Raw genomic sequence first — 57671 nt, forward strand, 5'->3', positions numbered from 1 at the left:
TCAGTGATCTGGATGAGGCGCTGCGCTAGAGCGTTAGCACATCCGCAGCATCTTTGTCGTTTTCACGCCGGGAGCAAATATGTACAGCACTAAACAGCAAGTTTCCAGTATTTCAGGAGGCTTGCTGTTTTCTATAAGAATGGCATGAAGGACAGTGTGAAAAAAGGCACTTTCAGTCCTGTTTTGTTATTTCTTGGCTATACGCAATGTTGAGATAAGCTTGGCAGTTGCCTGTTTTCCTAGGTGAAAAGCAGAAAGAAGCGGGAATAAGTATGGTTCCTTACCTAAAGATATGTTAGTATTATCATTAGGTTTTACTATGCTAAATAGCACAGACAACATACAAGGCCAGTCATGAACATACATTACGGCAGGGTTCGAACGCAGGTTTGTGAAAGCATTCTCGTTCATAAGTCCTGTCGTTCATTTCGTCGCCCTGTGACAGCGAAGGAGGATACACCATGAGTGTAATCGACCATATTTTAGATAAAGCCCTACGCGGCGAACGCCTGAATTTAGAGGATACCGTTGCTTTGTTCGAATCAGACGAGGTAGAAAAAATAGGTCACGCGGCGAATAAAGTCATGAATCGCATGCACCCCGATCCCATTAAAACCTTCGTCATCGGACGAAATATTAACTATACGAACGTATGTGACGTATACTGTCGCTTCTGCGCTTTTTACCGTAGACCGGGTTCCGATGAAGGTTATGTTTTGCCGGATGAGGTGATCTTTCAGAAGATCAAGGAAACGCAGGAGGTAGGTGGCACCGAAATTCTAATGCAAGGCGGTGTAAATCCCAATCTGCCGTTCAGTTATTATACGGATTTGCTGAAAGCTATTAAGGAGCGTTTTCCCGATATTACGATGCACTCCTTCTCGCCAGCTGAAATTCACAAAATGAAGGAAAAATCCGGTCTATCCATGGAAGACACGATTCGAGCCATTCATGAAGCTGGATTGGATTCGCTTCCGGGCGGAGGCGGAGAAATTTTGGATGACCGCACACGCCGCAAAATTAGCCGTCTCAAAGGTTCTTGGCGTGATTGGATGGATGTCATGCAAACGGCTCACAAGGTTGGGATGAACACAACTGCTACGATGGTTATCGGCTTTGGCGAGTTGATGGAGGAGCGTGCGCTGCATTTGTTGCGTGTTCGTGATGCTCAGGATGAATGCATTGAAAACAAATATAATTCTGAAGGATTTTTGGCCTTTATTCCTTGGACCTTCCAGCCAGACAACACCAATCTGAAGAAGGAACGCCAGACGCCAGAGGAATATCTGAAGACCGTTGCGATCAGTCGTCTTGTATTGGATAACATCAAGCATATTCAATCCTCATGGGTAACTATGGGACCTGAAATCGGTAAAAAATCGTTATACTACGGTTGCGATGATTTCGGCAGCACCATGATTGAAGAAAATGTAGTTTCCGCTGCAGGCGCAACGTATAAGGTTAACATCGAATCCATTTTACAGTTGATCCGCGAGACGGGTCACATTCCAGCGCAGCGCAATACCCGTTATGATATTATTCGTACTTTTGACAGTGCCAGCAGTATTGAACATGATTTTATCATGCAAAATTAATATCCGTTAATATATTGTTAATTACAAAACGCTTATCCATCACTAATCTATGTATAAGGATTAGTGTAGATAAGCGTTTTTTGATGTGTTACTTTGCTATGTTTTCCATCGTTTCATATACATGATCTCAGCCTGCGGGTCAGCCATTTGGATGACTGCCTTAAAACGCAGCAAATCCAACAGATGAACGCTGTAAACGATGACCATTTGTTCTTTTTTATCCTCAGATTCGCTTTTAATTTTACCCTCTATCTGTGCAGAGCCTCCAACAGGTGTGCTGTGTATACGCAGCCTGCGATATATGGCATCCTCGACGGTTTGCTGTTTCTTGCTGACAACACAAACCATACGCGTCTGACCGGTAAACATCAGCCGGGTCGTTTCATAGGCGGCGAGGCAGGATAAGGCTGAATAGAGAGCTGGCTCCCAGCCTAGCACAAAGCCGGCTGTAATGAGCAGCAGACCATTACACAGCATAACAATCTGTATTAATGGAATCTTGCGGTGTGTTAGCAACAATGTGGATGGACGGCCATCGTCAGATTCGTTAAGTCCTAGTGAATCGAGCAGACCACCATGACGAGCTGCCAGCCCTGCGCCAAGACCGATACAGATGCCGCCGCCCAAAGCGCATACGACCGGATGGCCACTCACTGCCGGAAAAGGCGAAAGAATAATGGCTGAGCCCGAAAAGGCGAACAAGCCAGGTAGTGCCCGAAGCAGCATGGGTTTGTGAGTAGACAGAGAATACAGCAACATGAGTGGCAAGTTCAAAACGAATAGCAGTAACCCAAAATGCTCCTGTGTATAAAGCGACATGAGTCTGGAGATCCCCGTGACACCTCCAGCGATCATATCATGCGGATGTAAAAACAATTCCAGACCGACGGATGCTGTAATTCCACCAATCACCGTATAAAAGACAGGGAACCTTCTCGCATCTCCTGAAGCGGGCTTTACAAGCCGCCTCATAGAGTTTCGGCATGTTTTACAGCGTGCCGCATAGCCTTCCCTCCTATGGATTGTCGTATCCAGCTTTTGCAGTTATGCCGAGTTACTTTCTTCCTTTCGTAGGCGGGGGTCCTTGAACTTAAATATTTTGTTTAACATATTAAAGATAGGTTTTGACTGCTTTGTCAGAAGTGGTCCAAGAATCGCCAGTATGAGTACATAGATAGCTGCAAAGGGCTGAACAATATCAAGCAAACCGCCTTCTTTGCCCAAGTTGGCCATGATGATCGAAAATTCACCCCGTGCCACAATGGTCAGACCGATATTTGCTGACGCTTTGGGAGATAAGGAGGCCGTACGCCCAGCCAGCATTCCTGCCCAAATGTTACCAAACAACGTGAGGACGACTGCTACCAGCGCAAGCCATATCGCGTTTCCTCCCAGGGACAGTGGATCGATGGATAGTCCAAAGCTGAAGAAAAACAGGGCACCAAAGAAATCGCGGAAAGGAACAATTAAATGCTCGATTCGTTTGGCATGTTCCGTTTCGGCCAGTACCAGACCGACCAACAGGGCGCCGATAGCTTCCGCCACATGAATCGTTTCCGAAAAACCAGCCACCAGAAACAGAGAGCCAAAAACAACAAGTCCGAATACCTCATTGGAGCGAATACGGAGAATCCGATTTAACAGAGGGACGGCCTTACGGCCGATAATAATGACTGCAAGCATAAAGCCAAGCGCGATTAGCGCTGATAGCAGCACACCCCCGAGCGAGGATGAATCACTAAGAACCAATCCGGAGAGGATGGAGATGTATACGGCGAGGAAAACATCCTCGAACATAATAATGCCCAAAATCATTTCTGTTTCTGCATTGGCCGTCCGCTTGAGATCTACCAGCACCTTCGCAGCAATAGCACTGGATGATATTGTTGTAATTCCGGCGATAACCAGTGTCTCTGCTACAGGAAAGCCGCTCAGGAAGCCAAGGGCCAGCCCCAGTGTAAAATTGATGCCAATATAAATGGTGCCGCCCACGGCAATGGAACGGCCTGATTTAATTAACCGACCTACTGAGAACTCGAGACCCAAGTAGAAGAGAAGAAACAGCACTCCGATTCTTCCCATAAAATCAATAAATGGGGCGCTTTCGATAAAGCGAAAATCAAAATGCCATAGCTCCATCGCATGCGGGCCAACTGCCATTCCGATCAGGATATAAAAAGGGATGACCGAGAAGCGCAGTTTGGAGGAAATAAGTCCGGCTGCAGCGATGAGAGCAATTGCCAATCCAACCTCAAATACCAGATGATCCATCCAATCACCCGCTTCCGTTCATAAGGATTTGTTTAAAGCGTTTTTGCTGATCGCGTTCCCCGACAACGACTACAGTGGCATCATCGTTAATAATCACTTCAGGACCAGGATTTACATATTTCATTCCCTTTTTCTCCACAATGGCAATAACAGTGGCTCCCGAATTTTGCCTTACATCCAGCTCACCGATGGATTTGCCGACACTTGCATAGTGGGATTCCACTCTATACCATTCGATAATAAAATCATCAAACGTCATTTCAACACTTTCAAGCTGTTTGGGCTTATATGTCATACCCCCGATGATGGAGGCTACCAATCGCGCTTCCTGATCATTCAGGGTTGTCATAGAAATACTTTGTTCCAGATCCTCGTAATCAAAGTGATACAACTCGCGCCTGCCATCATCATGAATAATAATGACAATTCGGTCGCCACTCTCTGCATCTATTCGATACTTAATTCCGATTCCTGGCAAAATAGACTCTCGAATATCCATTTGTAAAGCCTCCTGTACGATACGTTATTTAAATGAATGGTATGGGAAATAAATCACATACTTTGGGAGTGACATGGAAACTTTCTTTTTGTATTAAATTTTATGAATTAACGTAAAAAACCTGATACATACACTTACGTATTACAGTCATTGGAAAATATTAACAAATATACATGCGAATGTGGTGATGTGCATGCAAAGGGAGGTTAAGCCACATAACTAGAGGTGAATTTGATGGGGAACAAGTACAATTGCTTCTTTAGTTTGCAAATGACAGGAATAAAAGGCAGACGTAGTTTAGGGATGCTCAATAGCAGCACAAGCGCTATCAAAATGACAAAGGGAAGTGATTTGGCCGCAGCGATCACCAGATGAAGTAAAGGGGAGGACTTGCGTATAGCTGGTTTGGAATGATGCTCCAGACCGTGAGAGTCTGTTTCTAACGAGGAAATATCAGCATGAGGCATAAGAGAAGATCCCGCCGTAAACTGAAGGGATTGAGTGGTGTCTTCCGCATGAAACGTCACAGGAAGGGACAAAATCTGAACGAGGCTCAATATGACGATCATGAATGTACGCAGCATGTTCAGCATCGTTGACATCTTATCTCCTCCCTCTTGTGAAAAATTCATATTACTATAACCTTAACATACCCCACGCTAAATATTCAAACGTCTTTCGGTTTTTTTCCTATATCACAGTAATGTTTATAACACGCCAACCGGCTTTTTGAAACCAGATCATCCTCTTTTGAATATGTCTTTCTGTTTCCAGTCGTTCACTTCGTATAACCCTTCAGAGGCCGCCATATACTGAAAGCAGTGATCGAAAGGAGTGAGCCAATGGAACTGTTTACAGTGTGGACCAATACAGACGGAGATCAGGAAACCGACCGGTTTTACGAAGTGGTCAAAAGTAGAACAAAGGGACTACATATGTCACGGCGCGGATTTCGATTCACTTTCAGACAGTTGGACAACAAAGTGGCATGGACCTGCAAGGGCACAGAAAGCAATTCGGCGTTTGAAAGCTTTCTCCCCTGTGTATACAGCATCATGTCTTCGGCAATAGCGGATTATATTATCGAAGTCAAGGAGTGGGGGATGCTCAATCTCATTCTCACCAAAGCCTGTTCGCTGCTGGAGAAAGAGGATACGGAGCAAATTCGCAGTATGATTCGTTCACTGTTAAACGATGATGGCCCGAGAGGCCGTTTGAAGCGTCATGGTAAGCTGACCACTCTTCTGGAGAAGGATTTTAAGGAGCTTCGTGTGATCAATTTGGAAGGACTGATTCAATTTAGGCTCCATGCTTATAAAAAAGAGCTTGAAGAAATCGTCGACTATGCCATGGAAGAATTCTGGGCAGATCGGCAATACGAAGAATTTATGGGGCTCCTTAAATATTTTGTTTTTTTTCAGGAAAGCAAAGTTCCGCTCGTACACGTACTTCACCAAGGCGGACATAATTTTACGATTCTGGATAGTGCCATGGTGCCCATACCGACTCCTGATGCAGATGACATCATTGTCGAGATGCCAGGCATTGAACTAGAAATGGAGGTCGAAGATCGAATCGTAAGCACCCTTATTTCGATTTCTCCTGCTTCCATTATATTGCACACAGACGATGAGCACACCCCCATAGTGCGGACACTCCTGCACATTTTTGAAGATAAAGTGAAGCTGAGCAGACTTTATCCAGGTCAGGATGTTCAAAAATAATAATCTTTTCGTATAAACCAATGGATTTCTGGAAAGCCTTTGCCTCAAGGGGAGGTTTTTTATGAGATCCATGTTGGTATGGAAACGGATTTTGGGAACCGTGTTAATTGCAACCTGTCTGGTATTGCCCGGCAATGAAGTTTACGGTCACAAAGAACCGGTCCAGCATAAAAAATGGCAGTCCACACCTGTTTTGGCTCCACGCGAAGAGCAGGTTATTACGACCATGACGGTCACGGCAACAGGATATACAGCAGGCTATGAATCGACTGGCAAACGGCCAAGTCATCCCGGCTACGGTATTACGTATTCCGGTGTAAAAGTGCGTCGTGACAAGAACACACTGTCTACGATTGCGGCTGATCCCAAAACGTTTCCTTTGGGAAGCATATTGTACATTCCAGGTTATGGATACGGGATTGTAGCAGATACAGGTTCTGCAATTAAGGGCAATAAAATTGACTTGTATTTTAAAACAACCCGGCAGGTGTATTCTGAATGGGGCAAGAAAGATGTGGATGTTCAAATTATAAAAAAAGGGAACGGAAAATGTACGGAAAAGATGGTAAAATCGCTACAAAAAGCGATAGAAACGCATAAAACCATTCCGACTGCGACACTGGATGCTTCCATATAATCCTTGAATATTGTTTTTTCCAACATCACATACTATGTTGCGGGATAAGCTTATCCCGCAAAACATACTGGGAGGTTGAGAATTATGCCAAATCAAGGCGGAAGTTCTTTCACGAACAAAGGCTTCAAGGCAAGCACAGGAAATCAGTTCAAAGCGGAATTTGCACAAGACAATACAGTAGGTGTCGTTTCACAAAAGGTAAAGCAGTCTGAACAAAATAAAATTCAAGACAACTTCCAGACACCAAATGAGAAGTATGATGAAGAATTTGCAACAGATCAAGGCGGTACAGGTGCAGTAGCGCAAAAAGTTCAAAACTCCAGCCGCAACAAAATTCAAAACAATGCTCAAACACCGAACGAAAAGTTCGACGAAAACTTTAACACGAAATAAAAAAGCATATACAATCGATAATGCTCCGGATAATATCCGGGGCATTTCGTTTTAAGTGAAAGTGATTAGGTACAATAGGTCTAAGGTTTTATCTCCTTTTTAATTTTTTTTAAGGTGGAATTAAGGTTTAAAGTGCAAAATAAAGTCAGTTAAACAACACCACCTTGAAGCATAGGGTTTGGGAGGAGATATACAATGGACGAATTTAAAAATAATAACTCCGGACGCCGGAACGACAACGATCAGGTTGATACCGATAACGCAACTCGGCAAAACGATTCGAACGGTTCCTCATATTATTATTCTTACGGCCCTTTTTCTTCAGTTCAATCGGACGGACAACGTAAGGAAGGGCAGCCGGTGGAAAAGGATGTTGAGATTACGCCACCGCAGGCAGTGAGACCTCTTCCTCCCTCTTACCATCGGGCTATGCCTGAGCAACAGGATGGTTCGGGTCGGAATGGTGGCAACTGGCAATTCAAACCGAATAAGCCCAAGTCGCAGGTGAAAACAATATTCTTATCTTTTTTGGCCGGGATGCTGGTCATTACGGTATTGATGTATACAGCTGACCGAACAAATATGTTCACACCCGAGACGGCGTTGACTTCGGCGGCAGCTGAAAGCGGAGAAACGACTAATTCAGGAACCACCAGCTCGACTCCAAGCGCAGTTCCGGCTGTGATGCCTTCAGGTACCGCTGATGTTCAATCTGTTGTGGCCAAGGCTGGGCCGGCAGTCGTTAAAATCGAAACGCTTGCCAAACAAACCAGTGGCAGCAGTGGCAGACAAAGCAGCCCTTATTACAATGACCCGCTGTATCAATACTTTTTCGGTAATCAGTATGGTGACAGTGGCAGCAGCGGTAACAGTAATGAAAATGAAGGTAGCAACAGCGGGCAGCTGACTCCGCTTGGTATTGGTTCCGGTTTTATTTTTGATAAATCGGGTTACGTCCTAACCAACAACCATGTTGTTGAAGGCGCGAGTGTGGTTCAAGTTACAGTAGAGGGAACTAATAAGCCTTACGAAGCCAAAGTCTTGGGCAAAAATGCTGATCTTGATTTGGCGGTACTTAAAATTGAAGGCAAAAACAACTTTCCGACAGTAACTTTGGGTGACTCCGATAACGCTAAAGTCGGCGAATGGATGGTCGCAATCGGCAACCCTGAAGGCTTTGAACATTCGGTAACAGCCGGGGTGCTAAGTGCGAAAGAACGTACGATCACCATTAATAGTGAATCGACTGGAAAACCGACGCAATACAAGCATCTCATTCAGACGGATGCGTCCATTAACCCTGGTAACTCTGGCGGACCGCTATTAAATCTGCAAGGGCAGGTTATCGGTATGAACGTAGCTGTTAGTGCAGACGCACAGGGAATCGGGTTTGCGATTCCGTCCAATACGATTTTGGAAGTCGTCGATAAGCTGAAAAATAACCAGCCTATCCCGAAAGAACCTGTACCTTTCATTGGTGCAAGTCTGTTAAATTTGAGTCCTGAAGTAGCCAAAGAACTGGGTACATCCCTGACCGAAGGCTCGGTTGTACGGGATATTATATACAAATCACCAGCTTATCAGGCCGATCTGCGTCCTTACGATGTGATTATCGGAGCGAATGGTACGCCTTATAGCACATCACAAGAGTTGATCCAGTTCATTCAAAAACAAAAAGTGGGTACAGCGCTGACACTTAACATCGAACGAGCTGGGCAGAAAAAAGATGTTCAGCTGAAAATAGGCAACAAAAATGACTTTAGCTCGACGCTTCAGCAATAAGCTGATAACTCTACAAAAATGAACATGTGCACGCAAGAAACGGAAGGAAGATCCCTTCCGTTTCTTGCTGTATGGAGCAGCCAGATGCTACACGCGTCTACTCCTGCTACAATAGAAGGAAAAGAAGAGATAAAGGAGTTCGATCGTGTATGCGTTCTACTATTCTAATCATTGATGACGATGAAAAAATTGTTTCCATGCTGCGCAGAGGGCTGGCATTTGAAGGCTATGAAGTGCTGACAGCCGCCAATGGAGCAGAAGGATTAAATAAAATGTTGACAGCTGAGCCTGATGTGGTTGTGCTGGATGTAATGATGCCGCAGGTCGATGGTTTTGAGGTATGCCGTCGTATGCGGGAGGGTGGAAGTACGGTACCTGTCCTAATGCTTACAGCCAAGGATGAGGTTGAGAATCGGGTTAAGGGCTTAGATCTAGGGGCCGATGATTATCTCGTTAAGCCGTTCGCTCTAGAGGAGCTGCTGGCGCGAGTGCGAGCGCTTTTGCGGCGTAAATCCGAACAACAGGACAATAACGGAAATCGGCTTACCTTCGAGGATTTACAACTGGACAACGAATCCCGTGAAGTGGTTCGTGGCGGCAAGCGCTTGGAACTGACGGCCAAAGAATTTGAATTGCTCCATTTATTCATGCAAAACCCGAAGCGGGTTCTGTCGCGTGATCTGATTATGGACAAAATTTGGGGCTATGACTATAGTGGAGAATCAAATGTGCTGGAAGTATATATTGCCATGCTACGACAAAAAACGGAGCAGGATGGTGGTAAACGACTCATTCGTACAATTCGGGGAGCTGGCTATATTTTAAGAGGTGATGTGTAATATGTCTATTCGGTGGCGGCTGACGGCCTGGTATTCGAGCATCTTGGCTATAGTACTAGTCATTTTTGGTCTGGTTACTTACGGACTAGTATATTACTACACATATAATGAAGTGAAAAGTCAGCTTATGACTCAGGCGCCACAGATTAACAAGCAATTACGCCTTATTATAAAAGGGGGATTGTTTGAAGTCCCCAACCTGGATTTGGGATTAGAGCAGGGACGTGGAATAGATGACTCACAACTATATGTACAAATTTACAATTATACGTCTGGTGTAACGAAAACGACCCAAAATATGAAAGACCTCAATATTACCTTCCCTGTCCCCTCCACAGCGGCAGGAGCAGTTCAAAATGAGGGAATTCGACGTGTGAACGTAAATGGGGATTCCTTTATGATTATTCAACAGCCGATCAAATCCGAGGAGTTGGGCTTGGTGGTCGGGCTGCTACAGGTAGGACAATTCACGGGCTCTCAGGATCGACTCATGAACAGGTTACAAAATGTGCTTGTATACGGCTCGTTGTTTGCATTACTCGCTGCTGCGACTTCAGGTCTCTTTCTGGCTCGCAAGTCTATGAAGCCGCTGGTCAAGGTCATTGAGGGGGCCAATCAGATTCAATCCAGTAATGATTTGAGTGTTCGGATTGAATATGACGGACCACCAGATGAAATTGGTCAATTAATCGGGACAGTTAACAACATGCTGGGGCGCACAGAGGTATTTTACAAGGAGCTGGAAGATGCGTACGGTGCACAGCGCCGTTTTGTGGCTGATGCTTCCCATGAGCTTCGTACGCCGCTAACGACGATCCGTGGCAACGTTGATTTTTTGCTCAAAATGTGGACTACCGAACCAGGAGAGCGACCGAAGATGGATGAAGAGATGATTCGCGAGCTTTCTATGGAGGCATTAAATGACATGGCGGATGAAGGCAAACGGATGAGCCGTTTGGTGAGTGATATGTTGTCACTCGCGAGAGCGGACACAGGGAAAACGTTCGATAAGACTCCCGTTGCGCTGGAACCACTTGTAAGTGAGGTTGCCCGTCGTGCTCAGTTTTTAGAGCGAACGGCCGAATGGAATGTGGGAGATTTTTCGTTGCTGAATGGTATTTATATGGATGGCAGCAAGGATTATTTGCAGCAAATGCTATTCATTTTCATTGATAATGCATTCAAATACACACCTGAAGGCACAGTCCGATTTGATGCCATTGTTTATCAAGGACAGGTGGGCCTACGGATCAGTGATACGGGCATTGGAATGGACAAGAGTGAGGTTCCCTTTATTTTTGACCGCTTTTACCGGGCAGATGAGTCACGCGGGGTGACAGAGGGAATTGGGTTGGGGCTATCTATTGCCAAGTGGATTATTGATGAACATCACGGGTCTGTGGAAGTGGTTACGCGCCAAGGAGAAGGAACGACATTTGTCATCTGGCTCCCGGTCAGCTTTTCCGCGCCTTTGGAATAGGCTATAATAGGAAGGCAACTACATCATAGAATTGGCCGGTAAAGGCTAGGATGCCCACAGCTACCGAGTTATCGGAGCTGTATACTGTGTCGAAGAAAGCGGGGGCTCATTTTGGAAGTACTCAGAATTTCGCCCCGGGGTTACTGCTACGGCGTAGTCGATGCCATGGTATTGGCTCGTCAGGCAGCCAGAAATCTGGACTTACCCCGGCCTATTTATATATTGGGCATGATTGTGCATAACAGTCATGTCACCAATTCCTTTGAAGACGAAGGGATTATTACACTGGACGGCCCGAACCGTATGGAGATTTTAAGCCAGGTAGAGAGCGGCACTGTTATCTTCACTGCTCATGGCGTATCACCAGAGGTTCGTAAGCTGGCACGAGACAAGGGGCTGACTACGGTAGACGCGACTTGCCCTGACGTCACAAAGACGCATGATCTGATTCGGGAGAAGTCTGCCGAAGGCTATCAGATTGTTTATATTGGTAAAAAGAATCATCCAGAGCCAGAGGGAGCTATTGGTATTGCTCCTGACCATGTTCATCTGATTGAAAAGGAAGAAGAGATCGACAGTCTTACGTTACCAGCTGGCAAAATACTTATCACGAATCAGACGACCATGAGCCAATGGGACATCAAGCACATTATGAAAAAGCTGCTGGAGAAGTTCCCGGGTGCTGAGATACACAATGAAATCTGTTTGGCGACGCAGGTACGTCAGGAAGCGGTAGCTGAGCAGGCTGGACAGGCGGATCTGGTGATCGTTGTCGGTGATCCGCGCAGTAACAATTCAAACCGATTGGCTCAGGTTTCGGAGGAGATTGCTGGTACAACAGCTTATCGTATTTCTGATGTAACCGAGCTGAAGAGAGAGTGGCTTGAAGGTGTAGCCAAAGTGGCTGTGACTTCTGGGGCTTCGACCCCGACACTGATTACCAAAGAGGTTATTACGTATTTGGAGCAGTATGATGCGGCTAACCCGGATACGTGGGAGATTCAGCGAACCATAGATATGAAAAAACTACTGCCTCCTGTACGAGAGAAGTCAAAAACAACGAAATAGTATATGATTGATTACAGCCGTTATTCGGATACAACCATCCGGATAGCGGCTTTTTAAATTGTTTTAATTTGTAGATATTTTCCGGTTAGCTTCGCTAAGTTAGAATATTGAATAATTCGGGATAATTAAGCCTTGACGAGTATAGCTAAAACAGGTATAGTTGCTTTAACGAATAAAAGCTTAAAAGCGAACAAGCGTCTAAGTGTCATAATATTAACCTGTATTTTGGTTTATAAAATATGTTTTATAGAGAGGAAGAAAAAAATGATCGTTATCGCTGGTGTTCAAACACCTGAAGAGCATATTCAAGCTATTGTTGAAGTTATTGAGAAAGAAGGATTGCAGGCTCATGTATCAAGGGGATCGGATCGCACGATCATCGGACTGATCGGTAGCGTAGAGCCCAAGCTGGCTGAACATCTGCGTCAAATGAAAGGCGTAGAAAATGTGGTTAAAATATCGAAGTCCTATAAATTGGCCAGCCGTGATTTTCATCCGGAAAATACGGTTATCTCTATTAAAGGTGTAAATATCGGCGGGGGCGAGCTTGTCATTATGGGTGGACCATGTGCCGTTGAATCTGCTGCACAGATAGATGAAATTGCTGGATTGGTCAAAGCAGCAGGTGCGCAAGTTCTCCGTGGAGGTGCTTTTAAGCCGCGTACAGGGCCTTATAGCTTCCAGGGAACTGGTGTAGAAGGTTTGATCATGATGGCTGAGGCAGGTCAAAAGCACGACCTCCTGACCATCACAGAGGTTATGACACCTGAATACGTAGACATTTGTGCGGAATATGCCGATATCCTGCAAGTAGGTACACGTAATATGCAAAACTTCGATCTACTGCGTAAGTTGGGTACTTGCGGCAAGCCAGTGTTGCTCAAACGCGGCTTTAGCTCGACTTATGACGAGTTCTTGAATGCTGCCGAGTACATCTTGGCAGGTGGCAATCCGAATGTTATGCTGTGTGAGCGCGGTATTCGTACATTCGAAACCTACACTAGAAATACGCTCGACTTGTCCGCGATCCCTGTGTTGCAACAGTTGAGCCATTTGCCGGTCATTTCCGATCCTAGCCATGGCACAGGTAGACGTGAACTGGTTGTTCCTATGACGAAGGCTTCGGTAGCTGCCGGAGCGGATGGTTTAATTATTGAGATGCATACAGACCCTGACAACTCGATGACGGGTGACGGCGTACAATCCCTGTTCCCAGATCAATTTTCAGATTTGCTAAAAGATTTGGAAATATTGGCTCCTGCTGTGGGGAAAAAATTTCACACGCCTACTACCATTGCTTAAAACCAATGTTTAACATTAATGCATAAAAGTTTTGCTGCAACGCAGTAATGAGATTTAAATTGCCTAAAAGCCCGATGTTTCGGGCTTTTTGTGCTATTCAAATGTTATCAAGGGCGTAAGCATATCTAACATTAGTTTAAAAAATACCTTACATAGCTATTGACCCGTGTCATGTTTGAGATTTATAATGACGACAGAAAAAACATTCGATCATGAACATTTCAGGGTTGTATAAGACTTAATGTTCGGAAAAATTGGGAGGAAGAAGACATGTCCGTTGAAAACGTATTGAAAACAATTCAGGAAAATAATATTGAGTGGGTAGATTTTCGTTTTGTAGATTTGTCTGGTCGTGCTCACCATATTTCATTGCCAGCTTCCGAAGTAGATGAAGAGACATTTGTTAACGGTGTTGCTTTCGACGGTTCTTCCATTCCCGGCTATCGTGGCATTGAGGAATCCGACATGGTTATGCTGCCCGATCCAGAAGCGGTTTTTATCGACCCTTTCACTCAGCATCCTACACTGAATATCCTGTGTGACATTGCTACGCCAGACGGCGAAAAATACGACCGCGATCCTCGCGGCATCGCAAAAAAAGCTGAGGCATTTCTGCAATCGGCAGGAGTGGGCACAGCAGCATTTTTTGCACCTGAGTCCGAGTTTTTCATCTTTGATGATGTACGCTACGAAAGCGGCATGAACAGTTCCTCCTTCTTCGTAGATTCCGAGGAAGCAGCTTGGAACACGAACCGTAAGGAAGAAGGCGGCAACCTGGGCTTTAAAGTGGGGGTGAAGGGCGGATATGTACCTGTAGCGCCAGTAGACACCCAACAAGATATCCGTAGTGAAATGTGCCGTTTGCTTGAAGAAGCAGGTCTGAGAATTGAGCGCCATCACCATGAGGTAGCTACGGCAGGCCAAGCGGAAATCAACTTCCGTTTTGACACACTCAAGAAAACAGCAGATAACCTGCTCGTTTATAAATACATTGTACACAACACGGCTCGTCAATATGGTAAAGTAGCAACATTTATGCCGAAACCAATTTTCGGAGACAACGGAAGTGGTATGCACGTTCACCAATCCATTTTCGATGGCGACACTCCTTTGTTCTACGAAAAAGGTGGTTATGCTAATCTGAGCGAAATGGCTCTTCATTACATTGGCGGTATTCTGTACCACGCACCTGCGTTGATCGCTTTGACCAACCCAAGCACCAACTCGTTCAAACGTCTCGTTCCTGGCTACGAAGCACCAGTTAACCTGGTATTCTCCAAAGGTAACCGTTCTGCGGCTGTACGTATTCCAGTAGCAGCTGTTACTCCAAAAGGCTGTCGGATCGAGTTCCGTACACCGGACTCCACAGCTAACCCTTACCTTGCCTTCTCAGCAATGCTGATGGCGGGTCTGGATGGCATCAAGCGCAAACTGAACCCAATCGAATTGGGATATGGTCCACTTGACAGCAACATCTACGAGCTGTCTGACGCTGAAAAAGGTAAAATCCGTAGCGTACCTGGTTCATTGGATGAGGCTCTGGACGCTCTGGAAGCTGACTACGAATTCTTGACTGAAGGCGGCGTATTTACGAAGGACTTTATTGATAACTATGTAGAGCTCAAACGTTCTGAAGCTAAATCGGTGAATATCCGTGTTCATCCACACGAATACAGCCTGTATTTTGACTGCTAATAAGTCGATAGCATAGCTGCTTTGAATAACAAGCATTAGCTTACGGGTAACAGTTGTTATTCAAAATAGGTCTCCGGTCTTATGCCGGGGACCTTTTAATATTAAAGTGAAAATCACAGAATAAAGATGTTAAATATGTTGACATTCACAACTCTGTCACATCATAAATGAAATTGAAAACATTTTTATACAAGTCTTGAACGCATTTATGAATACTGCTATCATAGCGATAATATCCACACCAGAGTAGAGAAGGGATGGGAATTTGTTGAGTAAGAGAGCCTACAATTTTAATGCAGGACCAGCGGCATTGCCGCTCAAAGTACTAGAACGTGTACAAGCTGAATTCGTAGATTTCCAGGGAACAGGGATGTCGATCATGGAAATGTCTCACCGTGGAGCTGTGTATGAATCTGTTCATAATGAGGCGCAGGAACGCCTGTTATCTCTGCTGGGCAATCCACAAGGCTACAAGGTGTTATTCCTACAAGGGGGCGCAAGTACGCAGTTTGCAATGCTGCCTTTAAATTTCTTGCGCGAAGGACAGACTGGGAGCTATGTAATGACAGGTAGCTGGTCGGACAAGGCATATAAAGAAGCCAAGCTACTGGGCAAGGCTCATGTTGCTGCATCCTCCGCTGATGAGAAGTACATGCGTCTTCCGAATGTGGATTCCTTGGACTTGCCTGAGAATACTGCTTATGTGCATATGACGTCCAACGAAACAATTGAAGGTACACAATTTAAGCAATTCCCGGATACGGGTTCCGTACCCTTGATTGTGGACATGTCCAGTGATATTTTTTGCAAGCCTTTTGATGTTACTCAATTTGGATTGATTTATGCTGGCGCACAAAAAAATCTGGGACCTTCTGGTGTGACGGTCGTGATTGCCCGTGAAGAGTTGCTGACTTCCTCACCGGACAATATTCCTACGATGTTGCGTTATAGCACATATGAAAAAAATAACTCTCTCTACAATACTCCCCCATCCTTTGCCATATACATGGTGAATGAAGTGCTGAAATGGATTCAGGAAGAAGGCGGTTTGGAAGGCATTGAGCGTGTGAACCAGCAGAAAGCTGCTTTGCTATACAACCGTATTGACAGTAGCGAAGGCTTCTATCGTGGTTGTGTGGACAGCGCTGATCGCTCTATCATGAATGTAACCTTCCGCCTCGCGAATGAGGATCTGGAAAAACAATTTATTAAGGAATCCGAACAGGCCGGATTTATCGGACTGAAGGGACATCGCAGTGTAGGAGGGCTTCGCGCCTCGATCTACAATGCTGTTCCACTGGAGAACTGTCAAGCATTAGCCGAGTTTATGGACGGATTCAAGCAACGTAACAGTTAATTACGCGGACATATATTTCGATACACGATATTTAAAATCGAAAAAGTAAATGTAGAGCCTTCCCTGAATGTGTATAGGGGAAGGCTTTTAGTGGTGTGGGTTGAAATTTTTGTCGTTTGATGTTCATATCTGTCTGATTTTGTTAAAATAAAAGAATGTGTATGTTTTTAATGTATACACTTTGGTTAAACTGTAGGTTATTTGTCTGATGAATTATGAATTTAAAATGAAGGGAACGAAACGTGATGCCATTACATATTGTGCTTGTCGAGCCGGAAATCCCGGCTAACACAGGGAATATTGCTAGAACGTGTGCTGCAACCGGAACTCATCTACATCTGGTGAAGCCACTGGGCTTCCGAACCGACGATGCCACGTTAAAACGGGCCGGACTTGATTATTGGTATGCTGTCCACATTGAATATCATGAGTCTTTTGCTGAAGTGCAGGAGAAATATCAGGAAGGTCGCTTTTTTTATGCGACGACCAAAGCGAATCAGCGATATAGTGATATTGCATTTCAGGATGGAGACTTCTTGGTATTTGGTAAAGAAACGAAAGGTTTGCCGCCAGAGCTGCTAGCTGCTAATCCAAATACATGCATCAAGATGCCTATGTCAGATAAAGTAAGATCTCTAAACTTGTCGAATTCCGCTGCGATTATCGTATATGAAGCGTTGAGACAAATGGATTTTCCAGGTTTATCGTAAAGAACATCGAGTGAACAAGTATAAATGCGAATAAAGAACCAGGACCTTAGTTGGTAATAAAAGTTTCACCTATATTGCTCAAATCTACATGATAGTGGAACTAAAATAAGGGTTGTATGGTCAAAAATTTGCGAAATTTCTCAGCGAGGGCTAATGATAATTGGCTTTCCGGTCGATAAAAATATTACAGACATTCTGTACCATACTTTGATATGGTTCATGATTTTATGAAAAAATGTAATAAAATTTCCTGTGATCAGCAGGATTCGACAAAAAGACAGCGAATACTACATAAAGAATAGTGTCTTTGTACCTAGTTTTTCGCATGGTAAGAAATTTGTAAGTTATTACTCAATAGGAGAGGTGTACGATCACGATGAAACCTGCCGGTGTGGTACGTAAAGTTGATCAGCTGGGGAGAATAGTTTTGCCTAAGTCACTGCGTAAAAGATATCAAATGAATGAGGGAGATCCTGTCGAAATTTTGGTTCAGGGTGACCACATTATTTTGGAGCGTTATCGTCCAAAATGTGTATTCTGCGGGTCAGTAGAACAAGTGAACGATTTCAAAGACCGTTATATTTGTGCTCAATGCCTGACAGAAATGACACAGTATTCCTCCTAAATGAGGCAAAAGCATCACGACATTCGTTCGTGATGCTTTTTTTCGGATAGAGCCGTACGTCGGCAAGCATATTTAATTTGTTAGCAGACTACACATAGCTATTTATAGAACAAAAAATGAGTAGGGACTGGACGCAAATTACCATCTGACGGTTTGTTTACGACTCGACCGTTAAGTATAAGCGACGAGGAACCGCCTCCGTCCAAATTATAGGCATCTTGAACACCTAGATTGTACATTTTTCCTTGCAGTTCTTCGAGCGTCGCGCCCGAACCCCCGCTTTCATAGTAGCCGTCTACGACAATAATGAGCAACTGATCATCTTTATAGTTGCCAATGACCGTACGTGGGGCCCGCTTGGGGGAGACTTTCCATTTGTCAGGAATAGGCATTTTTTGTCCTCTTTGCAGCAGGACGGGAACGAAGGTAGCACCAAAGGCAGGCTTTAAGCTGTCAAGAGCACCTTGACTGTAAAATTTGCCACCGATAAGCTTGCCATCGTTACTCAGTCCGACGAAGGACAAATCCTTAAAACTGGACTGAAAGCCAGTAAGGTAGTGGCCGTTCAAGACAGTAGTGCTTAATGGATAGCGTTTGCCGTCTCCATCCGCAAAGCCGCCTGCATTGATGCCTGCAATAGCTCCGTGTCTCAAGACTGCACGCATGGTGGTTTCGGAGCCACCCAATTTGTCACTTCCCAAAGACATTTTCATAGCAGTAGGATCTTTAAGTTTGACCTTCATAGCGTAGCCATGATAAATTCCCGGGTTTACCTTAAATAATTCAATGGTAATCCGATTGCTATCTACCCGCTCATAGGGAACCCCCAGTTTGGCGGTGATGCGTCGATCATAGATAATCGCGGGCCGCTTGGACTGCGTAGAGGCAGTCACGACAAGCTGATTCATCGTTTGAGTTGTTTGTTTGTATAGCTCAGAAGTCCGGCGAATTGTAGACAAGGTGTATGTTGCCGTTTGCTTGGCTTCATCAAGCTGCTTGCCTACTGATTGCATTTGTAGAGTGACTTCAGCTTTTTGCAGACTCAAAGAAGTAGACCCAGGAAAGCTCAATGAGGGATGCACTAACAAAATATACCCCAACAAGCCGATAAAAGGAGCAAGGGCCAACATAAAGAACCGGTTCACTTGTTTTGCGTCTACATTCATTTTAGCAAGTCCATTTTTTTCTGAAGTGTATTGAGTTGCTGTTTGACTTCATTTAATTGGGTATACAGTTTGTTGCTGTTATCGGTCTTATTGTTTGCATTATCCTTTGTAAAGGTCAGTAGTTCATTGAAGGACTGGACTTTTCCCTGCAATCCGCTAACTTCCTTGGAAAGAGCAGTCAGTTGCTTTTCATAGTCAGATTTGAGTGCTTGAATCTGTTGGTCTGTATGGGTTTGCATCTCGTTTAGCATTTGCTGTTTCAAGTGATTGCTATACAGATAGGTTGCGAGAGCACCTAGTATAATAAGAATGAACCAAAATAGCAGAAAAGCCTTTACGGGTAACCCCTTTCTTGAATTGCTCCGCCGAGCTTCGGCAGGAGGACGTTCAGGTGAAGCTTGCATACGATTTTCAACTCCCGTGTAAAGTCAAATTTCCAGTCTTTATTTGCAGTACCAATTCTATCATGGGCCTATTTATTTCGCAAAAGCGAAATAGTCGTATAAAAATATTGGAAAAAGAGATTGCATCGGAAGGAAGTCCTAGGATACAATTTCCTTAAACGTTTTTCGCTTCCTATACGTTCACATTCGCGCAATTTCTACATATGCAATCCCTAATTTTAGAATTATTTTCGCTACTAACTATGTATTTTTTTGTAAACTCAGGAGGTTTAGATATGAGAAAAGTATGGCAGGTGGTCATCATAGATATCCATCCTACAAGTATGCTGGGAACAAAGCTTATTTTGGAAGACCAGCAGGATTTGCTTGTCAGAGGGATGTCTTCCTCCGGAACGGAAGGCTTGGAGCTGGCTTGCTCTATTCGACCGGAAATCATTTTAATGGACTACAGGTTGCCTGAGGGAACGGCGGAACCATTTTTGACACAAATGCGGGCCTTGTCTCCGGACAGCCATATTGTTATTATGACGGATGAGGATAATATTACGTTGTTTCAGCAGCTAATTTCGCTCGGAGCAAATGGAATGTTATCCAAACAGGCATCACCGAGCCAGTTAATCCATCTGATCAATGGTTTGCGCGAAGGATTTGCTTCTTTACCAATGGATTGGATTCGGTATGGAAACTGGCCCTTTATGCCGTTAATGGCATCCGAGCCTTTTGACGAATTGACACAAACCGAAGTGTTTATTATGGAACGTATTGTACAAGGAATTACATATGACAAAATTGCTATCGAGATCGAAGTTAGCCGGCGCTCCATTGATAATTACCTACGTAAAATTTATGCGAAATTAGGCGTGTCCAGCCGGGCGCAGGCGATTGAACGTTATGCCTTATATGCGCGTCAGATGAAGCAGCTATATGCCTGATGCGTCAGCCCGGAGATCATGACCTATTTTTCAGGAGAAGGAGGATGTTCATGCAATATTCCTTTGCTTCACGAACGGCTGCGATGTTGGCTTCTCCAGTGCGTCATATCCGGGAAAATGCGAGAAGACACTCCTTTATATCTCTGGCTGAAGAACTACCTGCACAAGAGCTGTTTCCGGTGAAGTTGCTGGAAGAAGCAGCCCATGATGTGTTTGGCTCCGGCCCTGACGCCCTCCAGTATGGTGAACCGGAGGGCTATTTCCCTTTGCGGGCATGGCTTGCGGGAGAGTGGGAACAGCGTAAAGGAGTAAGAGTACCACCAGGTCAAATCCTCCTCACGACAGGCAGTCAGCAGGCCATTGACCTGATCATAAGGCTGATGGTGGATGAGCGTGATCCGGTATTGGTCGAAAACCCTTCGTCTCCTGGATGTTTACAAGTGCTATCTATGCAGGGTGCGCAGATCGTTCCTGTAGAATCAGATGGGGAAGGTGTCATTCCTGATAAGCTTGAAGCTTTAATGATCCGTTATCGACCCAAGCTTTTTTTTGCCACGCCGACGTTTACGAATCCGACGGGCTCCTTATGGAGCGCGGCTAGGCGGCAGGAAATTTTGGACCTGTGCAGGCATCATGAGGTGCTAGTAGTTGAGGATGATTCTTATGGTGAATTGCATTTGAAGCAAAAAAATGAGTTCCATGACAAGAGTCCACATGGTCAGAGTCGAAAATTTGCAGAGACTTACCCCTCCCTATTTGCGCTGGATCATGCGGGTCAGGGCGGCCAAGTGCTCTATATCGGTTCGTTCAATAAAACAGTTGCTCCTGCGCTGAGAACGGGGTGGGCTGCTGGTCCTGCACCGCTGATTGAAGGGATGTACGCCTTGAAGCAGCTGGCTGATATGCAATCCAGTACGATGAACCAACGGCTGCTGTTCCAATTGCTGACCAGCTCGCGTTTTCAATGGCATGAGCACTTAGCGATGCTGAACAAGGAATATTCGACTCGACTTCAATTGATCTTGGAGCTGCTCAAGCGCCCGTTTTGGAAAGACGTGACGTATCATATTCCGTCCGGTGGCATGTATGTATGGGTGCAGTTGCCCGATGGGCTGGACAGCGCATTGCTGCTAAAGGCGGCGTTACCCAAAGGCGTAGCCTTTATGCCAGGTGCGCTATGTGCGGTTGGCAGTGAAGGCGCGTCCCATATTCGCCTTAATTTTAGCCATCCGGGCCGTGAGCAATTGCTTATGGGCATGAATCTGATCGGTGAAACGATTAGCGAATTTACTGCGCGGAGCTAGCGAAAACCATCGCCCCATGTCAGTCATCCTCCGCTTCCACAACAACGGTGGAGTAAGTGATTGGCGCTTCCGCAATCTGGAGCTGTTCACTGTCCTCGTCAAGCTCTGCGTCTATTTCAGCGGCCGTTTTTATGCCATGCTCTTGCAGTACTGCCGCATACTCGTTCAGGGCAGCTTCGCCAAACGGAGTCAGTCGATAGCGGCCGCGGGATACGCGCTCAAACCAGCCGTAGTAGTTTTGCTGAAGTACGGCAGCAGCTGTGCTGACGGCTGCTATGCGAGCGAGCTGCGCCGGGGCAGCTTCCCCCAAGCCCTGCAAGGCTGCGGCTACGCGCAGCGCTTTTTCCCGGTAGGCAGTGACCAGCTTGCGTCGGGTGCTGCCGCCGGTATTGTGGTCACCGCTGCGTGCGTGAAATTCCCGCAGCAGCTTTTCCTTGCGCGAGCCGTGGCGTACCGTTGCTGCATTGTGGACATTGTCGCTATGCGCCGCAGGCTTACACAGTACCTCAACGAGCGGCGGCTTCGTTTTAAAATGGGTGACGGTGAGCAAGCCAAGTCCCAACTGGCGGCACAGTCCGACCAGCTCGTTCCAGCGTTGATTCACGGCCCCTTTTTTGGCACGATTTCGTTCTACAGCTACATATACATTGCTGCTTAGTTTCAAACGCTGCATGCCTTGCAGCACAAGCGCCAGGTTAAACGTCTTTTTAATCTCCACAATCAATGGTGTCTGTTGCCCTGGCTTGATACCCACCAAATCGCAGTTGCGCACCTCTCCTTTGACTTCATATCCCAAGTTCTCAAAAAAGGCTTTCACCGGAGCATACAGCTCCGTCTCATGCCGAACCGCCATGACTTCTCCCGCTCCTTTATCCCATTATTCCGAGCTTATATTGTACCATATTGCGTCAGGTCCGCGTTGTTGTTGTATATTTTAGCACAGTGTATCCCTTGGTTTTTTTGAAAAAGCAGAGAGACCTGTCACAAAAAATAGGTCAATTCTGAAATCAATCTGCATAGGTATGTATTACACTTTTTTTTAAGGGGATTGCATCATATCCTGAAAGGCGTGACGAGTGTAGCCATAATCATCAGGAGTGGAGGATAGTCATTACGCAGTCATGGGAGGAACCGAGCATGAATATTTTTGAACGCGTTGCGGAGTACCGGGCGGAAAACAACCGTCTGGCCTGGAGCGGCACTTTTAGAGAGTATATTGAGATACTCAAGAAAGACCCGACGCCGGCGATGACAGCTCATGCACGGGTTTACAAGATGATTGAATCTTTTGGTGTAGAAGAGGTTGGGGGACATAAGCGATACAAATTTTTTGAGCAGGAGATCTTTGGACTGGATCGAGCGCTGGAAAAGTTGGTGGAGGAATATTTCCATTCCTCAGCCAGGCGGCTTGATGTTCGCAAGCGTATCCTTCTTTTGATGGGACCCGTCAGTGGGGGGAAATCGACACTGGTCACGTTGCTAAAACGTGGTCTGGAGAAATTTTCAAGAACGGATCAGGGAGCCGTATACGCGATTGAAGGCTGCCCCATGCACGAGGACCCGCTTCATCTGATTCCCCATGAGCTGCGTCCCGATTTTGAAAAGGAGCTGGGTGTACGGATTGAAGGTAATCTCTGCCCATCCTGCCAGATGAGATTGCGCACGGAATTTGATGGTGATATTGAAAAGGTCCGCGTGGAGCGGGTATTTATATCGGAAGAAAACCGGATTGGTATTGGTACGTTCAGCCCTTCTGATCCGAAGTCACAGGATATTGCTGATTTGACGGGCAGCATCGACTTTTCCACGATTACAGAGTATGGTTCGGAATCTGATCCGCGTGCGTATCGGTTTGACGGAGAATTGAACAAAGCGAATCGTGGACTGATGGAGTTTCAGGAAATGCTGAAATGCGATGAGAAGTTTTTGTGGAATTTGCTTTCTCTGACCCAAGAGGGAAATTTTAAGGCTGGGCGGTTTGCGCTCATCAGTGCAGATGAACTGATCGTGGCTCACACCAATGAATCCGAGTATAAAAGCTTTATTGCAAACAAAAAGAACGAGGCGTTGCAATCACGGATGATTGTAATGCCGATTCCTTATAACCTGAAAGTATCTGAGGAAGAAAAGATTTACGCCAAGCTCATTGATCAAAGTGATATGAGACATATCCACATTGCGCCTCATGCGCTGAGAACGGCTGCCATTTTCTCCGTGCTTACCCGCTTGAAGGAGACGAAGAAACAGGGGATGGATCTGGTCAAAAAGATGCGCATGTATGACGGTGAAGAGGTCGAAGGATACAAGGAAGCCGATCTGAAGGAAATGCAAAGTGAGTTTCTGGAGGAAGGTATGTCCGGGGTAGACCCGCGGTACGTCATAAATCGTATTTCTAGTGCATTGATTAAGCAAAATGTGGAATCCATCAATGCCCTTGACATTTTACGAGCAATTAAGGATGGTCTGGATCAACATGCCTCCATCACAAAGGAAGAACGGGAGCGCTATCTGAATTTCATTTCCGTGGCTCGTAAGGAATATGACGAATTGGCGAAAAAAGAAGTGCAGAAGGCCTTTGTCTACTCTTTCGAGGAATCAGCCAAGACGCTGTTTGACAACTATTTGGATAACATCGAAGCTTTTTGCAATTGGGCGAAAATTCGCGATCCGCTCACAGATGAGGAACTCGACCCGGATGAGCGGCTCATGCGCTCTATTGAGGAGCAAATCGGGGTATCGGAAAATGCGAAAAAAGCGTTCCGTGAAGAAATATTAATCCGTATTTCCGCGTATTCTCGCAAGGGACGAAAGTTTGAGTATCATCATCATGATCGGCTGCGAGAAGCCATTGAGAAGAAGCTGTTTGCCGATTTGAAGGATATTGTGAAGATTACGACTTCAACCAAAACGCCTGACGCTAATCAGCTCAAACGGATGAATGAGGTGATTAAGCGACTGATTGAGGAGCACGGCTACACAGGAGCCAGCGCCAACGATCTGTTAAGGTATGTAGGTAGCCTCCTGAATCGGTAAGACGAATAATAAACAAGTACAGTATGGTGAAACCATAGGTTGATCTGGATGGTGTCATACGGTTGTGAGGTATCCGATGAACGTGTTTCGTAGAGGGAATTCGGCAAGCACAGGGGATTTCAGGTGCTGCCGGATTCTTTTTTTGTATCATTAAGCAGTTGAGTTTATATATAATTTTTCTGAAATTGCTATGAAAAAAATCATAATCAATCTTCTGCTTTTTTAACATTTTCTAAAAAGTTGCCGATAAATATGGTAATGTAAAATCTATGTAAACTATTATTTGGAGGAACTTATGATTCATGTCGCGGAAAGTAGATTAAAACAGATACAATATATTGGTATTACTGATGATGATTTGGCTTTATTGCATCATTATCAGGGACTATTCCAATCTATTGTGAATGAGGTGGTCGATCGGTTTTATGAGCATGTAGAAAAGGTTCCGCATCTTATGTCGATTATTTCCAAATGGTCGAATATTGAACGACTAAAACAAACACAACGTGAATACTGGCTTTCTCTCGCAGATGGAAAAATAGATGATCAGTTTATCGAACACCGTCTTTTTGTGGGGCAGGTACATTCCCGAATCGGATTGTCTTCCGATTATTATTTAGGCACGTACATTGCTTATCTTGATATTGCAGTCGACATTTTAAAGCGTTCGGGGATAGAGGATTGGTTTTCTATTGTGCATGCTCTTTCCAAAATGTTTAACCTGGATTCCCAGCTTGTACTGGAAGCTTATCAGGAAAAGGAAAAGGAACAAATCAACGAGCTGGCCGACGAACAAACGCAGGTGCTGACCGTTGTGTCCCGAATTGCGCAAAATTTGACCGGGATGATTGCTGAGCTTAGGGAAAATACGGATAATATCGCGGAGAGTGCCTGCAACACTGCTTCTTCGCAGGAACATACAGAGGAATTGGTACAGCATTTGAGTGACGAGATTAAGCATATTGAGCAGATGAGCGGTACGATCCGGGAACTGTCCGATCAGACTCATCTGCTGGGACTGAATGCGGCGATTGAGGCTGCCCATGCGCAGGAAGCAGGGCGCGGGTTTCAAATTGTGGCACAGGAGGTGCGAAAGCTTGCATCTAATTCGAAGCAAGCACAGGAGCAAATTCAGCGCAAGGTGCTGGATATTGCCCGTATGCTTGACAGTGTGCAATCTGAAACAGCTGTCACAACAGCCAGTGCCCGGCAACAGGCTTCCAGCTCAGAGGAATTGGCTTCGTTCACAAAGCTGATCGAAAACATGGTGAAGGAATTGGAAATGCTGCAGCACTCCTCGGAAATGCTAAAGGTGTAAGATGTGGCTTGAAGGCTATCCTTACGTTGGAGGCTTCACTATTGTAACGATTCAGTCATAGACTTTTTCCATTCTATATGAGCCGCAAGTACTCTTTTCCATAACTCGTCCCGTTCCTGGCGACTGTAGTTAACGAGCGGCTCGCCAAATACATCTGCCAACACTTCCAGCCACTGCGACTTCTTATCCAACTCTATTTTTTCCAAACCGTTTAGCCCGCGTTTTTTCCAAATACATCCTCTGAGTTCATTCGCCTCTAATGCTTGCCTTTGCCGAATCAGAAACAGGTTAAACCATGGAGATTCCGGTGAGCGGCTATAGAAATGATGTTTCGGCATAAATTCTTCCAAATCCTGAACAACCGTAGGAGCAAAATCAACGCCAACAAATGAAGCAAGCGAGTCATGCTCTAAGCGCCAACCTTTTGTAACAACCCCGGATTCCATGACTTTATAATGAAGAGGGGCTTGTTCATAAGTCCCCATACGGAGTGGAAGAGGCTCATATGGCATATCGCCCAGCCCGACATCAACAATCCATACTTCATCTTCTTGCTGCTCATTTAGCAAGTTCACTGTTAGTCCAAGATGAAATGAATTAATGCGTGGTTCAGCTCCCAGAGGTTGTACCCCGGCACGATGCAGAGAAACTTTGTACCCTAGTGAATATAGTAGTGCACTAAATGCACCATTTAGATGGAAACAATAACCACTTCTCCCATGTAGAATGAGTTGAACGGATTCTTGAAAACCAATGGCTGCCGGCTTCCTTGCAAAAATGTCCAAAGTTTGCCATGAAAGATGTTTTACATGAGCCTTATGCAGCTCAACTAGATAGGAAAAGGTAGGAGGCTGAATTTCGGGAATTCCGATTCTGTTTAAATAAGCTTTTATTTCTTCTTTTGTCATGGTGTACATGTACAATCACCTCTATTGTTAGTTTCCCAAATTCTCTTCTCGAAACCATTAAGCATTGAGTCTTAGCATCATTGTAGAAGGGGGAAGTGCTGTTTACAATGCTATATATTTTTGGTTGTACCGGTACAGTCAGCAATTCGATTGGCTTTAGCGGCATGCGCTTTTCCTGTAGTTGGTTGTCAGAACACAAAAAAACAGACCGCTTCATCGGGTCTGTTTTTTTGTTTAGTTCCAAGCTGACAGATTATAAGAGTGATCTAAGTTCACGTCGGTATTTGTTCAAATGCGCGAACGACGGAATGACTCGCTTGGCAGAACGGAAGCCGCCTATTCTGATATTGCGGACCACATGATAGGGAGAGATCAATAGTGCGTGAAGCAGATGCAAATCATGGGTGCTCAATGGACGATATCGTTGATAGTAATCTATCGCGCGCAGCATCTTTGTCCCATTCCAAAGACAATTCCGATGAAGAAGATGGGAGAGATCTTTCATCCTTACATGTAGGGAGCAATTTTCAAAGTCGATCATATGGATTTTGAGCTGTTTGTCTTTAATCAGATTGGGATAATTATAGTCGCCGTGTATAAATGCGGCGGCTTTTTGCTCTTGAGCAATGGCTTCTCTAACTTTGGGCTGCTGTAGGCGATGGGACACTTCTTCACAAAGAGCTACGAGATGTGCTGTACCTCTGTATGGGATGAGGCGTTTTTTGTATCCAGCTATTTCATCGCTCAAGCCTTCATACCGGATTCTGGATGGCGGAGCTTCAGTGATAGGAAAGCCAACGGCACTGGAATGGAATTTGGCTAAAGTAGCAATTCCCTTTTTGAAGTCTATTCTTTTTGTGAATTCTGGTCTGAGTCCATGAACCCAATTGGTTAATGTATACGAAACACCTTCATAGGTCATGTAAGCCGTTTGTTGTACTGTTGGATAGACCTTTTGGCTGCGTGTAAACCCGCGCTCATCCAAGTAGGACAAGACACGTGTAATAAAACGGATCTCTTCTTCCGGGAATTTGTAGGGTTTTAAGCAATAAGTCGTATTAGCGGTCTCAATCTTGTGAATGTCCTTCATTTGACGGGTACGCTGAATTTTGATTCCGTACATCTGCTCAACGTTCGATAAAATCGACATTTTGATCCTCACTTTCTTTTATACATGAGCCCACTCCTGCAAAATATGGATGATTTGTAATCGAAGAGGCCACGACTGATCCCAATTGTCCAGGATTTCGCGATCTCTTGAACGATTCGGGTGTCGGGAAGCATGCCAGGCTTCTCGTGGTAGTTTATATAAAGCTGTGACAATCTTCCGTTCTGTACGGCTTAGTGGTTTGCTCTTTTGGTATCCCTTCAGCAAGGATTGCACAAATTCAGGATTGAATTGAGTCGTATTCATAAGGGCCTTTGCCAAATCAGCATAGACTGAGCCGATCTTAACCCGATCCCAATCAATGATTTTGAGATGACCGTCATCCGAAATAATGACATTCGGGGTAGTGATATCACTGTGTATCAAGGAGGGATGACGATGTTCCATCCGAAGCAGCCTTATAATGGATGCGTCCTGCAAATCCTTCCATGCTCGCCTGGATAAACGTTTGCAGTCTTCGCCGTGAGCATTGTACCAGTTGCGGTACGTTTTATCATGGTGACTGGTTTTTGTCATTTTTTTTTGAAAAAGACGATCCTGGTTTTTCCATATCCGCAATTGTTGAATGGTCGGAGGGGATTTTCCTTTATCCATCTGATGCAAGCCGGTGGAGGTGGCGTGAAGTGTAGCAAGTGCCCGCCCCAGTTTTTCGAAATCTTCAGCGGTCTCCAGTCCCCGTCCTTTGATCCACTGACTTACATAAAATGGCGTCCCCTGATATAGAGTCCATAACTTGCCGGAATGAGTGGGGAGCCATGCGGGCATGTAAGTATACTTTCTCTTTTTCAAAAGCCTGATATGGCTCGCAGCTCGTTCCATCTGTTGAATCGTATTTGAACGGACCATCTTTGTACGACTAAAGGGCTTTAGTGCATAAGTTCCTTTTTTCGTTTTCACCTTGATCACTGCATTTTTTCGGTATAATGATGAGACTAAGCTTGATTTTAACGGGATCAGGCCGAAACGACGGGTGATTTTGCGAATCTGTGCTTTAGTATAGGATTTCGCCATAAGAACCTCACTTGACTTTGGATTGAAGAAAAAAGGTAATCCTCTGTTAGTTATCAGTCTATTCATGAAGAAATAATAGGTGCAGTTTTATGGAGCCATCTTCGTTCTTTTCCTGTGTCACATTGGTCAAAAAAACGGAGCAGCGAAAGTTCGCTGCTCCGTTTTAATTAGCTCTGTATTTAGTTACCCTAATTATGACCTGGGTAATTAATATTCGTTGTCATCATCATCGTCTGTATCCACGATTGCGCCAGATGATGCATGGATATCAAGCTCAACGGTTCCTTCGTTGGTGAGTACCTTTACCTCGTAGATGAATTGTCCATCTTCCTTATCCAATTTAGAAGACAAAAGGGTACTCCCGGGCACGTGCTTAAGCGCGATTTGTCCAGCCTGCTTTTCAGTCAGGGTGATGTGATTTGGCTTGTTAAGGGAGGACTCGTTAATAGAGTCATGATCAAGCTCAGAATGGGAACGGATGGTTTTCCCGGTATGAGCATCAATATCTATATCCCAATCTTTATCCCCTTGCTGGAGATCCACCTCATAGTAGACTTTTCCGTTCTTGCGCTCCAGTTCGATATCTTCAACTTGTGCATTATTCCCCACAGCCTTCTTGGCAATGTTGGCAGCGGCGGTCGCTCCAATAAGGCCCGTAGGTTTAGCGGCCCATACGGCATTCGCTGAGACACCCGTAACCGTAACTCCAAGCAGAACCGTAGCTGCCATAATTCCTAATGTATAGTTTTTTTTCATTACATTGTTCCTCCTTGTGCTATAAGCATGAATACAGCTTATCTCTTAAACATGAGAGGAACATAATAGAATCATGAGAAAACCATGAGAAAACATGAGCTGAGATGATCATCAAGTCGTCATGATTCGTTGTGCTCCTGTTTTTCTTTTTCCCACGTTATAGAGTCGATAGAGCCCGATACTGCATTGACCTGTACTACTGCTTCACGCCCATCTTTTACCTCAACCTCAACCAGATAGTAGAGGCCTTTGTCGTTGCGATGAAGCTCAATATCATCGGCTGTTCCGTTAACTGCTTTGGCAGCAAGCTTGGCTGCTTCTTTCTCTGTAATAACGAGAGAAACCGGGTCAGGTTTATTAGCTGGATTCGATGTGTCTCTGGTTGGTGAGGTACCCGGCTTGTGATATTGGGGCTCCTGCTTCGCATCTGTATAAGCCTGTGTCCGCTTAATGGAGTCGATGACACCGTCATAGGCATTGGCTTTTATATCGTACTTCCCTTTGGCGCGTTCCAGCCTGATCAGATAAAAATCACCCAAGCGTTGGGATTCGAGCACCTCGCCGGGATACTGATGCAAAACGGATTGGATGACGGCCTTTTCTTCCAATGGAGAAGCTGCTAACGACCGTGCCCAAGGCCACTGTAAAAGACAAATTGTAATCAATACAGCCGCCAGCGTACCCCCAATCATCCACACATAGATGGCTTTCATCGTTATTCCCTCCTTTTGCTTATTATTTTGGAACGGTAGGGAGGATGATCGTTGCCGTTGTTCCGCTCCCCTCTACACTTTCTAGCCCAATTTGAGCATGTATAGCTTGTGCAATTCCTGTAGCCAATGATAAGCCTAGTCCAGTCCCACCTTCCTCGCGGCTTCTGGCTTCATCCACACGATAGAAGCGGTCGAATACTTTAGATAACTTTTCTTCCGGGATTCCAATTCCTTGATCTGTGATTCTTATGCGGGGTTGAACTGTATCGCCTATCGTATCAATCATCAGGTGTATCGGCTCGTCACTGTATTTGCGTGCATTATCCAAAAAGATAAATAGGAGCTGCTTCAGCTTATTTTCATCGGTATAGCCAATGCAGTCTGCCTGTACATCCAGTTGAATTTGTCGGGCGAACGCATTTTCAAATGTAGCCTTTAATTCTGTCGCTATTCTGGTCAGGCGTACAGGCTCCAGCACGACATTCCACTGTTCTTCGTTTCTGGCTAACAGAAGAAGCTGCTCTGCCATGTCCTTCATTCGGATCGCCTCGGAATGGATCGCTTCAACGGATTCGGCAAAAATCTTGGGATGCTGCAACCCCCGTCGTTTGAGCAGGCTGGCATAACTTTCAATAATGGTGAGCGGCGTCTTCAATTCATGGGACGCATTAGATACAAATTGTTCTTGCCTGACGAAATTTCGCTCTAGCAGTTCAATCATGTCATTAAATGTTTCACCCATTTCGACCAGTTCGTCGCGTGATGATGAATGGAGCGGAAGACGTTTAAATTTCCCGCTGCGCTGAATTTCTTTCATCGTGCTAATCATAGATGTAATTGGACGTGTAATCAGTCTGCCGAGCAGTCTTCCCGATACCACGACAGGAATGAGCGCAATTCCAGTGACAGCAACAAGTACGATTCTGAGTACCTGTAGCGTCTGCATCGTCGGTTGCAGACTTTCGGTCACCTGGAGATTGACAACCTCGCCATTGGTCCAAATCATGGGGAGCGATACAAGAATGTAACGGTTGCTTTCATAGGTAATGATGCGAACCTGCCGTGTTTCATCAAAAACGCCCTTCATCAAGCTAAGAGATTGCTCGGAAGAAGAGGTGATCGGGGGAAGAAAGTCGCCTTCTGGTTTCATTAGCCGAAGCATGCCATCCAGCGGTACATAGGCTCGGAGAAGATCCTCAGCGGCTACGGATACCGGAGCACGTTGAATCCCACGAATCATGTTTTCTGCTGCGGCCTCTACCTGGTCTTTTCGACTGTCTATCGAAAGTTGGCTGAATAGGAAATAGACTGAGAAGTTAATGGCCACAAGTAAAATCCCGAATAATAACGAGGTATACGTATGGATTTTGTTTTGTAGCTTCATAAGGATTCCTTCAGAACATAACCAATTCCGCGTACAGTATGGATCAGCTCAGGGAGCTGGCGCGTAGGGTCGATTTTATTGCGCACGTAGCGAATATACACATCGACCACATTGGTATCGCCCATATAATCTATGCCCCATACATTCTCCAGTAATTGTTCACGGCTAAGTACCTGCCGCTGGTGTCTGAGTAAATGAACGAGCAAGTCAAACTCTCGCGGTGTAAGCTCAATGTTGTGCTCTCCCCGAAGAACTTCACGAGTACCTTCATGGAGACGTAAATCCCCGGCACTAAGCCATTTATCTACCACTTGTGGAGCCATGTCTTTCGTTGCACCCACTCTGAGTGCGGCCCGTACACGTGCAAGCAGCTCTTCGATCACAAACGGTTTGGTAACATAATCATTGGCTCCCAAATCGAGTCCCTCGACCTTATCTGCAATGGAACTTTTAGCCGTCAGCAAAATGACAGGAACGTTCGCATCATGCTTGCGAATCCTCCGAAGTAGCTCGATGCCATTGAGACCGGGAATCATAATATCCAACAACACTAGGTCCCAATTGCCTTTGCAATACGTCTCCAGCCCATCAATTCCGTTTTTTTCTTTACATACTTGATAGCCTTCAAATTGAAGTTCGATCTCTAGAAGCCGGGCAATCTTTTCTTCGTCTTCTACGATCAAAATAGATTGTTTCATGATCATGCCCTCCTGTAGGCGAATAGCCGATACGGAAGTATTTTAGCATATACGGACACGTAAGACACTTCAAAGCGCAGGGCAGTGAGGGAAGAGATATTTATACTGCGTTATATTTCTTGACACTAAAAAGGGATAAAATGTAATGATAGCGCTATGATTTTGTTTTTTTATCCTTTATGCACAACAAATAAGCCTTTGTTTTGGTCAGAACGAACATTGTTTATGTTAGGAAAGTTGCAGTAACATAAGTTAAAACTATTCACCAGAACCGAAATAAGGGCAGACCGCGGGCTTGCCCTTTGTCGCCAGGAGCGTAAAATAAAATGAAGCGAAAGCAGGGGTTCAAAATGCATAAGCTTGGGATGATTACGATTGGGCAAGCTCCTCGGTCAGATGTGGCCCCTATCGTAGAAAGGGCGTTGGAAGGACGGGCAGAGCTGGTACAGGCCGGTGCGCTGGATGGGCTCTCATTGGACTATATACAACAGCATCTATCACCGTCACCGGGAGAATATGTTTTAACCTCGCGCTTGACGACCGGGGAGTCGGTGGTCATTTCACGCGAAAAAATCCAGCCGCTGCTCCAGGAAAAAATCACACATTTGGAGGAGCAAGGCATACGTACGATTTTGCTACTCTGTACCGGTGTGTTTCCTGGATTACATACCCAAAGCGCTTTTCTAATTGAGCCAGATCAAGTGCTTCCTCCTGTACTAAAGGCCATGTCCAGCGGAAGAAGACTGGGTCTCATTGGACCGCTCGAAGAACAGAAGAATAACCTCAAGCTTAAATTCAGTCCTTATGGATTGAATCCAGAGTTTGCGGCGGTCTCGCCTTACAGTGGCAGTGAGGAAGAATTTTGCCGAGCAGCCGGACAATTCAAGAATCAAGCCGATCTGATCGTGCTGGATTGCATGGGCTATACGGAAACGCATCGAGAGCTGGCGGCGCATTACTCAGGGATTCCCGTTGTATTGTCCAATGCCTTGATTGGCAAACTGGTATCGGAAATGGTGTAAGGAGCTAAAAATTGGAGGTAAGAACTATGAGTCAACAACGTATTGAAATCAGTAAAAATGTATTGCAAAAATGTTTGGGACTTAGCGCTGGGGAGACGCTTCTGGTCGTAACCGACGATGATAAAAAAGAATTGGGCGAGTCCATATATGAGGCTGGCAAGGCACTGGGGGCAGAAGCAGCTATTTTGACGATGAAGGTTCGCTCCAAATCGGGCGAGGAGCCTCCAGTCCCTGTTGCCGAAGCCATGCTTCGCTCCAACGTTGTTGTATGTGTCACCCGGTATTCGCTGACACATACAAGTGCCCGTAAGCAGGCCGCAGCTGCTGGAGCACGCCTGGCGACCATGCCTGGCATGACAGACGATATGTTCATGAATGGAGCAATCGCTGCTGATTATCCGAAGGTCAAGGCGCTGACCGAAGAGGTAACCGCATTGCTGACTGCTGCCAAGCAGGTACGGATTGAAAAGGATGGATATAGTTTGAACTTTACCATAGAAGGGCGCAACGGCGTTCCCAGCACAGGTATGTATTTGAATCCTGGCGAATCGGGCAATCTGCCTTCCGGTGAAGCGTATATTGCTCCACTGGAAGGAACGGCACAGGGTCAGATTGTGGTGGACGGTTCTATAGCGGGAATCGGTGCCTTAAAAGAGCCGCTGCTGCTGACGGTGCAAAATGGCAGATTGATCGCCGCAGAAGGGGAAGCCGGACAGTCCCTGCTGGATATGCTCGGTGAAGGCGATGGTAGAATGCTGGCCGAATTTGGTATTGGAACGAATGATAAAGCCCGCATTACAGGTGTTGTATTAGAGGACGAGAAAGTATATGGCACGATTCATGTCGCTTTTGGCAGCAATAATACCTTCGGGGGAACTGTCGCTGCGGGTGTACATATTGACGGAGTCGTACAAAAACCGGATGTATATCTGGATGATCGTCTGATGATGAAGGCTGGTCAGTTGCTAGAGAGATAAAAGGGAGGAAGTTATCATGCTTGGAATGATCAGAGTGCTTACCATGCAGGACAAAGCAGCTATCGACCTTCACGGCCGGGTCATTGAGCAGCGCTACGGGCTGCCTGTCACCAGTGTATGTATCCCTGATCAGCCGAAAGGAATCTACGATGATATCACAGACCGGGAAGCGGTGCCTAAAATTGTGCTTGCGGCGCAACAACTCGTTGAACAAGGCTGTACGTCTATCGGTATTAGCTGCGCGGCTGATCCGGCGCTAGAGGAAACTCGTCAAGCTGTATCTGTACCTGTATACGGGGCGGGGTCTTGTGCGGCACTCTTGGCTCTGACATCGGCCAGCCGTGTAGGCGTGTTGACCATTTTGGAGGAGGCTCCGCCGCTGATTCGCCACATTTTGGGCAATTCCTATATCGGTACAGAGCGTCCCATAGGTGTGCAGACGACACTGGACTTGAACACTCCACAAGGTAAAGAGGCGGCTATGGCAGCAGCGTTGCGGCTTCAGGAGAAGGGAGCTGAGGTAATCGTACTTGCCTGCACAGGTTTTGTAACGATGAACTTTGCGCCAGAGCTGGAGCGTACACTGGGTATTCGGGCTATTGATCCGATTGTGGCGTTGGGTGCAGCCGTGTCGGTACGCTAGCAGTTGCTTCGTGTGGAGAACAAGCAGGATAGTTCTTAAACCTCATTATAAATAGTTGAATATTAAAATAAACCGCCTTTTCCAGAAAAGGGCGGTTTATTTAGGTTCCATTGAGCTCCTAAAGATAGGAATGGGCTGGTGTGGATAGACTTGACCAAGCGGTAAAAGGTTTTGTTTTGTACACTTTTTTGGTACACTATCCTGAAAATTAGATGAAGTAAGGATTTTGCAAAATAAATAGCAGGGTGGTCTGGTCTTTATGAAAATACCGGGTGTAACAGTTCAAGAGCTCATGGCAATACCCGTGTTGAAGGAGGCGAAGGTATTAAGCGGAGAACAGGGGCTAAGCCGGGTTGTCCGGTTTATTGACATTATGGAAGTCCCTGACCTGAAAGGCTGGGTCCGGGAAGGTGTATTGTTGATGACAACGGCTTATTCAATCCGTCATGAGCCTGAGGTATTGTGCCAAATTATTCAATTACTGCATCAGGGCGGAGCGGCGGCGCTTGTGATCAAGCCTACCCGCTTTCTCACGGGAATTCCCCACAGTGCGCTGGAAGAAAGCAATGCCTGCGGTCTTCCTGTGATTGAGATTCCAGCCGATATTCCCTATACGGATATTACGCAGCGTGTCATGGATATGGTGTTGAACCGACAGGCAGAGCTGCTGCGACGTTCGGAAGAAATCTATCGAACGTTAACGACGATGGTGCTGGAGAACAGTGGCATACAGGCTGTAAGCGATAATATAGCAGAGCTTTTTAAAGCTCCGGTTGCTTTGATTGATAATGGAGGTCAAGCCATTGTCACTTCACCACAAGAATGGGACTGGACGATGGTACAAGGTGCTCGTCATTTTCCCATTAGCGTAGATAAACGTACAGTTGCCAAGTTGGTCATTGCCCGCAATGAGCTGGATGATATGGAGCAGGTTGGTATTGAGCAGGCACGGCTGGTGATGGCGTTGGAACTCATGCGTGAAAAGGCGGTAGAAGATACGGAAAGCCGACTACGGGGGAACTTTATAGATGAGCTAATGACACCTCCGTTGCCGTTGCGGCATGAGGTTGAGCGGAGAGGTCGTCAATTGGGATTTAACCCGGAATATGACTGGGAGGTGGCTGTACTGGAAAGTGCTGCGGCTCCGCCAGAAGAGATTCTTTCTGGGTTATTGAGTACGGAATCGACCCGACGGCGTGTGGTGTCTCATATTGAGTTTCGTTCAAATCGTGCGATATTATTTCTGCCAACTCTTCAGCCGAATGATCACCAGAACGTACCTGGCTCTGATCAGGAAATGTCCTGGAGTGATACGCTGAAAAACTGGTCGACTGAAAAGGCCTGGGGTACCGCCGATTATTATTTAGGCATCGGAAGTGCCAAAAAGTTATGGGAGCTGCTGCAAAGCTACAATGAAGCACGTCGTGCCATTACTGTAGCCCAGCGGCTGTATCCTGATCAACGTGTATGCAAATACAGCGATATAGAGTTGCACTATATGCTTGGAGAAGCGATGGACAAAGAGGAATTTTCAAATGTGTTTGAACGCAAGCTGGGGAGACTTCAGCAATATGATCGCTCACATGGCAGTGACTTACTCAAAACGTTATTTTATTATTTGGAAAACAGAGGCAGTCTGGTAGATACAGCCAATTATCTTTTTATACATCGTAACTCAGTAAAATACAGATTGGAACGAATACGTGATATGACGGATTTTGATCTTAACGATCCACGTGAGCAGTTTATATGCCATACATGTCTGATTCATTATTATTTGCGGGAACATAGGTAGCTGGAACGTTTTTTTATGCAGGGAGGGCAGGACATGGATAAAAAAGTACTGATAGCGGACGATGAGGCGAGCATTCGGAATGCGCTGGCTTATGCATTAAAGCGAGAGGGTTTTTTGGTGGAAACCGCCGTTGACGGGGAGGACGCCTTGGAAAAAGTACGTTTGTTCCATCCAGATGTGCTCATACTGGATGTGATGATGCCCAAACTGGGTGGATATGAGGTGTGCCGCCGTTTGGAAAGTCGGAAGGGCATCGGTATTTTACTGCTGACGGCCAAAAACGATATCGTTGATAAGGTACTCGGGCTGGAGCTGGGTGCGGACGATTTTATGAGCAAACCGTTTGACCTGAGGGAGCTGCTCGCTCGTATTAAAGCATTGGTACGGAGGCTGGAGCGAGAAGGAGCGCCTGCCCCGGAAGGAACAGAAGTAGTCCTCGGCCCATTACGGGTACGTCCGTCCAGCCGAACAGCTGAACTTGGAGCCATAGCGCTGGAGCTGACCCCCAAGGAGTTTGATGTGCTGGCGCTGTTGGTGTCCCATGCCGGGAGAGTGTATACACGGGACGAGCTGCTAGAGCAGGTATGGAGCTTCGATTATGTGGGCGGAACGCGGACGGTGGATATTCATATCCAGCGCTTGCGCAAGAAGCTTGAGCCACATCAAGCGATATTGCAGACTGTGTATGGTATCGGCTATAAGGCAGAGAAAATGACGTGAACGAACATCATTCACTCCATCAGCAAGGAAGCTTGCGGTCCACCGACCAACAGAAGCGCAAACGCAAACCTACAGGCTTGAGCCTGCGTTGGAAATTTCCGCTGGTACTGGCGGCTTTGCTGGTGTTTACTGTGGGTGTGCTGAGCTGGCTCGTGCTTACTGGTATTCGCGCTAACCAGACAGATCAAATGGAACGCAGCTTAAAGCGTCAGGCCGAAATTGTAGAAATGCGTGTAAAACAGTCTTACCTGTTGGGAGTGCGCCAATCACCGGAAGACTTTATGAAGAAGCAGGCACCTCAACTCGCAGTGGAACTGGGCGTATCCAGTAATATGCGTGTTATTTTATATGATGGTCAGGGGCATGAGGTTGGCAATTCTCTACCGCTGGCTTTTAGAACAGATGTCAGCCAGGCGCTCTCCTATGCGATCCAAGGCAAAATTGCGTATATTACGGAAGGAAGCGCAATCACTTATTTGGCTCCGCTTCAAGGTCCAGACGGCTTACTGGGAGTGGTACAGCTTCACAGCTCAACAGAAGCACAGCAGCAGTTCTACCGGGCCATTGCCCACTTGTTTCTATGGACGGGGGGTGCGGTGCTGGTATTGAGCTTTATTTTGGGTTTAGGCTATGTTAGCCGCCAGACGAGGGACATCGGACGACTGACTCGGGCTTCCGAACAGATATCGGCAGGGCATTATCCAGAAGCCAGACTGCTGCGGCGGCAGGATGAACTGGGAAGACTGGATGAAGGAATGCTCCAGATGAGTCATGTGATCCGGAAGAGCATTACCGCGCTGGAAAACGAAAAGCTCCGGCTGGAAGAAGCGGTTCAGCGCTTGAGAGAGCTAGAGCAGCAGCAAAAATCTTTTATTGGAAATATCAGCCATGAACTAAAGACCCCATTAACCTCTATTCAAGCTTATGCTGATTTACTGGATATGTATGGGGATGATCCTGAACTGGTGCGTGAAGCGAGAGAAAGCATCAGTAAGGAAACAAAACGGTTGTACGAGCTTGTCGAGGACTCGTTGCGGCTATCTGTGCTGGATAAATATGATTTTGAATTGCATACGGAGGCTGTGGAACTGCATTCGTTACTGGAAGATGCAGGGAGCCGTATTCGAGGGAAAGCGGCGGCGCGTGGACTGAATTTTTCAATAGATACCGTTCCTGCCCAGGTGTGGGGAGACCCTAAGCATCTGATGCATATTGTATTGAATTTGCTAGATAATGCAGTGAAGTACAATCGGGATGGTGGATGGATTACGTTATCGAATCGGGTAGAACAGGACACTGTGATGGTGTATATACGTAATTCCGGTCCATGCATTCCCAGGGAGCAATGGGACATGATTTTTGAGCCGTTCGCTACCTTAAGCCGTGATCGTTCTCGTCAGGACAGCGGTACGGGACTCGGTCTTCCTCTGGCACGCAGACTGGCGGAGCGTATGGGGGGAGAGTTGCAGCTTACAGCTTCAGATCATAGTGGGTTGGAAAATGGCAACGGCCATACGAATGTAAGTGGGAATGAATTTTCGCTTAGACTCCCCCTCTTGGTTCACGATGGCTCCCTGTAAACGGCCGATTGTTAGCACAGGGCTAGATAGAATGATGTTTTGTTTACAATTTGGAAACAATTCGATGTATTCATGAGATGTTCGGCTATTAAACTGGGGGTATCGTTAACAAGGAGGCCGTTGTACATGATAAAGAGAAACATAGACAGCTTTGGGCAAAAGAACGGCTCCTCTCATCGCGAAGGTTCCCGCACAAGGTTTCTCAGACAGAAAGCCACGCGGGTGCTCATGACCGGCTTGATCGTGGGGGGATTGCTCAGCGGTTGCGGCATGAAGAACGCAGGAGAGACAAATCCAGCATCCGGTATGAAGCCGGGTCAGCAGCTTACTGTGATTGACACGGATGTAGCCCGGCAGCAGGTAACGGACGAGCTGGTGGTGTCGTCTATCGACAGACTGGGGGATGTCTACGCGAGATCTTGGCTGAGCGACGAAGAGCTGATTGTCGAGCGTAAAACCCAGCTGTGGATTCATAATGTAGAGACAGACAAGGAGCGGATTTTAACACCAGGTCGTAAGGCTCCACAGTTACTTGCTGTGGTATCACCGGATCAGCGCCATGTCTTTTTTACTGAAGGTAGCACCAGCAGCAAATATGATATTCAGGGCTACATTTTGGAACTAAGCAGTGGTAAGATTACACCGATTGGCAAGCTGGATATGACTAACGAAGTGAGCTGGAGCGATGAGAATGATCTCATTACAGGCACACCGGATGGTAAAATCCAGCTGATTGGTCTGGACGGCAAAGCTAAAGAATTGAGTTTTCAAGATCCGAATCGCTCTGAATTGATGTCTCATGTCGAAAAAGTGGGTAACGCCATATTTTATACAGGCAGTGATAAACAAGGGTATCCGGTGCTGAATCGGTTCACCCTCAATCATCCTCAGGCTGTGACCATTGCAGAGGGTGCCATGTCCTTTGCCGTGTCGCCTGACGGTAAGTCTATTGCCATTGAAAAGCGGAAATGGAATACATCCGAACCAGCCCGTATGATCATTTTGGATGAACAGGGCAAAGAGAAAGGAATCGTCGGTCAAGGTACTTTAATGAGTCGTGGAAGCTGGTCCAGCGACGGGTCCAAGCTTGCTTTCTCCATTTATGATGAGGATCAGCAAGGCATGAGAGGGCTGTATGTGTTTGACCAGTCCACGGGTAAAACCACTCCGGTTACGACCGATATCCAATCCTATGACAGCCCAACGGTATGGAGCCCATCCGCCCGGTTTTTATCCATGTACCAGAACATTTCGGAAGGTGGAAAACAGCTCAATCAAAGCTATATCGTCGAATTTAAGGAAAAGTAGTAAAAGGCGCATATCCGTTTGTTCGGAATGCGCCTTTTTAAATTAGGATGGCTATTGATTTTATATATCTATACAAACTTGCGATGATGCTTCTTACCGTCATATGAGAATAAGGCGAGCTTACCCTCAATCATCGTTTCCAAATGAACGGTGCGCCCCCACAGCTGATATACATACGGAAGCGTGCGCTCCATATATTTTAAATCTAATTCAATGCCTTCGTACTGGTGCTTGAGCTTCAACTCGCCCGTATGCAGGTAATCTCCATCCTCGACGACGATATAAGGGGAGCCTCCATTCACACGTGAAAACACAAGCTGATCCCGTATGTTTTCCCAGGATTTGTCAGTAATTTTCCAATCGGGTCCCCGTTTCTCAAACACGTACAGATCCAAATCCTCTGTCAGTTTCTTGGTCATGTAATTGCGTATAAAAGAGGTGTCCGAGTCGAATTCTCGTACCTCGAACATTTTAGCTCGACCCTCGCCTGGTTTGCGTCTTTGTCGCTCTTGTTCCTCACGGGTTGGGTTATCCCATCGTTTTTCAATATCCTCAAATATTTTCAGCCCCAAATAGTACGGGTTTAGGCTTTGCTTGGAAGGCTGTACGACAGAAGCGTTCAACAACGCAAATTCAACGGTTTCCTCCCCGGTCAAATCCAGTTCCCTTACAATTCGCTGGTGCCAATAGGAGGCCCAGCCTTCATTCATGATTTTGGTCTCCATTTGGGGCCAGAAATACAGCATTTCGTCCCGTAGCATCGTCATAATATCCCGCTGCCAGTCCTCCAGCACCTCCGAGAATTCCTGAATAAACCAGACGATATCTTTTTCAGGTTCCGGTGGGAACTTGCGTACCTTGATGCCCTCAGTCTCGGCGGGATCATACTGCTTCACTGTGTCCAGTGACCACAGATCATCGTAAGGCCCCGGGGGACGCTGGCGTTTTCCAGGTTCTTTCTGCTCCCGAATTTTGAGCTCCATGTAGCGCTGCTTATCCAGATGCCTTGGTTTGATGATCTGTGGATCCACATGCTCTTGTATCGCCAGTACAGAGTCAATGAAGGATTCCACAGCCTTTGAACCGTATTCCATTTCATAGCTGTTGATTCGATCTGCTGTGGCCGACATACTCTCCACCATATTGCGATTAGAAGCTGAAAAGCGAGCGTTGTGTTTAAAAAAATCACAGTGTGCCAGTACATGGGCGACAATCAGTTTATTCTGCACCAAAGAATTTCCTTCCAGCAGGAAGGCATAGCAGGGATTGGAGTTAATGACCAGTTCATAGATTTTGCTCAATCCAAAATCGTACTGCATTTTCATCTTGTGAAACGTTTTTCCAAAACTCCAGTGGCTGAAGCGCGTGGGCATACCATAGGCTCCGAACGTATATACAATATCCGCCGGACAAATCTCATACCGCATCGGGTAGTAGTCGAGCCCGAATCCATCGGCAATCTCCATAATTTCTGATATCGCATATTCTAGCTCCTTCTGGTCGGTGCTCATCCTACCGTTCCCCCTTCCCGTTTGCGAAAAAAGGTACGTAAGGCTTGGTATACCTCACCTTTTTCCTTGATGACATAGTACATAAACTGATCCTTTTTAATATTCTTGTAGGCTGACATCAGCGTGCTGCTGCGATTATATTGATTCACTTCTCCATAGCCGAACATATTGCTTCGCTTTATAAGTTCCTCGATTAGCTTCACACACCGCTCATTGTCCGAGGTCAGGTTATCGCCATCCGAGAAATGGAAGGGATATATATTGTAGCTGGAAGGAGGATATCGTTTGTCGATAATCTCTAGTGCTTTCAGATAAGCCGAAGAGCAGATCGTGCCGCCACTTTCTCCGCGGGTAAAAAATTCTTCCTCCGTAACTTCTTTAGCCTCGGTATGATGCGCGAGAAAGACAATTTCCACCTTTTCATACTGACGGCGCAAAAAGCGGGTCATCCAGAAAAAGAAGCTGCGAGCGCAATATTTTTCAAAAGAGCCCATTGAGCCTGATGTGTCCATCATGGCTATAATCACCGCGTTGGATTGGGGAATAGTCTTCTCTTCCCATGTTTTGTAGCGAAGATCGTCCGGACTAATATGATGAATACCCGGTTTCCCCTCACGGGCGTTGCGGCGCAGATTTTCGAGAATGGTTCGTTTCTTGTCAATGTTCGCTTGCATGCCTTTTTTACGTATATCATTGAACACGATAGATTCAACCTCAATTTGATCCTTATCTTTTTGCTGTAAATTAGGTAATTCCATTTCCTCGAACAGCATATCTTCCAGTTCTTCTATGCTGACTTCCGTTTCCATAATATCGTGTCCCGGCTGGTCGCCGGCTTTCTCACCTTTACCAGGCTTCTGGGAGGCAGGATCCCGTCCGATGACATCCCCTACCTGACTATCTCCATCCCCTTGACCTACATGCTTTTGCTTTTGATAGTTATAAATGAAGCGATATTCATCCAGACTGCGAATCGGCACTTTGATAATCTGTTGACCGTCCGACATAATAATATTTTCTTCCGTTATCAGATCGGGTAGATTTTGCTTAATGACATCTTTGACCTTCTGCTGATGACGTTGCTGGTCCTGGTACCCTTTGCGATGCAGCGACCAATCTTCGCGGGATACGACGAATGAATATGGCTGGCGTGGTTCCGGCATTATTAGGCACCCCCCAAGTGGATACACGGCACAGTTTGGCCTTGTTGGTTATTAAGTATATTCACGGGGATGAACGATATGTGATGGAACTCGATTTAAATTCTGCCCGTTTGCTTTTATAATGAAAGTAAAAAATGTAAAAAAAGAATGGAGAACCTTGGGTTATGGAAGAAATTGCAGTACTTATAGTAGACGATGAGCAGGGACTGCGGGATATGCTGACAACGGTGTTAAAAAAAGAAGGGTTCCTTCAAGTCAAGCATGCTGCAACAGGTCGGGAAGCGCTGCAAGTCGTGATGGAATCGCATGTGGATGTGATTGTACTTGATGTTATGCTGCCTGATAACGATGGGTTTGAGGTATGTCGCCAAATGCGCCTATATACGGATGCCCCTATTCTTTTTTTGACGGCAAGGGATACAGACCTAGACAAATTAATGGGGTTTGGTATCGGAGGGGATGACTATATTACCAAACCGTTTAACCCACTGGAAGTCGTTGCCCGTATGAAGGCTCGAATGAAATATCGGAAAGTTTCGACAGTGGCCATGAAACCGACCTTACGAACTTTAGATTTTGGATATTTCCGACTGGAACTGGAATCCGGTGTGTTGTTTGTGGAGGACAAGCAGGTCGAGTGTCCGGCACGTGAATGGCTACTGCTGGTATTTTTGTGCAAGCATCCTAATCGTATTTTCAGTGTACGGCAGCTTTACGAGGCGATATGGAGCGAGGCCTACTTGGGTGATGAGAAGACTGTAGTGATTCATATCTCCCGTTTGCGGAAAAAAATTGAACCTGATCCCAAGCACCCCCAATTTTTAATCAATGTAAGAGGACTTGGTTATAAAATGATGATGTCAGTCAAGATGGAGGAGCAAGAATGAACTCTCTGGTTAAGATGTCCTTTCGTTTTATGAAAGTAACGTTATGCTTTGTACTGGCCTATGTCCTATGTTTTGTTATTTGCACGATCTTATATATTTTTATAAAAAGTATATTTGGAGCATCTCAAAATATAAATATTGATCTATTCTGGACAGGACTTGGTATCGTGCAGAGTGTTGTGTTCATAGCTGCCTACGGATGGTATATAGGCAAACCTTTGGTGTATGTAATTAAATGGATTGGAAATATTGCGACGGGGGAATTCCAAGCGCCGCTAAGTGAACTGGAACTGCCGGAGGGCAAAAAAAATCAGAAAAACAGTTATAAACCTCCGTATCAATTGTATAAAGAAGTTTTTGAACAAATGAGCATCTTATCGGCACAATTGCGCAGCAATGAGGAAGAGAGAGTGGAAATAGAGAAACGAAAACAGCAGTGGGTAGCAGGTGTAAGCCATGATCTCAAAACACCATTATCTTATATTGAGGGATATGCGGCCATGCTAACTGCTCAAGAGTATGACTGGTCTGATGAAGAAAGAAGAAGCTTTAGTATGAGTATCAGTGAGAAAGTGACTGAAATGAAGCAGTTGATTCAGGATTTGAATGCTTCTATGCAGCTTAAGGAAAGTCCATTGCCAATCCAATTGGAGAAGGAGGACATTGTGGAGTTTCTCCGTAGTGCGGTCATAGATATTGCTAACCATCCTTCGGCCGAGCAATACGAATTTTCTTTTACGTCCATGGAGGCGGCTTGTATTATGTCCTTCGATAGCAAGTTATTAGGCAGAGCGCTGCAGAATTTTTTGATTAACGCAATCATTCATAATCCTCCAGGTACACACGTTTCCATGGAAGTAAACAAAGCGAACGATAAGCTTCTTATTTCTATCGAAGATGACGGAATAGGAATGAATTCTAATGAGTTCATGCAGGTATCTCACTCCCAAGGGCATGGAATACCTATTGCCAAAAGCTTTATTGAAGCGCATAACGGAACACTTCATATCCTTCCAGGCAGTAAAGCGGGTACAAGGATGGAGATTTCACTGCCGCTAAACATCTAACTTTTTAACATCTAATCTCACATTTTGCAGTTTGCTCGATTTTTTTGCCTGTTGTTTAGGGACTGTTTACCTGATGTTTACTTTACTTCAGTAAACTGTATGTAACTAAGCTTCAGCATTAGAAGTCGAGAGGAGATCAGGAAATGTCTGAATATGTAATACATACACAGCAGCTAACTAGGCGTTTTGGAAAACGGGAATTTGTAAAACGAATAAATCTCCAGGTACCTGGACAGCAGATTTATGGATTCTTAGGACCTAATGGGGCGGGTAAAACAACCACGATTCGTATGCTGCTTGGGCTGATTAAATCCACATCCGGAGAAATTGAGATTTTCGGGAAAAAGCTAAAGGATCAGCGTATGGAAATATTGAAGGATGTTGGCTCCTTGGTTGAATCACCTGCCTATTATGCCCATTTATCTGCATATCGAAATTTGGAAATCGTCACAACCATGCGTGGACTTCCGACCCGAAGAATTCATGAAGTGCTGGATTTAGTGAGATTAAGCAAGGATGCGTATCGTCCGGTAAAGGGATATTCCTTGGGGATGCGACAAAGACTGGGGATTGCTATGGCGCTTATTGCGAACCCCAAATTATTGATACTTGATGAACCGACGAATGGTTTGGACCCGTCTGGTATTCAGGAAATTCGGGAGTTAATTATGAGCCTTCCTGGCGCTTACGGAATGACGGTACTGGTTTCGAGCCATTTATTAAGCGAAATTGAGCAGATTGCAACCTATGTAGGAATTATTAATCAGGGTGAAATGATTTTCCAGGGAACGATGAAGGAACTCACCGCCAAAAGCAAGCCTCAATTATTCATTGAAACCCCAGATCCTGTTCTGGCTGCCGGTGCACTGATTCAGTATGGATGGACGGCCGGAGCTGAATCGATTGAACAAAATGTCGTGACTCCTATTGTAGATCGGCAACAATCTTCGGAGATGATCAAGGTGCTTGTGGAACACAATCATCCCATTTATCGGGTCACAGAGAAGAAAAAAACCTTGGAGGAGATATTCCTGGAACTGACAGGTAAGGAGCGAAGCTTATGATACTCCGGGTTATAAAGGCAGAGGGTCTTAAGCTGAAGAAAATATGCTGGTGGATTCCTCTTATACAGGGGTGTGTACTTACAGGCATGACTGCCGTGGAATGGTATCTTTACTTTCGGCAAGGACCAGGAGGTGTCTATGCTGGTTTTGCCGTTATGTTTATGTTCCTTTCGTTTGTGATGCTGCTTGGCGGTACACTTTTGGCGAGCATTATGGCCGGTACAGAGCATGATACTCAAACATGGAAGCAGCTTATGGCCATGCCTGTTCCCAGAAGCTATATCTATTTATCCAAAATCGTATGGATCGTGATTCTGCAGTTGGGTACTGCCTTGATCACTGTAGCAGGTATGAGCCTCATCTGGGTGTTATATACAAGCGAACCCATTCCTTGGCGGATCATGCTGTTACAGCCGATTAATGCAAGCTTGGCTACCCTACCAGTACTTGCAATTCAACTTTGGCTGTCTACGCTTTTCACTAATCAGGCATTCCCATTAGCGGTTGGTATATTCGGTTCTATTGCAAGCTTGTTTTTGGCACGCACAAGTATTCTGTGGATTAAAATATTGCCTTGGTCGTACCCTGCACTATCAAGTCCTCTGATGAAGGAACACATGATTTGGGTGATCGTTGCTTTAAGTGCGGGAGTCATCTTTACGGGACTTGGTACATTACAGTTTACCAAGCATGAATTCAAATAGAGAGGAGAAGATACATGGGCTCTATTTTACGCGTAGAGACGATAAAGCTTCAATGGATCATGGTATGGATTCTCATTATATTAGATGCGGTCATAAATTCTTTAATGGGAGTCCTGGAGCTGAACGATTTGAAGCAGTTTTTTTCGCCCAGCTGGTTAACTTTATATACTTATTCAGCGCAATTTCACTCTATGTTTTTTTATCCGCTCTATTGTGGAATTATCGCTTCTCTTTTGTGTGCGTATGAGCATCGGGATGGGGGATGGAAGATTTTATTAAGCAGCCCGTATCCTCGTCAGCAAATTTATTATGCAAAATATATATTGCTCATTCTCATACTGGGTCTCGATCAGCTTATATTTATAGTAGGCTATTTTGTAAGTGGAAATATAGCAGGTGCTCCAGGAGAAATCCCTTGGTCTGTCGTTCTTTCTACCGGTTTGGGAGGATGGCTCGGGATTTTTCCCCTGGCAGCATTACAGCTTATGCTCTCGATAAAAATTCGGAATTTTGGAGCTTCTCTGGGAATGTCCATTTGTTGTGTGGTTCCTAATATTGTCATAACAGGCTTTCACTCTTCCATAGGTGCGTGGTTTCCTTTTACGATTCCTTATTATATTATGATGCCGCAAACAGCGACTTATGCACCCAGAGTTGAGCCTTACGGTCTCGGATTGATTGTCATTTTTACGTTTTTAGCCTATCTGTATGGTGGGAGAAAGATGTTTGTGAATAGGGACTGGTTGTAGTTAGGATAGCATGAGGATGTAATCCCAACCGATCTCTTTGTTCTCAGAAACACTTAATAAAGCAGCTGCAATCCCAGCAACGCCTTCAAGCATGCCCGCTTTTGTCAGCCAAGTCAAAGAGCCATCTGACCTTGGCTCGGGGTCCAGATATCCAAGTGGGCTATCCATTTGAAAGCGATCAAGCAGACAATTCGTTAACTGTTGAATAAGCGGGAGAAATGCAGGCTCTTTACTGTGCCGCCACATTCGCCAAGAGATGGTAAGTAATCCAGTAAGACCGTGACAGAGTGCAGAAGAGTCCATTTCCCGCTTAGATATCTCATAGGAGATTGCACCGACACAAGCTTTCACAGCCAATTTTTGCAGATCCTCATTATGGAGAGCCTTTCCGGCAAGAAATAGGGAACAGGCGATGCCGGGTGTACCGTAACACCATGCTTCTCTTGCTCGTTCCAAATCAAACCGTAGAGAGCCTGTTTCAGCTTCAAATGGAACAATATGAGGCCAGTAGCTGCCATATTCATCCTCATATTTATACTTAAGCAACCATTCCGTAATGGTTTCAATCGCTTGATATTGGCCTTTTACTTCAATTCCAGAACTGTAAGCCACGGACAACAAAGCTAACGGTCCAGGAATACCGTGTGCCATTCCACAATTAAAATTGCCCAGAGGATAGTTACGTTTATCCCGGTCTAAAAATTGAAACTTTTGCGGGGAGTACCACCCTGGGACATAATGATTGTGAATATGTATGGGATGTGTAAGATCGGTAAGAAATTGAAGAATTGGTTCAACAAGAGGAGTACAGATAGGATCAGTTGAGTTCCTCAAAATATATCTTCCAATCCCTGAAGCTCCCGAAATGGTGTCAAAGGATTGCATGGGCATACCTTCGTGAAGGCTTAATTGTTCTGTGTTCGACTGAAGCCATTGCTCTGTTAGAGGCATCATCCATTGATGTATTTGCTGTAAAAAATTGCTGTAGTATTCTCCATGATTAGAAGCCTCTCTTACGGAAGAAGCGATGCCCGCCCAGCCACTGTAAAGAGAGAGATCGTGAAGACCATTTATAGCAAGTGAGGATTGGATCTGAGCCATGTTTGAATGTATGGCTCTATTCCAATCATACGAAGGGTCTGTAGCACGCCATTGCGATAGTAAATGAATGTTACCAGGATAACCATGCGAAAGTGAAGTTTCTCCCCATGGGTGGTACTTTGTTTCTGGCGAAACATTGTGTTCCCAATGGACTGCTGCATAGACGGATTCGGGCTCGCACAGACGTAAAGCAATTTTTTTACTAATATCTCTTGCACGAACTTGGTCGGATTGTTGTATAACAAAACTATCAATTTTCATATGAAAGCCTCCATTATATTTTCCCTCATTATATTGTCACTAAAATCTAGTGTGCTGTCCTTAAAAATACTAAAAAGTAATAAAGGTTTATCTTAAATGTATTCGTTGAAATTAAGACAAATGTAAGAAATATATAAAGTCTAGTTAAGATTATATAACTTATAATAAAATTGTAAAAAATAAAAGGAGGTAACAAGATGAAAAATCAATTTGATCTGGACTTGCAAGTAGCCAAAAATGAGGTTGCTCCAAAAGGGGTTCAACCAGCCAGTGGTCTTATCTGTACTCCTTCATGTGCAACAGGTACTTTGAATTGTCAAGTTAGTCTTACCTTCTGCAAAACGTGTTAATAACGAAAATACATGGAAAAAAGGCACGGTTTCTATAACCGTGTCTTTTCCAGTTATGAAAATGAGGGAAGGATTTATGGTTGAAGATTTGAAGGGGAGATCAGTTGAAATCAGTAAGTATATAGCACAAAAGCTAATAGACCTATCATATACAGAAAAGATAGTTAATCATACAAACAACCTTTCACCTTCACGTGGAAAGTCCCCTTGGAATCCTGGCTCGCTTGCCGATGGAATTCCGGGTGTGTTTGTGCTGTTGTCCGAATGGGGTTACCTGGAGCCTGATCAAAATTGGGCAGAGCATGTGCATAGTCAGTTACGGTACTTAGATGCTAACTCTCTATTATTATTGCCTCGTATTTCTCTTTATTATGGAACAACAGGAGTAGCTTATGGCATATTATTAGCTTCCAATAACAGAGCTAATTATAACAATTTAATCTCTCAGCTTAATAAGTATATTGAAGTAAAGTGGGGGGATTTACCTGGAATTGGCACAACTACAGAGTTCAGTAGGCAAATGGATATCATCAATGGACTGCTTGGAGTGGGCAGATACACTTTGGAGGTTGCTGAAGACAAGACGATGTGTGATCTGTCTCGTCAACTATTAGACACCATTACGCACTTTATACCTGAATATATATATTTGTCGTCAAGGGAAGATTCGGCTTCAATCTATCTAGGTTTGGCGCATGGTATCACCGGAGTACTTGCACTACTTGTCACTGCCCTACAAAAAAAAATCAAAGTTGAAGGACTACATGAGGCTATAAAACATATAGCCGATTTTTTGCTTATTCAAATTCAGGAGGATCAATATGGCTGGTATTGGCCTGTAAACTCTCAAGCGTTTTCAATGAACAAGAGAGAGAAAAAAGTAGGGATGAGAGAAATTGAAGGCTGGTGTCATGGAACCTTTGGAATAGCTTGGACATTATTCAGAGCAGGAATTGAGTGCAGTAATGGAGAATGGAAAAAGATAGCGGAAAAAGCTATCAAATCCATATTTTGCTTAGATGATGAGCTACTAAACGCGCTATCCCCTACTTTCTGTCACGGGTTGGCCGGTTTGCTTCATATGGCTCATAGATTCTATAGCTTAACCGGTAATATAGCAGCCCTACACTTTGCCGATCAGATAGCTTTAAAGTTAGTAAATTTATACGATGAAGAGTTCCCATTTGGATACCAGGATTTGGAGGGGACAACTCATGTTCATAATGTAGGAATACTGCAAGGAGCAACAGGGATTGCGTTAAGTTTGCTGGACTATGGAATTGGGAAAGAACATCCTAAATATTCAGGGAGATGGAGTGAATTGTTTCTAATTTCTTAAGGGCGCTCTACCTTATTGCTTATCTGAAGCATTGGTTTTGGGGGGATTAGATGAAACAAAAATTTATGGTTATATCATCTTTTAGGAAGATTAAGCATTTTTTTGAGACTTTAAGCACTCCAGAAAACATTCGAATCATGTTTTATGATTCGCTTTACCAGGCTCTACCGGAGATTGATGAGCAGTGTATCGGTATAGCTTTGAATCAGGATCATTTAACGCTAGAGGACTTGTCTTACTGGCACAGCATTAAAGAAAAATTTACGGTTCCATTTATCTTTCTTTCCTATCATAGTGATGACCAACGGCAATTGGATCTCCTCCAACAACTGTTTTCAATGGCTTCATCTGCATGTGGAGTGGAAAGAGAACAGCAGGCTATTAGTTTATCACCCAATGTCATTTTTGATCCTGCTGGAAAGGTTATTTGGAAGCAAGGGCATGAGCATATGCTGACTATGATGGAATTCCGATTATTAATGTATCTTCTAACTGCAAAAGAGTGTGCTTCTACGATTGATCACATTATAGACAGAGTCTGGGGAGTAGATGCTTTTACTACGTCTAATACGGTGTATGTGCACATCCGAAAATTGAGAGAGAAAATAGAAGATGATCCAAGTCATCCAAAAATTCTGGTAACATGTCATGGAATCGGTTACAAGTTGAATATATTTCCTAAAAACTTGGAGGTGGTCAGTTGTGAAGAGACAACTGCATTACACTGATGCGCATAAACTACATAATGAAGTGAGAGATCGGGATGAAAGATGGTTTAGTGCATGTGATTTTTTTCTAATCAGAGCTCCATTACTACCGCTAGACCGATATTTTCAGGTGTTTTCGGATCAAGATGGGGACAGCCAGCTTACTTTGGAGGAAATAACTCGTCGATTAAAGTTGATATCCCAAGAAGCTGTTGTTCAAGAAGCCATATCATTAGCCTCTCCGTCCCTAATGCAGTTTTTACATTACTTAAATGCTGGCCATGCTTTGGATAATAAAGGAGAGCTACAAAAGTATGAGAAGACGCTGAACAGCTTTTATCGGTATTTTGTTCGGATGACTACCCGAACGACTCCATTTGGGTTGTTTTCAGGAGTGGGGCAGGGGATTTGCGGGAAGACTACCGATCTGGATATTGGTAGCTATCCTAAGCATCTGAAGAGAGCCAGACCCGACATGGAATGGATATATAAACTGATTCAAAAAATAGAAGCTGATCCGGCCATATTTAATCAACTAAAGGTCTTCCTAAACAAAACGGTTATGATCAAAGGAAATCGAGCCAAATTACCATTCCGACCTAAGCATGGAGCAGCAGAAGCTGATGATTCGGCAGAAATTTTTAATTCCATTCGGTTTACTGACGTTGTTCGAATGACGTTTGAAGCTGCTGAACATCCAATTCGAGTGATGGAACTCAAAGAAATACTATTAAAGGCATTCCCTGACGCTACTTTGGAAATCATAGCTGATTATTTGCAGCAACTAGTAGAGCAAGAGTTTATTTTGAGCGAGCTTAGACCTCCGTTAATGGATCATTCACCCTTCCATTACATATTCGAAAAAATTAAAAAACTGGACATTTCCGATCCTTGGATTCACATTTTACACGAAATTGATGCTTTATTACTTCAATATAATCAATGCACGATTGGAGAAGGAGAGAAGGTCTACCGGAAATTATGTGACAAAATGCTGGATATCATTTCTGTAAAAACACCTGTACAAGTTGATGTTAAATTGGATAAAGAAGTAACGCTGCCGAAACATGTGCTTGATGAGGTTTCATTAGGGGCTGAAGTCATGTGCAAATTGTATGCATCCCCCAAAACGGATGAATTGGCTGAATATTTGAATCGTTTCTTGGAAAAGTACGGTGTGTATCAGGAGGTTCCTATTCATGAACTTTTTGATGAGGATTGGGGTCTGGGTATACCGGAAATGTATCGTTCAAATGAAAAAAAATCAATGGGCATGGAGGCATTTAAACGCAACGCTGTTCTCTTTCAATGGGTTTCGAATGCCATTTCTAATCATGAAATAGAACTCGTCCTTACAGATGAACAGTTGGAGCAACTGATGATTTCTGATAACTACGGCACTTCCCCAGAATCAATGGAGATCTATTACAGTATATTTGCTGATTCTCCTGAAAAAGTTGATTCTGGAGACTATTCGCTTTTACTTGGAGCCAGTGCTGGCTCGAATAGAGCGGGTAAAACCTTTGGACGTTTTCTGGATATGTTTAGTGAGGAGTTTGTACAAAAATTATCTGAAATATATGATCATCACCGATGCTTTCATCCCGATGCGTTATTATCAGAGATGGTTTTTATGCCGGAACAAGGGAAAATATCCAACATCTCATTAAGCAAAAATTTAATGGAATATGAGATTGTATCGGGAACCACGTCTTCTAAAGATGAGGACCATACGCTTTGTATTGATGATTTAGTGGTGGGTGCTACTCATGATCGTTTTTATGTCAAGTCCAGACGTTTGGGTAAGGAAATAATCCCCTTGCAAACACACATGCTGAATTACAAGCTTTCACCACATATATTCAGATTTTTAACGGATATTACTAATAAAGAGATTGGTACGTGGTCTTATTTTGACTGGGGGCCATTAGAGCAGTCCCCTTTTTTGCCAAGACTAGTATATAAAAAGATCATTATTAGTGCTGCGCAGTGGAAACTGAGCAAAGCTTCATTGAATATTTCAGAATCATGCGAGTCCAAAGAAGGAGAAGAACTTTTCCAGGTGTGGAGACAACAATGGAATGTACCACGCTATGTTTACCTAACGATGGGGGATAATCGCCTTTTATTAGACCTATGCAACCTCTTCCATATCAAAGAATTGCTACGTGAGGTGAGCAAGATACGCGAAGGACAGGAGCTTCTTCTTACCGAGTGTTTGGGTAATCCATTCCATACCCCATTGCAGGGGGCAGCAGAAAGATATATGGGGGAATTTGTGTTTCCGCTAAAGAAGAAAAAAATAAAGGTGAAACCGAGTATCCCTAGTTCGCAAAACCATGTTGATTCGCAAAAGTTCATTGCTCATACTCCTTCCAGCATTCATAGAGGAATACTTCCAGGAGGCGAGTGGCTATACCTTAAATTGTACGGAGTCAAGGAAAGAGAGACTGACCTGGTAGGCTTAAGCCTAGGGCATCTCTTAAAACAGCCGGGGTTTAAGGATTGGAGTCAAAAATTTTACTTTTTGCGATACGTTGATCCTGAACATCATATCCGTTTACGTTTTCAGGGAGAGCCCGATAAGCTATGGACAGCTGGTTTGGCGCAGTTAAATCAGTGGGCAGCCGAGTTACGTGAAGAGGGGCTAATAACGAATATGGTCATAGATACATACCATCCTGAATTGGAGAGGTATGGAGGACAGACACTTATGGAGCTGGCAGAACAGGTTTTTGACGTGGATAGTCAATGGGTCATCGCCTATATGAAGGGAATTCGCTCTAATGCTTTCAATCTGGACATAGAGATAGCGGCTGTGATTAACATTATTCATTATCTGAGTGGTTTTGGCTTAACAATTCAGGAGCAAGTGAGCTGGCTAGAAGAGAGAATTGATTGCAAGCCTCATATGAAGGCGTTTAGGGATGTCAAAAAAACATTGATTACCGCTGTAGAAGCGAATTATGAATGGATTGGACAAGCAGATTCGGCCACACAGGTTGCTTTCTTAGCACTTGTAGAAAAAAGACAGACTATGATTCAGCAGTATGCTCAAGCGATAAACCTGGCTAAAAATAATCACGAGCTTACCAATCATCCTGATGATATTTTGGGCAGTATCATTCATATGCATTTGAATCGTCTGCTTGGTGTAAATAGGGAGCGAGAAATAAAATGTATGGCTTTAGCTAAGCATACAGTAGCTAACCTGTTGCATAGGAAAGGGGTAAGCTATGTCACAGTCTAATGGACAAACCAATGACCTGATCTCTTTGTCCTATAAAAATATATTTCGTACCTTTCTATTTTGGCCTCGTATATTCAGACTGCTTTGGGACACACATCCTTCCTTTTTGATTGCTATACTCATTACGAATTTGTTGAAGGGTGCAATTCCTGCTGTGATCCTTTTAACCACGAGAGAATTAATCAACAGTGTCGTGGCCGGAGCGTCAGGGGGAAGCTTTCAACCTGTTTTTATAGCTTTTGGCGTCTTAATCGGTGTCAATTTGCTGTACGATCTGATCAATATTGGCGAAAGCTTTTTTCGTAAAATGTTTCAAAGCCGGCTATCAAACCAGGTAAATATCAGAATTATTGAAAAAGCACAAAAGATGTCTTTGCAGTCGTTTGAGGATGCAGATGTGCAAAATATGCTTCAACGTGCTCAGGGAGAGGCAGATTTTAGGCCGTTTGAAATATTTACTCAAATCCTTGCTATTATTAGCAGTGTTGTAACCTTATTTTCGACGGGTGCGATTCTTATCGCATGGAGATGGTGGGCATTCTTATTCATTTTTCTCATTCCATGCTTGTCATTCTATTCTTTTTTACGTATCGGGCAAAGAGAATTTAATGTTCACTTTCAAAGAGCAGGAAGACAACGTGAATCCTGGTATTTGTCGTTTTTGGTGACAAGAGATAATAGTTTTAAAGAAGTGAAAATATTTCAATTGGGAGACTATCTACGAAAAAGATACAAAACGATACTCGAAGGGTTTTATCGCGAGGATAAAGTGCTAGCGGTTCGTAGATCCTATACTTCTCTTGTATTTCAGATTGTAAATCAGGGTGCGTGTGCATTTATTATTTTCATGGCCATACAAGCCACTTATGTTGGTCAAATTTTAGTAGGGAACTTGGTGAGCTTAATTCAGGGTATCACGTTAACTCAGTCAACATCGCAGAGCATTGTACAAGGGATTTTAAGCTTGTGTCAAAATAATTTGTATATCAAGCAGCTATTTGATTTTTTAGATATGCCGGAAGAGGCAAAAATACAAAAAACGGTTCAGCAATTGCCTTTGTCCGCTATTCATAGTATTGAATTCCGGAATGTATCGTTTAGATACCCGAACACGGAGGAGAATGCCATTTCTAATGTTAGCTTCAAGCTTCATCAAGGAGAGAAGCTGGCGATTGTAGGGAGAAATGGATCGGGTAAATCAACGATCGTGAAGTTACTAACTCATTTGTATTCCGATTTTGAAGGAGAAATATTAATTAATGGACATTCTATACATGAATTGGATAAAGACATTTTTAGAGAAAAGATAGGCGTTGTTTTTCAGGATTTTGTACATTATGAGATGGCTGTTAGAGATAATATAGGCTTTGGTCATGTGGCTTCCAGAGAAAATGATGAGGCTATTTGGACAGCTATAGATAAGGCGGGAATTACAGATTTGATAGTCGGCCTGCCTGATAAAATGAATACCTTGCTTGGAAAATGGTTTGAAGATGGACAGCAGCTATCTGGAGGACAGTGGCAGCGTATTGCAATAGCCAGGGCTTTTATGAGAAATGCCGATATATATGTCTTGGATGAACCGAGCTCTTTTTTGGATCCACATGCGGAGAAAGAGGTTTTTCAAAAGTTTGATCAGCTTATTCATGAGAAAATTGGAGTGTTTATATCCCACAGATTGTCCTCCGCACGTATGGCGGATACCATTATTTTAATGGAGGAAGGCAGAATTGTAGAAGCAGGTAGCCATGAACGCTTAATGGATATAGACGGAGTGTATGCAGAAATGTTCAGGCTTCAAGCCTCCTCGTATCTTTCACAACGAGAATGTGACTTTGAGGAAGAAGATCTGTCGCCCTCGTTAGTAAGGACGACAGGTGGATCATAAGAAATGGCAGATGCCCTCCTATTGTAGGAGGGTAATTTTTATCTTCACCACAATAGTCGAACTACAGCCATACTCACAATACCGACAACGACGGTAGCCAGCAGGTTTTTGCTCCACAAGGCGGTCACTAGCGTAGGAAAGACAGCCATAAGCACTTGCCCATTAAGAGTGACTGAGGATTCGGTTCGGACGAGCAAATTCTCCATCACGAGGGCCGTGAATATGCAGATGGGAATATAGGAAAGCCATTGTAGCACTGGCTTGGGTAGCGCCAGCTTTTGCAGCACGACAAAGGGAATGATCCTTGGAATCGCCGTGACAATCATGGCACCGATAATGATATACAGGACATTGGGATTAATGTTCATTTGTCGGTTAACACTCCAATCGTTGCGGTGATCATGGTCGCTACAATGACGGCGATATGTGATGGCACCCACCAGGACAAAAGGTACATCAGAACAGCCATACATAGCACAAGCAGCAGACGATGCTTGAGTTTGGAGGTCTGGACACTTTGGAGCTGGGAAATAAGCAGGGCAAGGAACATCGCAGGCAAGGCAAAGTCCAGACCAAAAGTCTCCGGCCGGGAAATCCAGTTCCCGAGAACCCCTCCCGCCACACAGGATGCAATCCAAGCGAGATAAGCTGTAATATTAAGCCCGTTCATCCAGCGGTCACTGACCTGCCCGCCTTTAGCCAATTTATCCGACGCTACTCCAAAGGATTCGTCCGTCAAAAGAGCGCCGATGCCTATGTTTTTCCACAATGAATATTTAGAAAAGTAAGGAGCCAGCGACGCACTTAACAGCA

At 44.8% G+C, this 57671-nt stretch carries 54 protein-coding genes (2 of these 54 only partly in view); 35 read left to right on the forward strand and 19 right to left on the reverse strand.

Features of this window, described 5'->3' with window-relative positions; translation table 11 throughout:
* Both MHI21_RS07665 and mqnC read left to right on the forward strand, forming a co-directional pair.
* Window positions 1–29, forward strand: partial view of an aminotransferase class I/II-fold pyridoxal phosphate-dependent enzyme gene (locus MHI21_RS07665; RefSeq protein ID WP_069291485.1) — the end only. The gene continues 1150 nt to the left of window position 1, outside the view; 29 of the gene's 1179 nt are visible here — the last part of the coding sequence; the start codon falls outside the window, past its left edge; it ends in the stop codon at window positions 27–29.
* A gap of 432 nt (window positions 30–461) precedes the next feature.
* Window positions 462–1595 carry a cyclic dehypoxanthinyl futalosine synthase gene (gene mqnC / locus MHI21_RS07670; protein ID WP_061829148.1) on the forward strand — a complete coding sequence of 378 codons (1134 nt, stop codon included), beginning with the start codon at window positions 462–464 and terminating at the stop codon, window positions 1593–1595.
* A gap of 96 nt (window positions 1596–1691) precedes the next feature.
* On the opposite strand, the gene MHI21_RS07675 is transcribed toward mqnC, so the two are convergent.
* The 4 genes from MHI21_RS07675 to MHI21_RS07690 all read right to left on the reverse strand — a co-directional run bounded on the left by MHI21_RS07675 (window position 1692) and on the right by MHI21_RS07690 (window position 4967).
* Window positions 1692–2567 carry a YitT family protein gene (locus MHI21_RS07675; RefSeq protein WP_342419745.1) on the reverse strand — a complete coding sequence of 292 codons (876 nt, stop codon included), beginning with the start codon at window positions 2565–2567 and terminating at the stop codon, window positions 1692–1694.
* Window positions 2568–2639: 72 nt separating this feature from the next.
* Entirely contained in the window at window positions 2640–3866 is a 1227-nt protein-coding gene (locus tag MHI21_RS07680) for a cation:proton antiporter (protein ID WP_342419746.1), read from the reverse strand.
* 4 nt (window positions 3867–3870) lie between these two features.
* Window positions 3871–4365 (reverse strand): cation:proton antiporter regulatory subunit, encoded by a 495-nt coding sequence (locus MHI21_RS07685; protein ID WP_013309426.1) that lies wholly within the window; start codon window positions 4363–4365, stop codon window positions 3871–3873.
* 206 nt (window positions 4366–4571) lie between these two features.
* Window positions 4572–4967, reverse strand: coding sequence for a hypothetical protein (locus MHI21_RS07690; protein ID WP_025723301.1), 396 nt, complete (start codon window positions 4965–4967; stop codon window positions 4572–4574).
* A 240-nt stretch (window positions 4968–5207) separates the two neighbouring features.
* Here MHI21_RS07690 and MHI21_RS07695 point away from each other — a divergent pair, with 240 nt between their 5' ends.
* From MHI21_RS07695 to MHI21_RS07750, 12 genes are all read left to right on the forward strand, one after another.
* Window positions 5208–6089: a putative sporulation protein YtxC gene (locus MHI21_RS07695; protein WP_103048236.1), complete on the forward strand. Its 882-nt coding sequence runs from the start codon at window positions 5208–5210 to the stop codon at window positions 6087–6089.
* Between the two features lie 61 nt (window positions 6090–6150).
* Window positions 6151–6726 (forward strand): 3D domain-containing protein, encoded by a 576-nt coding sequence (locus tag MHI21_RS07700; protein ID WP_013309429.1) that lies wholly within the window; start codon window positions 6151–6153, stop codon window positions 6724–6726.
* 84 nt (window positions 6727–6810) lie between these two features.
* Window positions 6811–7119, forward strand: coding sequence for a hypothetical protein (locus MHI21_RS07705; RefSeq protein ID WP_069291489.1), 309 nt, complete (start codon window positions 6811–6813; stop codon window positions 7117–7119).
* A gap of 195 nt (window positions 7120–7314) precedes the next feature.
* Complete coding sequence (locus MHI21_RS07710; RefSeq protein WP_061829154.1) at window positions 7315–8901, forward strand: trypsin-like peptidase domain-containing protein; 1587 nt, start codon at window positions 7315–7317, stop codon at window positions 8899–8901.
* 149 nt (window positions 8902–9050) lie between these two features.
* Window positions 9051–9740: a response regulator transcription factor gene (locus MHI21_RS07715; protein WP_341161919.1), complete on the forward strand. Its 690-nt coding sequence runs from the start codon at window positions 9051–9053 to the stop codon at window positions 9738–9740.
* 1 nt (window position 9741) lies between these two features.
* On the forward strand, window positions 9742–11220 hold the full coding sequence (locus tag MHI21_RS07720) for a HAMP domain-containing sensor histidine kinase (RefSeq protein WP_165176135.1): 1479 nt from the start codon (window positions 9742–9744) through the stop codon (window positions 11218–11220).
* A 111-nt stretch (window positions 11221–11331) separates the two neighbouring features.
* Window positions 11332–12288 (forward strand): 4-hydroxy-3-methylbut-2-enyl diphosphate reductase, encoded by a 957-nt coding sequence (locus tag MHI21_RS07725; RefSeq protein WP_013309434.1) that lies wholly within the window; start codon window positions 11332–11334, stop codon window positions 12286–12288.
* Window positions 12289–12552: 264 nt separating this feature from the next.
* Window positions 12553–13590, forward strand: coding sequence for a 3-deoxy-7-phosphoheptulonate synthase (gene aroF / locus MHI21_RS07730; protein ID WP_341161918.1), 1038 nt, complete (start codon window positions 12553–12555; stop codon window positions 13588–13590).
* Window positions 13591–13860: 270 nt separating this feature from the next.
* On the forward strand, window positions 13861–15285 hold the full coding sequence (glnA, locus tag MHI21_RS07735; RefSeq protein WP_061829159.1) for a type I glutamate--ammonia ligase: 1425 nt from the start codon (window positions 13861–13863) through the stop codon (window positions 15283–15285).
* A 265-nt stretch (window positions 15286–15550) separates the two neighbouring features.
* Window positions 15551–16642 (forward strand): 3-phosphoserine/phosphohydroxythreonine transaminase, encoded by a 1092-nt coding sequence (serC, locus tag MHI21_RS07740; RefSeq protein ID WP_342419747.1) that lies wholly within the window; start codon window positions 15551–15553, stop codon window positions 16640–16642.
* A gap of 245 nt (window positions 16643–16887) precedes the next feature.
* The gene (trmL, locus tag MHI21_RS07745; protein ID WP_061829161.1) at window positions 16888–17352 is read left to right on the forward strand and encodes a tRNA (uridine(34)/cytosine(34)/5-carboxymethylaminomethyluridine(34)-2'-O)-methyltransferase TrmL; all 465 of its coding nucleotides are present in this window, start codon (window positions 16888–16890) and stop codon (window positions 17350–17352) included.
* 376 nt (window positions 17353–17728) lie between these two features.
* Window positions 17729–17977 (forward strand): AbrB/MazE/SpoVT family DNA-binding domain-containing protein, encoded by a 249-nt coding sequence (locus MHI21_RS07750; RefSeq protein ID WP_013309439.1) that lies wholly within the window; start codon window positions 17729–17731, stop codon window positions 17975–17977.
* 98 nt (window positions 17978–18075) lie between these two features.
* On the opposite strand, the gene MHI21_RS07755 is transcribed toward MHI21_RS07750, so the two are convergent.
* The gene (locus MHI21_RS07755; RefSeq protein ID WP_342419748.1) at window positions 18076–19143 is read right to left on the reverse strand and encodes a phosphodiester glycosidase family protein; all 1068 of its coding nucleotides are present in this window, start codon (window positions 19141–19143) and stop codon (window positions 18076–18078) included.
* Complete coding sequence (locus MHI21_RS07760) at window positions 19140–19547, reverse strand: hypothetical protein (protein ID WP_013309441.1); 408 nt, start codon at window positions 19545–19547, stop codon at window positions 19140–19142. Before MHI21_RS07760 ends, MHI21_RS07755 begins: the two co-directional genes overlap by 4 nt.
* A 275-nt stretch (window positions 19548–19822) precedes the next feature.
* Between MHI21_RS07760 and MHI21_RS07765 the strand changes: the two genes are divergently transcribed.
* Together MHI21_RS07765 and MHI21_RS07770 are read left to right on the forward strand one after the other, a co-directional pair.
* Entirely contained in the window at window positions 19823–20479 is a 657-nt protein-coding gene (locus MHI21_RS07765) for a response regulator transcription factor (protein WP_069291493.1), read from the forward strand.
* Between the two features lie 50 nt (window positions 20480–20529).
* Window positions 20530–21783 (forward strand): PLP-dependent aminotransferase family protein, encoded by a 1254-nt coding sequence (locus MHI21_RS07770; RefSeq protein WP_342419749.1) that lies wholly within the window; start codon window positions 20530–20532, stop codon window positions 21781–21783.
* A gap of 19 nt (window positions 21784–21802) precedes the next feature.
* On the opposite strand, the gene MHI21_RS07775 is transcribed toward MHI21_RS07770, so the two are convergent.
* On the reverse strand, window positions 21803–22636 hold the full coding sequence (locus MHI21_RS07775; protein ID WP_342419750.1) for a DUF2161 family putative PD-(D/E)XK-type phosphodiesterase: 834 nt from the start codon (window positions 22634–22636) through the stop codon (window positions 21803–21805).
* Window positions 22637–22920: 284 nt separating this feature from the next.
* Here MHI21_RS07775 and MHI21_RS07780 point away from each other — a divergent pair, with 284 nt between their 5' ends.
* A complete protein-coding gene (locus tag MHI21_RS07780) occupies window positions 22921–24816 on the forward strand; it encodes a PrkA family serine protein kinase (protein ID WP_165176125.1) in 1896 nt (631 codons plus the stop codon).
* A 295-nt stretch (window positions 24817–25111) separates the two neighbouring features.
* Window positions 25112–26134, forward strand: coding sequence for a globin-coupled sensor protein (locus MHI21_RS07785; RefSeq protein ID WP_061831409.1), 1023 nt, complete (start codon window positions 25112–25114; stop codon window positions 26132–26134).
* A 38-nt stretch (window positions 26135–26172) separates the two neighbouring features.
* Here the strand turns inward: MHI21_RS07785 and MHI21_RS07790 are convergent, their stop codons facing one another.
* The 7 genes from MHI21_RS07790 to MHI21_RS07820 all read right to left on the reverse strand — a co-directional run bounded on the left by MHI21_RS07790 (window position 26173) and on the right by MHI21_RS07820 (window position 32772).
* Complete coding sequence (locus MHI21_RS07790; RefSeq protein ID WP_342419751.1) at window positions 26173–27051, reverse strand: arylamine N-acetyltransferase; 879 nt, start codon at window positions 27049–27051, stop codon at window positions 26173–26175.
* 244 nt (window positions 27052–27295) lie between these two features.
* Window positions 27296–28192 carry an aminoglycoside phosphotransferase family protein gene (locus MHI21_RS07795; RefSeq protein ID WP_209949850.1) on the reverse strand — a complete coding sequence of 299 codons (897 nt, stop codon included), beginning with the start codon at window positions 28190–28192 and terminating at the stop codon, window positions 27296–27298.
* Window positions 28193–28210: 18 nt separating this feature from the next.
* Window positions 28211–29221: an aminoglycoside phosphotransferase family protein gene (locus MHI21_RS07800; protein ID WP_341161912.1), complete on the reverse strand. Its 1011-nt coding sequence runs from the start codon at window positions 29219–29221 to the stop codon at window positions 28211–28213.
* A 207-nt stretch (window positions 29222–29428) separates the two neighbouring features.
* Entirely contained in the window at window positions 29429–29977 is a 549-nt protein-coding gene (locus MHI21_RS07805; RefSeq protein WP_342419752.1) for a PepSY domain-containing protein, read from the reverse strand.
* Window positions 29978–30096: 119 nt separating this feature from the next.
* Window positions 30097–30690, reverse strand: coding sequence for a PepSY domain-containing protein (locus MHI21_RS07810; protein WP_342419753.1), 594 nt, complete (start codon window positions 30688–30690; stop codon window positions 30097–30099).
* Window positions 30691–30712: 22 nt separating this feature from the next.
* Window positions 30713–32074 (reverse strand): HAMP domain-containing sensor histidine kinase, encoded by a 1362-nt coding sequence (locus MHI21_RS07815; protein ID WP_341161909.1) that lies wholly within the window; start codon window positions 32072–32074, stop codon window positions 30713–30715.
* The gene (locus MHI21_RS07820; RefSeq protein WP_076294949.1) at window positions 32071–32772 is read right to left on the reverse strand and encodes a response regulator transcription factor; all 702 of its coding nucleotides are present in this window, start codon (window positions 32770–32772) and stop codon (window positions 32071–32073) included. The genes MHI21_RS07815 and MHI21_RS07820 overlap by 4 nt, the downstream gene beginning before the upstream one ends.
* A gap of 326 nt (window positions 32773–33098) precedes the next feature.
* Between MHI21_RS07820 and MHI21_RS07825 the strand changes: the two genes are divergently transcribed.
* The 7 genes from MHI21_RS07825 to MHI21_RS07855 all read left to right on the forward strand — a co-directional run bounded on the left by MHI21_RS07825 (window position 33099) and on the right by MHI21_RS07855 (window position 40817).
* The gene (locus tag MHI21_RS07825; protein WP_165176111.1) at window positions 33099–33794 is read left to right on the forward strand and encodes an AroM family protein; all 696 of its coding nucleotides are present in this window, start codon (window positions 33099–33101) and stop codon (window positions 33792–33794) included.
* Window positions 33795–33820: 26 nt separating this feature from the next.
* On the forward strand, window positions 33821–34771 hold the full coding sequence (locus MHI21_RS07830; RefSeq protein ID WP_342419754.1) for an aminopeptidase: 951 nt from the start codon (window positions 33821–33823) through the stop codon (window positions 34769–34771).
* A 16-nt stretch (window positions 34772–34787) separates the two neighbouring features.
* Complete coding sequence (locus tag MHI21_RS07835) at window positions 34788–35414, forward strand: aspartate/glutamate racemase family protein (protein WP_322162719.1); 627 nt, start codon at window positions 34788–34790, stop codon at window positions 35412–35414.
* A gap of 259 nt (window positions 35415–35673) precedes the next feature.
* Complete coding sequence (locus tag MHI21_RS07840) at window positions 35674–37209, forward strand: PucR family transcriptional regulator ligand-binding domain-containing protein (protein WP_342419755.1); 1536 nt, start codon at window positions 35674–35676, stop codon at window positions 37207–37209.
* A 33-nt stretch (window positions 37210–37242) separates the two neighbouring features.
* A complete protein-coding gene (locus MHI21_RS07845; protein WP_342419756.1) occupies window positions 37243–37929 on the forward strand; it encodes a response regulator transcription factor in 687 nt (228 codons plus the stop codon).
* Window positions 37926–39509 (forward strand): HAMP domain-containing sensor histidine kinase, encoded by a 1584-nt coding sequence (locus tag MHI21_RS07850; RefSeq protein ID WP_342419757.1) that lies wholly within the window; start codon window positions 37926–37928, stop codon window positions 39507–39509. Before MHI21_RS07845 ends, MHI21_RS07850 begins: the two co-directional genes overlap by 4 nt.
* A 126-nt stretch (window positions 39510–39635) precedes the next feature.
* Window positions 39636–40817, forward strand: a complete 1182-nt coding sequence (locus MHI21_RS07855; protein ID WP_342419758.1) for a WD40 repeat domain-containing protein — start codon at window positions 39636–39638, stop codon at window positions 40815–40817.
* Between the two features lie 68 nt (window positions 40818–40885).
* Here the strand turns inward: MHI21_RS07855 and MHI21_RS07860 are convergent, their stop codons facing one another.
* Together MHI21_RS07860 and yhbH are read right to left on the reverse strand one after the other, a co-directional pair.
* Window positions 40886–42328, reverse strand: a complete 1443-nt coding sequence (locus MHI21_RS07860; protein ID WP_342419759.1) for a SpoVR family protein — start codon at window positions 42326–42328, stop codon at window positions 40886–40888.
* Window positions 42325–43491 (reverse strand): sporulation protein YhbH, encoded by a 1167-nt coding sequence (gene yhbH, locus MHI21_RS07865; RefSeq protein ID WP_025723949.1) that lies wholly within the window; start codon window positions 43489–43491, stop codon window positions 42325–42327. The genes MHI21_RS07860 and yhbH overlap by 4 nt, the downstream gene beginning before the upstream one ends.
* A 164-nt stretch (window positions 43492–43655) precedes the next feature.
* Here yhbH and MHI21_RS07870 point away from each other — a divergent pair, with 164 nt between their 5' ends.
* From MHI21_RS07870 to MHI21_RS07890, 5 genes are all read left to right on the forward strand, one after another.
* On the forward strand, window positions 43656–44378 hold the full coding sequence (locus MHI21_RS07870; protein WP_165176099.1) for a response regulator transcription factor: 723 nt from the start codon (window positions 43656–43658) through the stop codon (window positions 44376–44378).
* Window positions 44375–45445, forward strand: a complete 1071-nt coding sequence (locus MHI21_RS07875; RefSeq protein WP_254326405.1) for a HAMP domain-containing sensor histidine kinase — start codon at window positions 44375–44377, stop codon at window positions 45443–45445. Before MHI21_RS07870 ends, MHI21_RS07875 begins: the two co-directional genes overlap by 4 nt.
* 143 nt (window positions 45446–45588) lie before the next feature.
* Entirely contained in the window at window positions 45589–46509 is a 921-nt protein-coding gene (locus tag MHI21_RS07880) for an ABC transporter ATP-binding protein (protein WP_342419760.1), read from the forward strand.
* Entirely contained in the window at window positions 46506–47213 is a 708-nt protein-coding gene (locus tag MHI21_RS07885; RefSeq protein WP_342419761.1) for an ABC transporter permease, read from the forward strand. Before MHI21_RS07880 ends, MHI21_RS07885 begins: the two co-directional genes overlap by 4 nt.
* A gap of 14 nt (window positions 47214–47227) precedes the next feature.
* Window positions 47228–47962 carry an ABC transporter permease gene (locus MHI21_RS07890; protein WP_342419762.1) on the forward strand — a complete coding sequence of 245 codons (735 nt, stop codon included), beginning with the start codon at window positions 47228–47230 and terminating at the stop codon, window positions 47960–47962.
* Here MHI21_RS07890 and MHI21_RS07895 read toward each other — a convergent pair whose 3' ends face one another.
* Window positions 47963–49324: a lanthionine synthetase C family protein gene (locus MHI21_RS07895; RefSeq protein ID WP_342419763.1), complete on the reverse strand. Its 1362-nt coding sequence runs from the start codon at window positions 49322–49324 to the stop codon at window positions 47963–47965.
* A gap of 197 nt (window positions 49325–49521) precedes the next feature.
* Between MHI21_RS07895 and MHI21_RS07900 the strand changes: the two genes are divergently transcribed.
* The 5 genes from MHI21_RS07900 to MHI21_RS07920 all read left to right on the forward strand — a co-directional run bounded on the left by MHI21_RS07900 (window position 49522) and on the right by MHI21_RS07920 (window position 56858).
* The gene (locus MHI21_RS07900; RefSeq protein ID WP_103048208.1) at window positions 49522–49674 is read left to right on the forward strand and encodes an FDLD family class I lanthipeptide; all 153 of its coding nucleotides are present in this window, start codon (window positions 49522–49524) and stop codon (window positions 49672–49674) included.
* Between the two features lie 76 nt (window positions 49675–49750).
* A complete protein-coding gene (locus MHI21_RS07905; protein ID WP_342419764.1) occupies window positions 49751–51013 on the forward strand; it encodes a lanthionine synthetase C family protein in 1263 nt (420 codons plus the stop codon).
* Window positions 51014–51063: 50 nt separating this feature from the next.
* On the forward strand, window positions 51064–51741 hold the full coding sequence (locus MHI21_RS07910) for a winged helix-turn-helix domain-containing protein (RefSeq protein ID WP_165176091.1): 678 nt from the start codon (window positions 51064–51066) through the stop codon (window positions 51739–51741).
* A 145-nt stretch (window positions 51742–51886) separates the two neighbouring features.
* Window positions 51887–54970 (forward strand): lantibiotic dehydratase, encoded by a 3084-nt coding sequence (locus MHI21_RS07915; protein WP_342419765.1) that lies wholly within the window; start codon window positions 51887–51889, stop codon window positions 54968–54970.
* A 154-nt stretch (window positions 54971–55124) separates the two neighbouring features.
* Window positions 55125–56858, forward strand: coding sequence for an ABC transporter ATP-binding protein (locus MHI21_RS07920; protein ID WP_342419766.1), 1734 nt, complete (start codon window positions 55125–55127; stop codon window positions 56856–56858).
* Window positions 56859–56902: 44 nt separating this feature from the next.
* Here the strand turns inward: MHI21_RS07920 and MHI21_RS07925 are convergent, their stop codons facing one another.
* Both MHI21_RS07925 and MHI21_RS07930 read right to left on the reverse strand, forming a co-directional pair.
* A complete protein-coding gene (locus MHI21_RS07925) occupies window positions 56903–57226 on the reverse strand; it encodes an AzlD domain-containing protein (RefSeq protein ID WP_342419767.1) in 324 nt (107 codons plus the stop codon).
* Window positions 57223–57671, reverse strand: the 3' portion of a protein-coding gene (locus tag MHI21_RS07930) for an AzlC family ABC transporter permease (RefSeq protein ID WP_341161891.1). 277 nt of this gene lie beyond the right edge of the window; only the last 449 of its 726 coding nucleotides appear in the window; its start codon lies beyond the right edge, outside the window; the stop codon is at window positions 57223–57225. Before MHI21_RS07930 ends, MHI21_RS07925 begins: the two co-directional genes overlap by 4 nt.

Origin of the sequence: Paenibacillus sp. FSL H8-0168, from assembly GCF_038592955.1 — a bacterium.
Taxonomy (GTDB): Bacteria; Bacillota; Bacilli; order Paenibacillales; family Paenibacillaceae; genus Paenibacillus; species Paenibacillus polymyxa_B.

Excerpts from the sequence above, each read along its gene's own strand:
- MHI21_RS07765 (WP_069291493.1), top strand. The coding sequence starts at position 19,823 with ATGAGAAAAGTATGGCAGGTGGTCATCATAGATATCCATCCTACAAGT.
- MHI21_RS07760 (WP_013309441.1), bottom strand. The coding sequence starts at position 19,547 with ATGCAAGCTTCACCTGAACGTCCTCCTGCCGAAGCTCGGCGGAGCAAT.
- MHI21_RS07720 (WP_165176135.1), top strand. The coding sequence starts at position 9,742 with ATGTCTATTCGGTGGCGGCTGACGGCCTGGTATTCGAGCATCTTGGCT.
- MHI21_RS07790 (WP_342419751.1), bottom strand. The coding sequence starts at position 27,051 with ATGTACACCATGACAAAAGAAGAAATAAAAGCTTATTTAAACAGAATC.
- MHI21_RS07880 (WP_342419760.1), top strand. The coding sequence starts at position 45,589 with ATGTCTGAATATGTAATACATACACAGCAGCTAACTAGGCGTTTTGGA.
- MHI21_RS07830 (WP_342419754.1), top strand. The coding sequence starts at position 33,821 with ATGAGTCAACAACGTATTGAAATCAGTAAAAATGTATTGCAAAAATGT.
- MHI21_RS07770 (WP_342419749.1), top strand. The coding sequence starts at position 20,530 with ATGCAATATTCCTTTGCTTCACGAACGGCTGCGATGTTGGCTTCTCCA.
- yhbH (WP_025723949.1), bottom strand. The coding sequence starts at position 43,491 with ATGCCGGAACCACGCCAGCCATATTCATTCGTCGTATCCCGCGAAGAT.
- MHI21_RS07795 (WP_209949850.1), bottom strand. The coding sequence starts at position 28,192 with ATGTCGATTTTATCGAACGTTGAGCAGATGTACGGAATCAAAATTCAG.
- MHI21_RS07775 (WP_342419750.1), bottom strand. The coding sequence starts at position 22,636 with ATGGCGGTTCGGCATGAGACGGAGCTGTATGCTCCGGTGAAAGCCTTT.
- MHI21_RS07680 (WP_342419746.1), bottom strand. The coding sequence starts at position 3,866 with ATGGATCATCTGGTATTTGAGGTTGGATTGGCAATTGCTCTCATCGCT.
- MHI21_RS07860 (WP_342419759.1), bottom strand. The coding sequence starts at position 42,328 with ATGAGCACCGACCAGAAGGAGCTAGAATATGCGATATCAGAAATTATG.
- MHI21_RS07925 (WP_342419767.1), bottom strand. The coding sequence starts at position 57,226 with ATGAACATTAATCCCAATGTCCTGTATATCATTATCGGTGCCATGATT.
- MHI21_RS07705 (WP_069291489.1), top strand. The coding sequence starts at position 6,811 with ATGCCAAATCAAGGCGGAAGTTCTTTCACGAACAAAGGCTTCAAGGCA.
- trmL (WP_061829161.1), top strand. The coding sequence starts at position 16,888 with ATGCCATTACATATTGTGCTTGTCGAGCCGGAAATCCCGGCTAACACA.
- MHI21_RS07755 (WP_342419748.1), bottom strand. The coding sequence starts at position 19,143 with ATGAATGTAGACGCAAAACAAGTGAACCGGTTCTTTATGTTGGCCCTT.
- MHI21_RS07815 (WP_341161909.1), bottom strand. The coding sequence starts at position 32,074 with ATGAAGCTACAAAACAAAATCCATACGTATACCTCGTTATTATTCGGG.
- MHI21_RS07825 (WP_165176111.1), top strand. The coding sequence starts at position 33,099 with ATGAAGCGAAAGCAGGGGTTCAAAATGCATAAGCTTGGGATGATTACG.
- MHI21_RS07835 (WP_322162719.1), top strand. The coding sequence starts at position 34,788 with ATGCTTGGAATGATCAGAGTGCTTACCATGCAGGACAAAGCAGCTATC.
- MHI21_RS07805 (WP_342419752.1), bottom strand. The coding sequence starts at position 29,977 with ATGAAAAAAAACTATACATTAGGAATTATGGCAGCTACGGTTCTGCTT.
- MHI21_RS07855 (WP_342419758.1), top strand. The coding sequence starts at position 39,636 with ATGATAAAGAGAAACATAGACAGCTTTGGGCAAAAGAACGGCTCCTCT.
- MHI21_RS07820 (WP_076294949.1), bottom strand. The coding sequence starts at position 32,772 with ATGAAACAATCTATTTTGATCGTAGAAGACGAAGAAAAGATTGCCCGG.
- MHI21_RS07710 (WP_061829154.1), top strand. The coding sequence starts at position 7,315 with ATGGACGAATTTAAAAATAATAACTCCGGACGCCGGAACGACAACGAT.
- MHI21_RS07890 (WP_342419762.1), top strand. The coding sequence starts at position 47,228 with ATGGGCTCTATTTTACGCGTAGAGACGATAAAGCTTCAATGGATCATG.
- MHI21_RS07685 (WP_013309426.1), bottom strand. The coding sequence starts at position 4,365 with ATGGATATTCGAGAGTCTATTTTGCCAGGAATCGGAATTAAGTATCGA.
- MHI21_RS07845 (WP_342419756.1), top strand. The coding sequence starts at position 37,243 with ATGGATAAAAAAGTACTGATAGCGGACGATGAGGCGAGCATTCGGAAT.
- MHI21_RS07715 (WP_341161919.1), top strand. The coding sequence starts at position 9,051 with ATGCGTTCTACTATTCTAATCATTGATGACGATGAAAAAATTGTTTCC.
- MHI21_RS07780 (WP_165176125.1), top strand. The coding sequence starts at position 22,921 with ATGAATATTTTTGAACGCGTTGCGGAGTACCGGGCGGAAAACAACCGT.
- MHI21_RS07905 (WP_342419764.1), top strand. The coding sequence starts at position 49,751 with ATGGTTGAAGATTTGAAGGGGAGATCAGTTGAAATCAGTAAGTATATA.
- mqnC (WP_061829148.1), top strand. The coding sequence starts at position 462 with ATGAGTGTAATCGACCATATTTTAGATAAAGCCCTACGCGGCGAACGC.
- MHI21_RS07885 (WP_342419761.1), top strand. The coding sequence starts at position 46,506 with ATGATACTCCGGGTTATAAAGGCAGAGGGTCTTAAGCTGAAGAAAATA.
- MHI21_RS07750 (WP_013309439.1), top strand. The coding sequence starts at position 17,729 with ATGAAACCTGCCGGTGTGGTACGTAAAGTTGATCAGCTGGGGAGAATA.
- MHI21_RS07690 (WP_025723301.1), bottom strand. The coding sequence starts at position 4,967 with ATGTCAACGATGCTGAACATGCTGCGTACATTCATGATCGTCATATTG.
- MHI21_RS07695 (WP_103048236.1), top strand. The coding sequence starts at position 5,208 with ATGGAACTGTTTACAGTGTGGACCAATACAGACGGAGATCAGGAAACC.
- MHI21_RS07900 (WP_103048208.1), top strand. The coding sequence starts at position 49,522 with ATGAAAAATCAATTTGATCTGGACTTGCAAGTAGCCAAAAATGAGGTT.
- MHI21_RS07875 (WP_254326405.1), top strand. The coding sequence starts at position 44,375 with ATGAACTCTCTGGTTAAGATGTCCTTTCGTTTTATGAAAGTAACGTTA.
- glnA (WP_061829159.1), top strand. The coding sequence starts at position 13,861 with ATGTCCGTTGAAAACGTATTGAAAACAATTCAGGAAAATAATATTGAG.
- MHI21_RS07700 (WP_013309429.1), top strand. The coding sequence starts at position 6,151 with ATGAGATCCATGTTGGTATGGAAACGGATTTTGGGAACCGTGTTAATT.
- MHI21_RS07675 (WP_342419745.1), bottom strand. The coding sequence starts at position 2,567 with ATGAGGCGGCTTGTAAAGCCCGCTTCAGGAGATGCGAGAAGGTTCCCT.
- aroF (WP_341161918.1), top strand. The coding sequence starts at position 12,553 with ATGATCGTTATCGCTGGTGTTCAAACACCTGAAGAGCATATTCAAGCT.
- MHI21_RS07840 (WP_342419755.1), top strand. The coding sequence starts at position 35,674 with ATGAAAATACCGGGTGTAACAGTTCAAGAGCTCATGGCAATACCCGTG.
- MHI21_RS07870 (WP_165176099.1), top strand. The coding sequence starts at position 43,656 with ATGGAAGAAATTGCAGTACTTATAGTAGACGATGAGCAGGGACTGCGG.
- MHI21_RS07810 (WP_342419753.1), bottom strand. The coding sequence starts at position 30,690 with ATGAAAGCCATCTATGTGTGGATGATTGGGGGTACGCTGGCGGCTGTA.
- MHI21_RS07800 (WP_341161912.1), bottom strand. The coding sequence starts at position 29,221 with ATGGCGAAATCCTATACTAAAGCACAGATTCGCAAAATCACCCGTCGT.
- MHI21_RS07895 (WP_342419763.1), bottom strand. The coding sequence starts at position 49,324 with ATGAAAATTGATAGTTTTGTTATACAACAATCCGACCAAGTTCGTGCA.
- MHI21_RS07785 (WP_061831409.1), top strand. The coding sequence starts at position 25,112 with ATGATTCATGTCGCGGAAAGTAGATTAAAACAGATACAATATATTGGT.
- MHI21_RS07910 (WP_165176091.1), top strand. The coding sequence starts at position 51,064 with ATGAAACAAAAATTTATGGTTATATCATCTTTTAGGAAGATTAAGCAT.